This window comes from Halomonas sp. AOP30-A1-24 (genome assembly GCF_052378165.1).
Lineage (GTDB): Bacteria > Pseudomonadota > Gammaproteobacteria > Pseudomonadales > Halomonadaceae > Vreelandella > Vreelandella citrativorans.
The window spans coordinates 171,750-229,420 of sequence record NZ_JBQSXL010000001.1; the positions used below are offsets into that span (position 1 = coordinate 171,750).

A 57,671-nucleotide genomic window follows, 5' to 3' on the forward strand; every position below is an offset into this window, starting at 1 on the left:
TAACCGCTTCTTGCCGCCCACCGCCGTACGCGTTCTGCTGGATGAATCAGGTGCCAACCTGACCAGCAAAATCTCGTTCACGGGGCTTGGCAAAAACCTGCAAAAGGTCAATAAATCGCTAGCGCGGGATTTAATTAAAAGCCGCCACGATCAGTTGCGTGAGCTGCTTATTCAGGGTGAAGGCGAGGCAGAACGTGAGCTGCCCAGTATTGTAGAGGCCGCTGAAACGCGCATGCGCGCCCAGTTGGATGCCGAGCTTGCCCGCCTAACAGCGCTAGCCGAGCATAACCCCTCGGTACGCGCTGAAGAGCTGGATGCCCTGAAGCAGGAGCGCCAGGCGCTGAGCGAGGCGATAGAAAATACTCGCCTGCGGCTGGACTCCGTTCGGGTCGTGATTACCGTTGACCCCAACGCCTAAGCGCTCAATCTCGCCTTAATATCTCGGCCAGCGCCTTATCGAGTGTCGGGTACTGAAATTCAAACCCCGCCTCGATAAGGCGCGCCGGGCGCATGTCAGCCCCGGTTAGCAGCAGCCGAGACATTTCCCCCAGGCCTGCTTTTAACACAAAGGCAGGCACGGGGAGTATGGCCGGGCGGTTAAGCCGTTTGGCTAGCGTTTTGGAAAACTCGGCATTAGTGGCTGGGTGCGGCGCACTGCCGTTAAAGGCGCCATTAAGGTCCTCTTTTTCCAGCAGGAACACAATCGCGTCCACCAGATCCTCGCGATGAATCCAAGGCATATACTGCTCACCACTGCCAAAACGTCCGCCTAGCCCCAGCTTAAACGGCGGCAGCATTTTCTGGAGTGCTCCACCTCCTGCATCCAGCACCAGCCCCGTTCGCAGAAGCGCCAAACGTACGCCGAGCGCTTCAACAGGCTTTGCGGCGGCTTCCCACTTAACGCATAGCCGGTGGGCAAATTCATCGTGCGCGGTAGTGTCTTCGGTAACGACACGCCTACCTTGATCACCGTAGTAACCCATGGCCGAGCCACTTACCATCACCTTAGGCAAGGGCTGCCCATTGGCCTGAAGCTCTTCACATAGCGTAACGAGCTGGTGAGTCATGTGGGTGCGTGACTGAATAAGCGTCTCTTTCTGCGCATCACTCCACCGTTTAGCAGCAATCGGCTCACCGGCGAGGTTAACGATTGCCTCGGGCGGCGCCGCTAAAAAATCAAGCACGCTGGCGCGAATATCGCACTCGCGAGGCAACCGCTTACGCGCTTTCTGCGGGTCTCTTGATACCACTTGTACGGCATGTCCTTGGCCTTGCAGCTTTTCGCAAAGGCGTTTTCCGACAAAACCGCTGCCTCCGGTGACTAATATACGCATGGTGTTGCTCCTGTTGTGACGCCGCGCAAATACGCGCTAGCCACGCGCTTGCTTCTTCACCAGGCATAGCAGGCCATTCCCAGCACGGCAAACACTCAGGTTGGCTTACTACTCACTAATGTAGCGTTAAGTACACTACCTATACACTAACCGCACCTAAACATTCCCAAGGATAGCTTTGGTAGTATCTATGTAGAAGTTGATAGCAATATAACCCTTGGCTATAGAAGCATAACAAGTAAGCTACCCCAGTAACATCACACACTTAGGCCCGACGTGACGTTTCACCAAGACCTCCTGTACAGACAAAGGTTGTACCTGATAGCGACAAGTTGTACAAAGAGAGCTACGATAGCGCGTTATTTTTATGTGTATTCAAGCGACACAACATGGATTGTGAATCATTTTTGCCCCAGAGAATGCAAATAGCCTTTTGTATCCTGCGGCTTCAGACGACCAAGAGGCACAGGCGCCCATGAGTATCAAGGCGACCCACCCACCCGATACCCCGCTCTATCCGATCCGGGAAGTCTCCCGTTTAACGGGTGTGAATTCGGTCACCCTGCGCGCCTGGGAGCGTCGCTACGGTTTGATTCGCCCTAAACGTACACCTAAAGGGCATCGCTTATACGCCCAGGATGATATCACCCGCATTGAACGTATTTTGCAGTGGCTCAACCGAGGCGTTCCCGTTAGCCAAGTCGTTGACCTGCTTGACCAGCCAGAAACGGTAGAAACCCCCGCGCCCAATGCCGGCGATTGGATTAGCCAGCGTCAGCAGCTGCAGGTGGCGATAGAAGCGCTCGACTTACCCAGGCTTGAGACGCTTTATTATCAGAGCCTGGCCCTGTACCCGCTAAGCACAGCAGTAAGCGAGCTCTGGCAGCCGGTCATCCTGGCACTGGAAGCCAAGTGGACGATTCAGCCAGACATTTTGGCACGACGGACACTTGAAGCCTTTTTACGTAGTCAAGTGGGCACACGCCTTCATTACGCGAACCAGGCCACGCGTGGGCCTTTACTGCTGCTGGCTGCCATGCCCGACGACCAAGGCCCTCTATGGGTATTGATCGTCGCCTTGATGGCCAGCGAGCAGGGTTACCGTATACAGATGTTTGATCACACGCTGCCTCTTGAAGCATTGCCCCAAGCGGTGACTCGGCTACATGCCTCAATGGTGCTGCTAACGAGCGGCCAGCGAGAAAGCGATAGCTATATTCATACGGTACTACCCAATGCAGCCGAGGCGCTTAGCGTTCCACTGGGTATCTGCGGTGAAGTCGCCCGGCTGCGTGATAGCGAGCTGCGTGATAGCCCCGTGCATACGCTAGGTGATGAGCTCCCCCAAGCCATTGCACGCCTGCGCCCACTGCTACGTGAGTCTGGCGTTTTATAGACCATTTAACCCCTTGTGCCAGCGATGGGCTTTAAATGTCGTTAGATGAGTGGCCGCACGGAGATGGTTTTTGAAATGGTTTTTCACCGCGCCGGAGGCAACATGGACGTTCAATTAGTTTGGTTACGTAGCGATCTGCGCATTCATGACAACACAGCCTTGGCTGCTGCGGCGACTAAAGGCCCGGTGATTGCCGTCTTTCTTCGCAGCGTGGCCCAGTGGCAATCCCACGACCATGGTGCTAACAAGATCGACTTTTGGGCGCGCGGTGTAGCGGCCGTTAAAGATGCCCTTCACGGGCTTAACATTCCTCTCTTGCACCGCGACATCGGCCACTATCGAGAGGCGCCCAAGGCGCTCCTCGACATTGCCCGCGAGTACTCGGTTAAACAGCTACACTTTAACTACCAATACCCGTTAAACGAACAGCAGCGCGATAACGCGGTGTTGGGCGCCTTTAAAGAAGCTGGTATTACCGCTCATGGGTATCATGACAGCGTGGCGTTCGCGCCCGGCACGCTGCTAACCGGCAAAGGCGACTATTACGGTGTTTTTACGCCTTTTTCCAAGGCCTGGCATAAGCAGATCAGTGCTGAACAGCTGGCTTTACGCGATACGCCAGAACCTCAACAGCGTTTACCGATTAAAAGCGATACATTACCAGGTCTCCCCAGGCTCGATGACACACCGGTCGATCATCAACAATGGCCTGCTGGAGCGGAAATAGCAGGCGATTACCTGGCACGGTTTTTACGTTTTCGTGGCCGCCACTACCGCCAGCAACGCGACATTCCAAATGTATGCGGCACCAGCGAGCTTTCACCCTACCTCGCACTGGGGATGATATCGCACCGCCAGTGCATGCAAGCGGTGATGAGCGAGAACAGCGGACACTTGGCCGATGGCGATGCCGGGCTTACCACATGGGTCAACGAGCTTATCTGGCGCGAGTTTTATCAGCACGTTGCGGTAGGCTTTCCTGAGGTATGCCGCCATCAACCGTTCCAGAAGCATACCCAACAGCTTGCCTGGCGCGATGATGACGCAGGTTTTAACGCCTGGTGCGAAGGGCGCACAGGCTACCCACTGGTGGATGCCGCGATGCGCCAGTTGGTCGCCACGGGATGGATGCATAACCGACTACGCATGGTGACAGCGATGTTTTTGAGCAAGCATTTGCTGATCGATTGGCGACGCGGCGAGGCGTTTTTTATGCGCCACCTGGTAGACGGTGAGTTTTGCGCTAATAACGGTGGCTGGCAATGGGCGGCGTCAACAGGCACCGACTCAGCACCTTATTTTCGAATCTTTAACCCTACCACCCAATCCAAACGCTTTGACCCAGACGGGGAGTTTATTGCTCGCTGGCTCCCTGAGCTTGGCACATTGCCAGCCAAGGCACGTCATGCGCCGCCGCACGATATGCTTACCCAATTGGATTACCCTGAGCCCATCGTTGAGCATAAGGCAGCTCGTCAGCGGGCGTTAGATGCCTTTAAAGCCCTTTCCAAATCGCCAGGCGGCTAGACCGCGGCCGCTTCAAGGAGTGGCGATGCCCAGCGCTGTTCCAGCTCAGCGGCAGGCATCGGCCTGGCGAAATAGAAGCCTTGCACGATAGTGCAGCCCGCATCCACCAGAAACAGGCACTGCTCCAGGGTTTCGACCCCTTCGGCGACGACGTCAAGCCCCATACCTTCGGCCATCGCGAGCACCGCCTTGACGATAGCGGCGTCCGCTTTGCTATTGGGTAGCTCTCGGATAAACGCACGATCCAGCTTGATTTTATCGACCGGCAGCCGCTTAAGATAACCAAGCGACGAGTAGCCGGTTCCGAAGTCATCAATGGCAATGGCATATCCCTGCTCACTTAGCGTTTTTAATCGAGGCCCCATATCGCCTGCGCGTTCATCCAGCAGTACCGACTCGGTTAGCTCCAGGCCAATCTGCGAAGGTTCCAGCTGGTAGCGCTTTAAGCAGGTGTTTAGCTGCGTCTCTAAATCGCCCTGGAAAAGCTGCAACGCGGAAATATTGACCCAGATGGTCAACCCTGACATGCCGCTGTGTTGCCAATGGGCCTGCTGGGCGCAAGCCTTTTCAATCACCCAGCTTCCCAGTTCTGCCATTAACCCATGGCGTTCGGCCAAGGGGATAAAATCGCCCGGTGAAATCATGCCATCCAAGGGATGGCGCCAGCGTAATAGCGCCTCCATCCCCAACAACTCACCGGTGCCGGGGTGGTGCTGGGTTTGGTAATGTAGCTCAAGTTGATCACCAGATATCAGCGCGGCACGCAGGTCACTGACCAGAGCAAGCTGTGGGTTATCCTGCTTATCCAGCGCCGGGCGAAAACGCAGGCTATGGTTACGGCCTAATCGTTTGGCACTATAAAGTGCCGACTCCAAACGCTGAAAAAGCACCCCCGAATCACGCCCATCTTCTGGAGCACGGCAGCTGCCAATGGTAACGCCCAAACGCAGCAGGTGATCACTCACTTCAAAAGGCCGACACATATGCTCACGCAGTGATACAATCCATGGGTCGTGATCATCAAACGTGGTGGTACGGATAACCATGAATTCATCACCGCCCAAACGCCCGACCACGCTACCCGCGACATAGCCTGCAAGCCGCTGGGCAAAACACGCCAGCAGGCGGTCGCCTTGCTCGATGCCCAGGCTGTCGTTAACCGACTTCAAACCATCGATATCGATCAGAGCAATATCTAAACTCTCGCCTGCGCGTAAATGGCGCAAGCGAGATGTCATTAAGTCGTGCAGGCGGCGACGGTTGGGCAAGCCGGTTAGTGGGTCTTCGTATCCAATCCGCCGCAAATCATGTTCGCGGGCTTTTTGCACTGAGATATCGGTGAACAGGCTAATAAAGTGGCTAATATTGCCCTGTTTATCGGTAACCGCGCGTACTTTTAACCATTCAGGATACTCATCGCCGTGTTTGCGGCGATTCCACATTTCCCCTTCCCAGCGTCCCGTCGCTTTTAGCGTGCTCCAAAAGTTTTGATAAAACACTTTATCGTGACGAGGAGCGGCCAGTGTTTCCAGCTTGCGGCCCACTATTTCCTGGCTGTTATAGCCGGTAATTTCTGTAAAGGCTGGATTAACGGCCATGATCCGATTATCGGCATCACAGACCACTATCGCATCGCTTGCCAGGTTAATTGCGCTTTGGGACAGTTGATAACGCTGGCGCTGCTGACGCACTTGGCACCACATATCCCACAACCCAAAAATAACCAGGCTCGCAGCTACCATGCGTAACATCGCATCGGTTAACCAGATACAAGCTGGCAGCGCCGCTAATGCTACCCAAACCAACGGTCGATTAAGAGAAATTGGTAGCCACATGGCGGTTCGCTATATCCTGTCACTAAAAACTAACACTAATTAAATAAACATAATTTTCTAGCAGCATACCCATCCTGTCCTGGACCAAAGGCTTGAATAACGCATATAACGTTAATAAGCCGTTTATCCAGGCCAACTTACTGATGCCGATGGGGCGTAAAAGCTTACCTTAAAACCTCTATTACTTAATAAAAAAACGTTCGATGTACGCGATAGGTAGTGACTTACGTGCATTCGTCTGTTTCGGGAAGTAGACTAGCTAGACCTTGCGGGCCGTGTCTCGACACTGCATTTCCGTGCTATGCTCCGGTGCTACACCTCAGCTATAGGTGCCGCACGCGGCCAACAATCATTTTGAAACTCGGAACGATTCAGTGACCAAGCAACATTCCTTTGATCGCGAAGAACTGCTGGCCTGCTCACGCGGCGAGCTATTTGGACCCGGTAACGCGCAGCTTCCGGCTCCCAACATGCTAATGCTCGACCGTATCGCACACATTCATGAAGAAGGCGGTGAGTACGGCAAAGGCGAGCTGATCGCCGAGCTGGATATCTCTCCTGACCTGTGGTTTTTTGACTGCCACTTTCCAGGTGATCCGGTGATGCCCGGCTGCCTGGGCCTGGATGCCATGTGGCAGTTAGTGGGTTTCTACCTGGGTTGGCTGGGTCACCCAGGGCGCGGACGCGCACTTGGCTGTGGCGAGGTAAAATTCAGTGGCCAGATCATGCCAGATGCGAAAAAAGTAACTTACCGCATTAATATAAAGCGTATTATTACCCGTCGACTTATTTTGGGCATTGCTGACGGCACCGTTTCCGTCGACGGACGCGATATATACCAGGCTAATGATTTACGCGTTGGCCTATTCACCTCTACTGCGAATTTCTAACAGGAGGCTCCCATGCGACGAGTGGTAGTCACCGGCCTTGGCATTGTGTCGTGCTTAGGCAACGACCAGCAACAGGTCCTGGACGCTCTCCAAAACGGGCGCAGCGGTATTCGTTTTAAGGAAGAGTACGCTGAACGTGGCTTTCGTAGCCATGTTGCGGGCAGTGTCGATATCGATCTGGACCCCCTTATCGACCGTAAACTGCGCCGCTTTATGGGCGATGCTGCAGCGTATGCCTATGTATCCATGGCTCAGGCCATTGAAGACTCAGGGCTTTCCGAAGAACAGGTTTCCAACGAACGTACCGGCCTTATTGCAGGCTCCGGCGGCGCTTCTAGTGCTAATCAGGTCGAAGCGGCTGACGCCATGCGTGAGAAAGGCTTGCGCCGCGTTGGCCCTTACCGCGTTACCCGCACAATGGGCAGCACGGTCTCAGCCTGTTTAGCAACTCCGTTTAAAATCAAAGGCGTAAACTACTCAATCTCATCTGCCTGTGCCACCTCGGCACACTGTATCGGCAGCGCGATGGAGCAGATTCAGCTCGGCAAGCAGGACGTGGTTTTTGCCGGCGGCGGTGAAGAGGAGCACTGGACCCTCTCGTGCCTGTTTGATGCCATGGGAGCGCTCTCTACCCATTACAACGATACGCCTGAAAAAGCCTCGCGCCCCTACGACCAAGCGCGCGATGGCTTTGTTATCGCTGGCGGCGGTGGCATGCTGGTATTAGAAGAGCTGGAGCATGCCAAGGCCCGCGGCGCTAAAATATATGGCGAGCTGGTAGGCTATGGCGCCACCTCTGACGGCCATGACATGGTCGCGCCTTCCGGCGAAGGCGCGGTGCGCTGCATGCATCAGGCAATGGCGACCGTGGAAGGCGATATTGACTACATCAATACTCACGGCACCTCAACGTCTGTTGGCGATGTAGCTGAGCTAAAAGCGGTACGTGCCGTGTTTGGCAACTCCACGCCTGCGATGAGCTCAACCAAGTCGCTGACGGGCCACTCTCTGGGCGCTACCGGTGTTCAGGAAGCCATCTACTCACTGCTGATGATGCAACACAACTTTGTTGCCGCCTCTGCCAATGTTGAACACCTCGACGAGCAGGCAGACGGCTTTGATATTGTGACAACACGGCGTGACGATGTGGCGCTTGAACGCATCCTGTCGAATAGTTTTGGTTTTGGCGGCACTAATGCCTGCCTGGTCTTCCAGCGCTATAACGGCTGAGCAATGCCTTAATGGCTGACGAGTTGTTGCAGTAATAAAACGGCGCCTTATCAAGGCGCCGTTTTTGCTGTTAGCGTTTGTCGCTATTCATGGCGAGCTACCCGCCCTTTATCGGCTCAAGGTCTTTGGCTAGTCGACGGGCGCGGCACCTCTGAAATCTCCTGCAACTGCGCCTCTATCCAGGCTTCAACGTCGGCCAGTACCTCATCAGGTGTGCGCCCTTCGGTCTCAATTGGCGGACCAATGCGTACCCGCAGCACCCCAGGCTGCTTCACCCAGTGGCGCCCAGGCCAGCGTTCGCCTGCGTTATGTGCGATTGGTAGCACCGGCACACCCGCGCGGCAAGCCACCACGCTGCCGCTCTTGTTATAGCGCTTACGCACACCGGGGTCGACTCGCGTTCCTTCCGGGAAAATCAGCACTGAAAGACCCGTTCCTAGCCGCTCCACACCTTGCGTCAGCACCTGTTTCAAGGCACGCGCGGGCTTGGAACGGTCCAGGCTAATCGGTTTTAGCAGGCGCAATCCCCAGCCAAAAATCGGGATATGCAGAAGCTCCTGCTTAAGCACCGTGCATACCGGCGGCTTCATGACTTGAAGAAAAACCGTTTCCCACTCGCACTGATGGTTCGCCTGAATCACACAAGGCCCATCCGGAATACGCTCGCGCCCCTGAATATCGTAGCGAACCCCACAGGCTAGTTGAAACCAGGCCACTAAAAAGTGGTTATACAGGTTCAACAGCCGGTAGCGGCCTGCCAACGGTAAAAAAGGGGCGATGGGTAGAAACAGCACGCCAATAATCAGCATGGCAAGAAAGTACCCGGCATAAAACACCAGGCTACGAACCACATTGGTCAAACGGACTCTCCTGTACTAGCGTCTTGCTGGCCATCACGCGTTAAACACCAGGCATCCAGCATACGCCCCACCTCTAGCCGCCACGGCTTTTGATGCACACCAAAGACATCCAGCACCCGGCGACAATTTAAAACACGCCGCAGTTTTGCATCGTGATGATGATTAAGGGCCGTGACTTCGCCAAGCTCAATTTGCTCACCACGGCCTTCCAGATGCGTTGCCAACTGAGTACGCACCATGGAGCTAAACGTAAACACACTGACAGGTTCAGTGCCTGCCAAATGGTAGGCCCCCCACGCGTTGGCGCCACACGCCTGCTGCTGAAGCATGCCTACCAGTGCCATAGCGACCGCATCGGCTGACGTTGGGCAACACACGACATCTTCTGCGGCCCGCACACTTTGCCCTGTCACCAGGCTATCCAGCATTTCATTCAACCAGGCGTGGCTACCTTCAAGCGCAAACAAGGGACCCAGACGAATGATCAGATGGTGATGGTGCTCGGCCCGAATACGGTCACCCGTGGCAACCAGACGCCGCAAACACTCATCACGCGGAGTCGGTACTACGTGCTCGTCGATAGGCTCATCAAAGCCATCCTCATAGAGCTGGTCTGAAACACACCACACCAGCGGCACCGACTGCGCAAGACATGCCTCCAGGCAGCTGTCAACCGCGTCGGCATGTGCGCCTACCTCGGCGGGTGTCATGTTCAGCGGCTGCGCCAGCGCTGGAATAACCACCGCATCCGGGGCAATCTCGTGTAACTGCGCCGCCGTTATGGTGGTGTCCTGCTCAATCACCAGCTCCATATCCGCACGACGGCTTACTTCCCGGGCCAGTGCCAAACTTAAGCAGTGCCCGGAATTCAGTATTAGCAGTTTCAAGACAGACCCCTTCTATCAACGAACATAGCGTAATGGGCTTGATCAGCCGCTTTAGAACGGGATTTCGTCGTCGAAATCGTCAAAGCTACCCGGATCAGGCGCGCCATAGTTGCTGTTCTGTTGGCCTTGCTGGGGGGCAGTATTTCCCTGGTGAGCGGGCTGGGCCTGCTGGGGCGCAGGTTGGGGGCGAGGAGCCTGCTGACCACCCTGCTGAGGATTGCCCTGGCCCTGGTTGCCCGGGTTGTTATTGCCATACCCTTGGCCGCCAAAGTTATTGCCCTGTGGAGCACCACCTTGCTGGGGATATCCCCCTTGAGGCGCCGCGCCTTGAGCCATGCCGCCCTGGTTACCAGGGTAATTATTCTGCGATGCACCGCCACCCTGGAAGTCGCCGGAACGGCCATCCAGCATCTGCATATCGTTGGCAACGATTTCAGTGCTGTAACGATCCTGGCCGTTTTGATCCTGCCATTTACGGGTTTGCAAGCGCCCTTCGATATAGACCTTGGAGCCTTTTTTCAAATACTGCTGGGCAATTTCAGCCGTCTTATTAAACAGCACGATCCGGTGCCACTCAGTACGCTCCTGGCGCTGGCCGCTTTGGCGGTCCATCCACGTATCAGAGGTGGCCAGATTCAAGTTGGCCACTGCCGTACCGCTGGGCGTAAAGCGCACCTCAGGATCTTGCCCGAGGTTACCGATCAGAATCACTTTGTTGATACCGCGAGCCATAAGGCGCTCCTTCCATTGTGTTACGTATAGATAAACATCGACGCGATCATGCCTACACTGCCGATACCACTGATTATTGCCTGCGGCTGGCAGCCAGCCGCATTAAGATTTGGGGGGAATCAGCCTGGCCAGTGCCGCCCTATCAAGCTGCTGACGATTCACTTTTAAATAGACCAGATGTTCTTCGGGCACCAGCATGACATCTTCGACGCCCACAACCTCTGCCAGCCGCTCCATCAATACATCCAGCGTATCTGGCAGCGCGTCATTTAAGTCCACCACCTCGCTGGAGAGCGGCGGTGGTGAGGGCATTTTCCACATCGCAAGCCACCATAGCAGAGCCAGTGCCGCACAGCCGATAAAAACGGCATCAAGGCCCCACACATTCGCCAATAGCCCTCCCAGCGTACCGCCCAGAAAAGCCCCTAAAAACTGGCTTGTAGAGTACACGCCCATGGCGGTGCCTTTAGCGCCAGCGGGAGCAAGCTTACTGAGCATTGATGGCAGCGTCGCTTCCAGCAGATTAAAACCGGTAAAGAAAATAAACAGCCCAACAAACAGCCAGTGCCCATGAGAGAACGACGACCCAAGCCCGCCCAGGCTTACCGTAATGGCGCCAATAGCCAACAGGCATACGACTTTAATCTGCTGCTTTTTCTCGGCCACTATCATGAGCGGCACCATGGCAACAAATGAAAGCCCCATAATGCCCAGGTACGCCAAACCGTGATGCGCCAGCGGTATGCCGGCTTCCTGCAACCGAAAGGGCACCGCGACAAAAATAGCCATCAGCACCAGATGTAGTGTAAAAATCGACAGGTCCAGACGCCACAGATCAGGGCGCATAATCACACTTTTAACCTGCTGACGATCCATCCCCACATCACGGTGGCGCAGCCGCCGAGGAGCGGGCGGCACCCAGCGCCACAGAACGACTAGCCCTAAAAGGGTTAGCAGCGCGGTAAACCAGAACACGCCGGAAAGCCCCGCCCATGAGGCAAGCCAAGGGCCCACGACCATGGCAATACCAAACGAGATGCCAATCGACAGCCCGATGGTCGCCATTGCCGCCGTACGCACCTGTTCGCGCGTTTGGTCGGCAAGCAGTGCCATGATGGCCGCCGCCACCGCACCACCGCCCTGCAAGGCTCGCCCAATAATAACCCCTCCGATGGAGTCGGCCATCGCGGCCACCACACTGCCTATGGCGAAAACAAGCAGCCCAAAGGCGATAACCCGTTTACGCCCAATGCGGTCGGACAGCCAACCAAAGGGGATTTGCAGTATGGCCTGGGTAAGCCCATAAACACCTAATGCAAAGCCCACCAGCAAGGGTGTCGCCCCTTCAAGCGCGTCGGCATACAGCGCCAGCACCGGCAACACCATGAAAAGCCCCAACATACGAGACGCATAAAGCCCAGCCAAGCCGCTGATTGCACGACGCTCAGAGGCCATTAGCAGTGCGGAAACCTTGCGCATAATGCCCTTGTGTATGGTGGATAAGGTAATTTTCTCGGATAACCCCCCATTCTAGCGGTTTGCAACCACGCTGGAAACGCCGTCCTGCGTTAACGGATAACAAAGCGTTTTTGCCGAGAGGGGGTGGCAAACGTATAATTACTTTTTTGCCGCGCGAGTCGAGGTGTTGATGGACAGCATTCTGGTCAGGGGTGCACGCACCCACAACCTCAAGCAGATCGATGTGGAACTGCCCCGCGACAAGCTGATTGTGATTACCGGCCTATCCGGTTCGGGAAAATCGTCGCTGGCGTTCGATACGCTGTATGCCGAAGGGCAGCGACGCTATGTAGAGTCGCTCTCTACCTATGCGCGCCAGTTCCTGTCGATGATGGAGAAACCCGATGTGGATCACATCGCGGGACTTTCGCCTGCAATCTCCATTGAGCAGAAATCCACCTCTCACAACCCGCGCTCAACCGTGGGTACCATCACCGAAATATACGACTATCTGCGCTTGCTGTTTGCCCGTGCGGGCACCCCACGCTGCCCAGAACACGGCGAAGAGCTTGAAGCCCAAACCATTTCACAGATGGTCGACCAGGTAATGAATCTGGCCGAGGGCACCAAGCTAATGCTGTTGGCACCTGTGGTTAAAGGCCGCAAGGGAGAACACTTACAGCTGCTTGCCGAGCTTCGCGCTCAAGGGTTTGTGCGTGCGTTAATCGACGGCCAAGTGCTGGAACTTGACGATATCGCACCGCTGGATAAACGTAAAAAGCACGACATCAGCGTTGTGGTTGATCGTTTCAAAGTGCGCGACGATATCGCCCAGCGCCTGGCAGAATCTTTTGAGACGGCCATCAATCTCGCCGATGGCACCGCCATGATTCATTTTATGGACGGCGAGCAGGAAGACATGGCGTTTTCATCACGCTTTGCCTGCCCGGTCTGCGGCTATTCTCTGTCAGAACTTGAACCCCGAATGTTCTCGTTCAACAACCCTGCGGGTGCCTGCCCGACCTGTGATGGTTTAGGCATACAGCAGTATTTTGACCCTGAAAAGCTGATTAGCCATCCTGAGCTCTCGTTAGCAGAAGGCGTGATTAAAGGCTGGGATCGGCGCAATATTTATTATTTCACTCAGTTACAAGCGCTCGCCAAGCACTATCAGTTTGAGCTGGAAACGCCCTGGAAAGATTTGGCGCGTCACGAACGTGACATCATTCTTAGCGGCAGCGGTGATGAACAGATTCCCTTTGCCTATGTAGGCGACCGGGGGCGCAAGGTCACTCGCGAGCATGCCTTTGAGGGTGTGCTGCCCAATATGCAGCGCCGTTATCGGGAAACCGAGTCCAACATGGTGCGCGAAGACCTGGCCAAGTACATCGCCCTGCAGCCCTGCGCCACGTGTCACGGTACGCGATTGCGCAAAGAGTCGCGTCATGTGTTTGTGGATGACCGTAATATCGCCGACGTAGTGCGCACACCGATTGGCGAGGCGCAGCGTTACTTTGCAACGCTTAGCCTGCCTGGCCGCAAAGGTGAAATTGCCGACAAAATTGTTCACGAGATCCAGGCCCGCCTGGAGTTTCTGGTTAACGTGGGGCTTGATTACCTGAACCTTGAGCGTAGCGCCGACACCCTTTCCGGCGGCGAAGCCCAGCGGATTCGCCTGGCAAGCCAGATTGGCGCGGGGTTGGTGGGTGTCATGTACATTCTTGATGAACCCTCCATTGGCTTGCACCAGCGCGACAACGACCGGCTATTAAAGACCCTGGAGCGCCTGCGCGACTTGGGCAACACCGTGATTGTGGTAGAGCATGACGAAGATGCCATTCGCGCCGCTGACCACGTATTGGACATTGGCCCAGGCGCCGGTGTGCACGGTGGCGAGATTGTCGCCCAGGGCACGCCTCAGGACGTTATGGACAACCCCAACTCGCTGACCGGCCAGTACTTAACCGGCACCCGCGAGATCAGCGTGCCGCCCTACCGTATTCCCGGCAACCCCGAAAAACAGCTGGTGCTACGCGGTGCCACTGGCAATAACCTGCAGGATGTAACGCTCAGCCTGCCACTGGGGCTGTTCATTGCAATTACCGGCGTATCCGGGTCGGGTAAATCCACACTGATCAACGGCACGCTAATGCCGATTGCCGCGCGGGAGCTGAATCGCGCAACAACCTTGACGGCTGCGCCTTACGAGAAAATCGAAGGGCTCGATCAGCTTGATAAAGTGATCGATATTGATCAAAGCCCAATTGGCCGCACACCACGCTCCAACCCCGCCACCTATACCGGCATTTTCACACCTATCCGTGAGCTGTTTGCCGGTACCCAGGAAGCTCGCTCGCGTGGCTACAAGCCAGGCCGCTTTAGCTTCAACGTTAAGGGCGGGCGCTGCGAGGCGTGCCAGGGCGAAGGCATGATTAAGGTCGAGATGCACTTTTTGCCGGATATCTATGTGCCGTGTGACGTTTGTAAAGGCAAGCGCTATAACCGCGAGACGTTGGATATCCACTACAAGGGTAAAACGATCCACGAAGTGTTGGAGATGACGGTTGAGGATGCGCTTGAGTTCTTTAGCCCGGTACCGGCGATCGCGCGCCGCCTGCAAACGTTACTGGATGTAGGGCTTTCCTACATCCGCTTGGGCCAGAGCGCCACCACACTGTCAGGTGGCGAGGCGCAGCGGGTCAAACTTGCTCGTGAGCTTGCCAAACGTGACACCGGCAAGACGCTGTATATCCTGGATGAACCTACAACCGGGCTTCATTTTGAAGATATTCGTCAGCTACTGACCGTATTGCATCGTTTGCGCGACCACGGCAATACCATCGTGGTCATCGAGCACAACCTGGATGTGATCAAGACGGCTGACTGGATTGTCGACCTGGGCCCGGAAGGCGGTTCCGGCGGCGGGCAAATCATCGCCGAAGGCACGCCGGAACAGATCGTCAAGCAGCACGTTTCACATACCGGACGCTTTCTCTCTCCGCTACTTGAACGCGGCAACCGCGCCGCTTCGTAATCGGGCGTTTCAGGGTGGGCATGCGCCCACCCTGAACGTGATTTTATGCCATAATTTAGCCGATTCGCCCCTGTATCAAGGTCATCGGGCAGTGCAGTGCGCGATTAATTGCTTATCGTCATTCGCCAAATAACTTGATATTTGTTAGGCAACACTCATGGAGATCAAGCTGTGAGCGAAGATCAAAGCTGCATTCTTCACCACTTCAGCCACTACTGCTCATTAAGCACGGCAGATAAAGCCCTGTTAGCGTCCCTGGAAGAGAGCCCTACGGATATCACAGCGGGCTCACTGCTATGGGAACTCGGTGATCCGGCTGGCGAATTTTGCACCTTGAAAAGTGGTTGGGCCTACTCCTATCGCCACCTTGAAAACGGTGATCGACAGATTCTGGAAATTTATTTGCCTGGCGATATTATTGGCCTGCGTGAGTTCGCGTTTTCGCAACGTCTGGAAAGTGTTCGCATGATTACCGATGGCGTAATCTGTCATTTTCCGCACAAACGCCTGCTTGACGTATTTCGTCAGTCGGTGCCACTAACCTCGGTGGTATTTGCGATCACCAGCCGTCACCAGGCACTGCTCACCGAACGACTAGTAACGCTTGCCCGACGCAGTGCTCGGCAAAAAACAGCGCACTTCCTGTACGAAATGTATTTGAGACTGCGCCAGACCAATAGCCATACCGACGGGCAGCTTCGACTCCCGCTCTCTCAAGAGCAGCTAGCTGACATTCTGGGCTTAAGCCCTGTACATGTTAGCCGCACCTTTAGCTTGCTGAGCGAAGAAGGTCTGGTATTTCGTGATCGTCACAACGTTACGATTCCTGATCTTCAAGCACTGGCGGCAGTCGGCGAGTTTGATGACTGTTATCTTAATGACGACGTTAGGCCATTATTCGAACTTTCTGCCTAGTGGCCATTACCACTACCATTACCACGTGCTGCCACGGGCGGTAGTGGTTTATAGAAAGCACCCGGCGCCTTTGCTGCGGGCAAACCCGTCATAAACGCTGGGCTTTTCTTACCCAACCTTGATGTGCTGACATGACACCCTATTCAACAGCCTTGGCAAGCGCCACCCTTCTACTTATTGCACCGTTAACACAGGCGGCGAACTTTAATATGGAGGACATACAGTCGCATGGCCAGTGGCAATCAATGGCGTTAACGCTGGGTAATGAGCACCACTTTCGCGCCGTTGAAACCCATAGTTATTCCGACGCGACACTCAGCCTGAATGCCACCCAAAACGTGTGTGATTTACCGTGGCTTGAAGTGCGTGTCACGCTGGAGGAGCAGCAAGGCGAAAGTAAAACCGTCAACCTGGTGCCGACCCGGCTGCGTATCGATGAGCAGCCCGCGGTCGATACCATGGCAGAATTCATCACCGAGCGAGGCGATAACGGCTTTTACGTACACTTTTATCTTGCTGATATGCAGACGCTAATGCACCAGATGGAACAAGGCGAGCAACTTTTCCTGGGGTTTGATCGAGGCGAACAGCCCCCCTGGTACATGACGTTTCAGCTTGAAGGCGCCGATCAAGCGATTGAGCGCATGCAAACGCTATGTGAAACCGCGTCGCCCTGAAAGTCGCTGGATTAAACGCGTCCCCAGCAATTGGGTTAACGTTACCGATTGGCGTGAGAGTCCCATCAGCGCGGCCAGATTTGTACTGGTCGCCTGGATGCGCCGACGATCGACATCAAGCACCAACAGGGCAGCATACGACTGCAGCAGAAGGGGATGCTTAGGCACAACCCCAGCCTTGAGCAGTCCACTCACCCTTCTGGCTGTTGTCGTAACAACAGTTCAACGCGCCGGTTAGCAGCTCGCCCTTCAGGTGTTGCGTTGCTCTCCATAGGTTGAGTATCCGCATAACCAACGGCCCGCATTCGAGAAATCGCTATGCCCTGACCTTCCAGGTGGCGCATAACGGCAATCGCACGTCCGGCGGAGAGTTCCCAGTTGGAAGGGAACCGAGTGGTCGCAATAGGAAGATTGTCAGTATGTCCTTCAACGGAAACCTGACCATCAAAGGCCGCGAACACATCGACAAGACTTTCTATCACCTCTTGGCCTAGAGAGGTTAGCACTGCCTCGCCACTGGGAAATAAAAGGCTATCATCAATGCGTAGCGTTACGCCCTCCTGGCCCTGCGATACGCTGACGCCGGGAATATCCAATGCCGCCATCTGGGGCTGCAACCCGCTATGGCGCGGGTGAATACCGGTGGCAAGCGTTGCCAAGGGCAGTGAGCTAATCACGCTGGCCATGGACGCTTCCTCACCCTCAAGTGCTTCATTACCACCGGGGGGAGCCAAAGCCAGCAACAAAACAAACAGCGTAATCAGCAGGGTGAGCACGTCCAGATAACTGGTCAGCCAGCTCTCATCGCTTTCACCCTGCCCGGCGGGAAGCTCCAGCGCATGGCGCGTATTGTTATCCAGCATCGCCTTAGCCCTTTGCCGTCGCGCTTGGTGTATCAGGCCGGGGCTTTATAGTGGCATCGCGAATCTCATCGTTATAGTTGGCGATAAATGAATTGAGCGTTTCCTCAATAAAAGAGGGCAGGCGGCGCTTGGTGATCAGTGAAATACCTTCCAGCACCATGTTCATGGTAATCAGGCGCTCTTCTGTACGTCGTTCTAGCTTCACCGCGATGGGTTTAAACACCAGATTCGCCAGCAAAATACCGTAGAAGGTGGTGAGCAGCGCCACCGCCATACGGGGGCCAATGACATCCAGGTCACCGGCATCCATGACTTCCAGCATATTAACCAATCCCACCAGCGTGCCAATCATGCCAAACGCTGGCGCATAGGTCGCCATGGTGCGAAAAATCTGGGCTTCTGCGTGCTCGCGAGCCTTGAGCCGGGCAATCCGCCAACGCAGCATGTCGAAGATCTCATCTTCTTTGGTATTGGCAATGACTAACTGAATACCGGTACGTAAAAACGGATTGCGCGTATGCTCCAACTCTTGTTCGACTGCACGCACATCGCCTTTAAACCATAGCCGGGACATGGCGACCAGCTCGTTGATATCGTCGCGTATATAGGTATTTTCACGCCGAAAGACAAGCCCTACCAAGCGTACAACGCGTAACACCTCTTTTAGCGGATAGCTTATAAAAGTAGCGGCCAGAGTACCGGTTATAACAATCGCCAGGCCCGGCAGATTGATAAAACTTTCAGGGGACTCCGCAGTAAAGAACAGCACGCTTACTAGCAGCAGCATACTGGCGAATATACCTATCAACGTGGACGGGTTCATCAACGGCTCCTCGCCGGTTATTGTGAGTTAACGTATCGGTTGTTTAGGCTGAATCATGCAACCGGGCACGCAGACGGCTAATGGCTTGGCTATGCAACTGAGACACACGCGACTCGGTCACGCCCAGCACGGCGCCCACTTCTTTTAAATTCAGCTCTTCCTGGTAATAAAGTGCCATGAGCAGTTTCTCGCGCTCTGGCAACGCCTCAATGGCAGCAACCAATGTTTGGCGCTGCTGCTCATCCAGCAGCTTTTCAAACGGCAAGTTGCTCACATCAAAACTTACCGGCTCACCACCATCGGCAACCAACTCTTCAAACGGCAATAGCTGACCGCTATTGGTGTCGTTGAGCAGCTGTTGGTAATCACCCAGCGGCATCTCAAGCGCCAAGGCAATTTCACTCTCTTCCGGCGAGCGCCCGAGCTGCTGCTCTAGCCGCCGGATCGCGTCGTCCACAGCGCGCGCAGCGCGGCGCACGCTGCGTGGCAACCAATCCCGCGTACGCAGTTCATCGACCATCGCCCCACGGATACGCTGGCTGGCAAACGTCGCAAAGCTGGCACCATGAGCGGCATCAAAACGGCCCAGTGCTTCTAAAAGCCCTACCGTGCCCGCCTGAATAAGATCATCAAGTTCAATACTGGCTGGCAACCTGACCTGCAGTGTTAAGGCATGACGTCTTACCAGTGGCATGTATTGTGTGAATAGCTCGCCTTGCTTGATTCTGCCTTGTGCTGTGTACATCTTTTTGCCTCGCGGCTATACAACTTTTACTGATAGTTCACAATGACTTGCAGACCCTGAACACGAACAGGCCGCTGTCCAGGCAGTAACTTAAAACGAAACTGCAAAGGAGCACTTACCTGCCTTCCCGCCAGCTCGGTGACCGTTCCGCGCCCTCCCGAGAGAGCCACACACTGCTCCGGATGGCATAGCCATGCGTTGATAGCGCTGCCCGGCGGCGCCTCAAGCTGCCAGTGTATCCGATCAATCACACGATTGTGCACCTGTACAGAATCGGGTGGCGTCATTGACTGGCTACGGGTTTCCCGGTCACTCATGGCCACCATCACGCCCGGCACCGAGGTGCTCCAGCTGCCCGCCGCCTGAGCGCTACCGATGAGACCTATCAACCCGCAAACACCCATCATCTTGAATAGCTTGCTTAACATGTCGAATATTTCCTTATCAGCGCGCCAGCACCAGAAGATCGATGGCCAAATAGTGGCTAGCGGCTTCACGCAAGTTTTCCAACAAGCCTTGGCGCGACAAAGAGGGCTCGTGCAGTGCCAATAATCGGCGAGGCCCGCCATTGTCACGCGCCTGGCGAAGTAGCCGGTACATCTCGGCAAATGCGTCCGCATCGCTGTTAACCCAGAGCGCCCAACGCGCATGCCGAGCACTTAGCTGAGCCAGATCAGGCGCATTAACGCTAACCGCCTGTATATCCCAATCGTCAGGTGATCCTGCCCAGTGACGGCCCAGCGCAGACCATTGAGCCAGGCGATGTTGAGCCTGTTTGACAGCCTGCGCGCCCTGCCCTGGCAAACCAATAATATACAAGGGCTTTTTAGGTCGCGAAGGGGCTTTCGCAACCGGCTGCTCGTCAATCGTGGGGGTGGGCGAAACAGCACCTGGCGCGGGCGCAGGCGCTTCGCTCATCACCTCCATATCACTTGCCAACGGCGCATCAGGCTGGCTGGGTGCCTGCTTCTGACGCTGGCTGTCGGCCCATTGGCGCAAGCCCGCCGCCTGATCCTGACTCATACATTCACCTTTCGGCTAACGCTGCCCAATTGGCGAATGGCGTCGCGCGCCATAAAGGCGTACATCAACGCATCCAGCATGGCCGTATCGCGGCGTTTTCGGCGCGTGCCCAACAGGCTGAGTAGATCGCTACGCAGACTGGACGCCTCATCATCATCCGCGTTATCCAAATGCCCGACCACTGACGCGACGCCGCTGGCTAACAGTAGACGTACTTCTGGATCCACGTCCCCGCTATCGGCCTCTTTAAACTGCTGCAACGCGCGTTTGGTGAGCGCTGCCAGGCCCTCACTTTGCAGCTGAATGACCAGTTGGAAAAGTACATCGGCGCCTAAACGAGCCGGCGTCAACCAGTAGCGCCGGGCAACGACCTTGGCACTTTCGGGGTCACGAACCTCCCCATACCACGCAAGCAGTACACTGCCCGCCTCATTTTGCACTTCGGCATAAGCGGTCCATAACTGCATGGACTGGCCACGAAACCGCACGCTGACATGATGGCTGAGCGTGCTTTGTTCAAATAGTCCGCGTAGCGCAGAACGCTCGCCATGAAAGTATACACGCTGTGCGGATGTCACAAGGCTGACCCAAGTCAGCTGTTGCTCATTCAGCCACTGCACGGTTTCTGCCGGAGGCAGCACGGGCAATAGATGCACCGTGGCGCCCGCCTCCATTCGTGTCTCAAGCCTGGCCTGCCAACCCGCAGGTTGGCGATGTTGAAGCATGGGGACGGCATGCCAAGCGCCCCGTTCGTCCATGCTGATATCCGGCATCGACCAATCACAGCCACGCTCGTTACGGCGTGCCGCCCACACCACACCAGGGGCGGGTAACGCGTGCGGCAACAGACGAGTAAGCTGCGCGCTCTGTAGCTCGCTCGGCAAAGCGCTAACATCCCACATGGCTTCCAGCGTGGCGAAGCCTGCCAAACGCTGGCGCAGCCGCGTCAGTAGTAGCGACAGCCTCCGCCCTTGGCCAAGCACATCTCGCGACCAGCGAGGCATGCTAGCCGGTGCCGTGAAGCCAGGCTGCGGCGCTGCTTTCGCCTGGCTTTCCAACGCCTGGTTGATCAGCGCATCCGGCAGCGCCACGCTCATATCTTCGGGCACTTGCTGCCCATGAGAGCTAAACAGCACGCGCATACCATGACGGATAACAATATCCAGCACGGGGGCTAGTCGGCCGGCTTCATCCTGCTTGGTAATAATACAGTCATCAAGCTCAGCGCCTGCCGCCCGCGCGGCCTGACGATAACGCAGCACGACTTCTTCCAGGGTTTCTGGCTGGCTAGCCGCGTTCAACAGCAGTACCAGCCTTACCGTGGAACTTCCGCCCTGCAAATGAGCAATTTGATCAATAACACGCTGGTCACGCTGGCTCATCCCAACCGTATCAATCATGACCCACTGCTTGCCGTGAAGGCGGCCCAGCAGATCATCGACCGGCTGCTCAGCATCAAGGGCGTACATGGGGGTATCCAACAGGCGTGCGTAAATCCTGAGCTGCTCATGGGCGCCGATACGAAAGCTATCCGTGGTGACCAGCGCGACAGGGCGTGTGCCATGTCGCATCACAAAGCGCGCCGCAAGCTTTGCGGTGGTCGTGGTTTTGCCTATTCCGGTAGGACCGACCAAGGCGACGATGCCCGTTTGGTCAAAAAAACTGGCCTCGTCATTTAACACATGAAGCCTGCTTGTCAGCTGCTGGCGCAGCCAATCAAGCGGTTGCTCACTTTCAGGGCCAAGCGCTTTCAATGATGCTGGCAGACCCGCGAGTACTTCATCGCCAAGCTCGGCGCTAAAGCCAACTCGCGTCAACAACTGAGAAAGCCGCGCGCGCGTATCGGAGGCTTGTTGCACCGACTCGGCGGGCCGAGGCGCCTGCTGGCTCGTTACCTGTTGGTTAGTTAAAAGCGCGCGCATATCTTGCATTTCACGCAGTAGGCGCTCACTCATGGCCTGAAGAGGGTCCGTCGCTGTAGCGGGTTCTACCGTACTTGCGGTTACCTCTAACGCGGCGTCGACAGGCTCGACAGCCTCATCGGCCATCGCCATGATTTCAACGCCGTCATCAGTACGGCGGTTCGCCAAAATTAGCGCATCATCTCCCAGCGTTTCACGCACCTGGCGCATGACATCACGACTGTTTGCTCCCGTAAAACGCCTAACGCTCATGTCTTACCTTTTGTTTGTACACATAGCTGACACGTTCGCTGCTTGCGGTCATGGTTAGCGGCCACCCACTGTGGTGGTCACACGCAGCGTGCGGTCATCCGGAATTTCTGCTTGTGACATGACCACAAGATGCCGCAAACGACGGCGCAAAAAGCGTGATAGCACGCCACGCAGCGAGTGCTGAACCACCAATACCGGTGCCTCCCCGCTACTTTCATGCTGCTCCAGAGCCTGCTGCGCCTGATCCATCAAGGTTTCAGCCAAGCCTGGCTCCATCGCGCCATTCCCGTTCATCGCCTGTATCAGTACCTGCTCCAGTTGGGCATCCAGCCCCATCACATTGAGGGTTTCCTGTCCGGCAAACCACTGCTGCGTAATGGCCCGGCCTAATGCAATACGCACCAGCGCGGTAAGCTCATTAGGATCTTTTTGCTGACCGGCATGCTCTGCCAGGGTGTCCAGAATCGTGCGCATGTCACGAATAGACACATCCTCTTCCAGCAGATTCTGCAAAATACGTTGCAGAATGGTCAGAGAAATTGCCTTGGGCACTACTTCTTCTACCAGTGATTTCTGCTCTTCGCCCAGCTTGTCGAGCAGCTTCTGGACCTCCTGGCGGCCCAGCATTTCGGGTGAATGTCGATGTAGCAAATGATTAAGGTGAGTCGCAATAACGGTACTGGCATCGACCACAGTATAGCCATACACCTGGGCGTGCTCACGCTGATTGGTGTCGACCCAAACCGCGGGTAAACCAAAGGCAGGGTCGTGAGTGGCAGTCCCTTGCAGTTCCCCAGAGACCTGCCCCGGGTCAATGGCGAGCCACTTGCCTGTCTGCGCTTCGGCGCGACCTATTTCAGCGCCTTTCATGGAGAGCACGTAGGTATTAGGCGGCAGTTCCAGGTTGTCGCGGATATGCACCACCGGTGGCAGGAAACCGACCTCCTGAGCAAACTTTTTACGCACGCTTTTAATACGCCCCAGAAGCTCGCCTTTTTGGCGGGCATCGACCAGTGGGATTAAACGATGGCCCACTTCAAGTCCAAGGGTATCGACCAGATGGACATCTTCCCAGCTGGCCTCAGGAGTTTCCTGGGTAACAGGTGCTTCTGTAGCGATCTCCTCTTTCACTTGGACTTTCTGATTGTGACGCATCAAGAGCCAAGCCAAACCGCCCAGCAGTGCGGTAAAAAACAGAAAGACAAAGTTCGGCATGCCCGGCACCAGGCCCAGCAGCCCCATAACCGCGGCCGCCAGAATCATCACCTGAGGGTTCACGAACAGTTGGCTGATCATTTGCTGGCCAACATCCTGCTCGGTATTAACGCGCGATACCGTTACACCAGCCGCGGTGGAAATGACCAGCGCCGGAATCTGGGCAACCAGGCCGTCGCCAATCGTTAGCAGCGTATACGTACGGCCCGCATCGGCGAAGCTCATATCGTGCTGCATCATACCAATCAACAGGCCACCAATAATATTAACCACCATGATGACCAGGCCCGCCATGGCATCACCGCGTACAAATTTACTGGCACCGTCCATCGAGCCATAAAAGTCGGCTTCCTGGGCGACTTCTGAACGACGCTTTTTGGCTTCTTCTTCACCAATCAAGCCAGCATTTAAATCGGCATCAATGGCCATCTGCTTGCCAGGCATTGCATCCAGCGTAAAACGTGCGCCGACCTCAGCAATTCGCCCAGCGCCCTTGGTGATCACCATGAAATTGATAATGACCAGTATCAAGAAGACCACTAGGCCAACGGCAAAATTACCCCCTACCAGAAAGGTACCAAACGCTTCGATGACCTTACCGGCCGATGCGCCGCCCGCGTAGCCATCCATCAATACTACCCGCGTTGAGGCGACGTTAAGCGAAAGACGCAGTAGCGTGGTAAATAGCAAAACAGCAGGAAACGCAGCAAAATCCAAAGGCTTTTCGGCAAACATGCTGACCAACAACACCATGATGGCCAAGGCGATGTTAAAGGTGAACAGCATATCCAGCGCAAAGGGCGGCAAGGGCAGGATCATCATGCCCAAAATCATTAAAATCAGCACCGGCCCGGCAAGCAGCTTCATGCGTACCTCGCCCATCCAGCCACGCTGAGAGACCAGTTGGTTTAAACCTTTCATGGCGGTGCCTCATTGCCACTGGCCTGACGGCCAGGGGTTTGCATTTCCGGGGGTACCGGCAGATTATCGGGAGTTGGGGGCACCTCGCCTCCTTGTTGTCCAACATGCTTTAAGCGGTAAGCCCACGCCATCACTTCTGCCACCGCTGTATAAAGCTCGGCAGGCACTTCGGCCTCTAGATCCACATGATGATAAAGGGCGCGCGCCAGCGGTGCAGCCTCCAAGCGAGGAACGCCTGCCTCTATGCCCAGCTCGCGTATTTTTGCCGCAACGGCATCCGCCCCTTTGGCCACCAGTCGCGGTGCTCCCATGCTGCCCTCTTGATACATCAAGGCCACGGCATAATGCGTTGGGTTGGTAATAATAACGTCGGCCTCTGGCACCTTGCTCATCATTCTACCCCGAGCCATCGTCTGCTGCTGTTGACGAATGCGTCCTTTAACATGGGGGTCACCTTCTGACTCTTTATGCTCGCGCTTCACCTCTTCTTTACTCATGCGCAGCTTCTTGGCGTTACTCCACAGCTGAAAAGGTACATCGATAAGAATGACGATCATTAGCGACAGTACGACCAAACCAGCCGCCTGGGCCGCCATATTAAGCGCACTGACCAGTGCTTGATGCACGGGCTGATCCATTAGCGCTAAAAACTTACCCAGGTTGAGATACAAAAACGTCCCGGCCACGCTACCCACCAGCACCGACTTGGCAATCGCTTTCGCCAGCTCAATCAACGCTTGGGTCGAAAATATCCGCTTAACCCCTGCGATAGGGTTTAGCTTGGAGAGCTTGGGCTGCATGGACTTTGCGGATATCAGCCACCCCCCCAGTAAGGCAGGAGCCGTTAACGCAATGACCGCCAGCAGTAGAAATAGCGGCATCATGGTAAACAGCGTCCGCTGCCCCAGGTTTAGCGCATTGACCAGCATGGGCATCTCTTCCATGGCTTGGCGCCGGTCAAACATGAAAGCCTGCTCCATGACCATTCCCAACTGGTCATAAAAAATCTGCCCCATGCCCCATAACCCACCGACACCGCCCAGCAGCAGCAAAAACGTGGTTAGCTCACGCGACCGAGGTACCTGCCCCTCTTCACGCGCTTTGCTTTTGCGCCTGGGCGTGGCCTCTTCGGTCTTTTCCTGATCGCTATCGTTATCTGCCATGCTACATCCGGCTTAGCGTGCGTGGCGCACCATAAAGTCAGCCGCCCCAAGGGACGGCTGAACAAAACGCTTATATTGCCAGATACGGCTTTTTACAATGCTCTAATAACGCCGCATTAAAAGCCCAATTCGTCCAATAAGTCGTCCACCTGATCCTGACCAGTGACGATATCGGGCGCACTCTCCTTGATTTGCGGGCCGTTCAACAAATCCTCTTTACGTCGTGCACTGTCGTTTTTCCACTGATCTTCGGCCTTGCGCTGCATCGATTCGCGTACCTGAGCACCCGGTACGTTGTCGATCAGCACCTGAACAAGCTGATATTCGATCTCACGGATCACGTCCATCATTTTCTTGATCACCTGGCCGGTCAGATCCTGGAAGTCCTGAGCCATCATGATTTCAAGAAGCTCTTTACTCGTCGCCGCCGTCATCGTAGGCACATCGCTTAAGTAGCTGCGCGTATCCTTAACGAGCGCCTTGGCATCTTCCAGATCCTTGGGCGCTTCAAACCACTCAGCCCACTGCTTATCAAGCCCTTCAGCACGCTCAGAGAGTTCATCCTGAAGTGGCTGAGCACGATCAATCGCATTCAATGCGCGGTCGGCTGCCTGCTCGGTCATCGTGGCAACATAGTGCAGCCGATCTCGCGCATCAGGAATGGCTTCAGCCGCTTTTTCGATCTCTTTATCCAATCCCAGCTCGCGCATATTATCGCGTAGCATGCGAGTAAGCTTGCCGATGCGATGAATTAGCTCTTCAGCGCCTTCCTCGGATAGCGGGCTAGAGTCGATCTGCTCATTCTGACTCATGGTATTATCTCCTCGCTCACCAGGCCCTTCGGCCCAGCCGCTTTATTTACCCATTTTTTCGAAGATTTTATTAAGCTTCTCTTCAAGGGTAGCCGCGGTAAATGGCTTAACGACGTAGCCGTTAGCACCCGCTTGAGCGGCCGCGATAATATTTTCTTTCTTGGCTTCTGCCGTTACCATCAATACCGGCAAATGCTTCAAGCCGTCATCCTGACGAATTTCCTTGAGCATTTCCAAACCGTCCAGGTTAGGCATATTCCAGTCAGAAACAACAAATTCAAAATCACCTGCACGCAGCTTATTAAGCGCGTCCTGACCATCTTCTGCTTCATCGACATTGGTAAAACCCAGCTCTTTAAGCAGGCTACGTACAATCCGGCGCATGGTAGGAAAGTCGTCGACTACCAAAAAGCTCATGTTCTTGTCGGCCATTGCTCATCCTCTTATCAATTCACGTCTTGATGACGAGTTATATAGTCAGGGTTAAAAAGCTTCCCACTCTGCGTGGTCGCTGTGGGTTGGCGTTGATCGTGGCGCGGAGGCCGCCGGTAAACTTTTTTCCGCAGCGCGAGGCGGCGTAGAATTCGTTTGCTTAGGCAATGAAGTGCGCTGAGGCGTCTGAGATCCTAGCAACTTAAAGACGGCAACCGCCTGCTCTAACTGATTGGCCTGCTCTTCCAATGAGGCAGCAGCCGAGGAAGCTTCCTGGACAAGGGCAGCGTTTTGCTGGGTGACCTGATCCATCTGCCCAACCGCATGGCTCACCTGCTCAATGCCATCGCTTTGCTCCTGTGAAGCGGCCGATATCTCATCCATGATGTCAGTCACACGGCGCACGGCAGTGACAACGTCTGACATGGTAGAGCCCGCTTGCTCCACGAGCGTTGAGCCTTGCTTAATCTGGCTCACCGAGGCATCAATTAGCGTTCTGATTTCCTTGGCAGCATCGGCACTACGACTAGCAAGGTTGCGCACTTCACCCGCCACCACCGCAAAGCCACGACCCTGTTCACCGGCACGTGCAGCCTCCACAGAAGCATTCAGTGCGAGGATATTGGTTTGAAACGCAATGGAGTCAATAACACTGGTGATATCGGCCACTTTTTGCGAACTTGTCGATATACCATGCATCGTTTGAACCACTTGGCTGACCACTTGGCCACCGTGCTCAGCAGTTGTCGAGGCATCTGCCGCCAGCGTGCTGGCTTGACGCGAATTATCTGCGTTCTGCTTCACGGTGGCCGTCATCTCTTCCATGCTGGCTGCGGTTTCCTCAATGGCCGCCGCTTGCTGCTCCGTACGTGAGGAAAGGTCGGCATTGCCGCTAGCGATTTCCCGCGTACCATAGTGGATTTCAGAACTGCCCTCTCGGACCCGAGCAACAATCCCCGTCAGGTTTTGCTGCATGGTGGCCATCGCCGAAAACAGGCGACCAATCTCGTTATTGCCCGCCTCAGGTAGTGGTTGGGTAAGATCCGCTTCGGCAATTTTATTTAACCGTTTAACCGCATCGTTTAAGGGCGTCGTCACGGTGCGGCGTAAGCCAATATAAATGGCAAGCGTAACCAGCAACGCTATACCCAATGCAATGGTGCTAACCAGTTTAAAAAAGTTGCCTTGGGCGTGCGCCTCTTGGCCAATACCATCAACCCGCTGGAAGCCATACTCAACGAACGCCGTCGTGCTGGCTGCAAGGCTCATCAGCGGTTCACTTAACGCATCGCGCAGGTCGTTATAGGTATTCATATCCATCTGCTCAAAGCTTTCGTGCTGCTGCTTTACCAATGTCATAACGGCGCGAAAACTTTCGATTAACTCACTTCCTAACACTTCACCCTGCGGCGTACGAGGAGTCGCCACAAAGTTCTCAAAACGCATCTCGGCACGCTCAATACGCTCGGCGGCAATCGCCAACTGCTCGTTGGTTTGGCTCATCTGGCCAACCATTAAGTAGTTTGAAGCCACCTCCATAGCCAGCATGGCCTGGTTGAGTAGCGAATCGGCCCGATTAATCTCATTCAACTGAGCGCTACTGATAAGCCCGTAAGTCGCCAGATTTTCCTGTGATCGTTCCTCTGATAGAAAACTGATGCTCGCCAGTATGATAATCAGCATGGTAAAACACAGTAATGCTGCCACAACAGCCGCATGGATACTCAGGTTACGCAGTAAACGTGTCATTCGATCATCCCCTTCGCCAAGCATTTTTATAGTAAAAAGGTTTATACCCGCTGGGAGCGACCGGAGGCAGCTACCATTGCCATCAACCGGGCGGGAATATCATCGAGTGCCGCAACTTCCACGGCGCCCCCCACGGCTATCGCTTCACGCGGCATACCAAAGACCACACACGTCGCCTCGTTTTGGGCAACGGTAGGCGCGCCAGCCTGGCGCATTTCCAAAAGCCCCGCAGCCCCATCTTTGCCCATGCCGGTTAGAATCACCCCGATGGCGTTACGCCCAGCCTGTTCAGCGGCGGAATGAAACAGTACATCGACGGATGGCCGGTGCCGGTTGACCGGCGGCCCGTTGTCCAGGCGTGCCACATAGTTTGCTCCGCTGCGTACGAGCTTTAAGTGCTGGTCGCCAGGGGCAATGTAGGCGTGGCCCGGCAGCATACGTTCACCATCAGTCGCCTCTTTGACGGTTATTCGACACAACCGATCCAGGCGCTCGGCAAACGAGCGCGTAAACCCTCCCGGCATATGCTGGGTGATCAAAATGGCAGGGGAGTTGGCAGGCAACGGCTCTAATACCGCACGGATGGCTTCCGTGCCGCCCGTGGATGCGCCGATGATAATCAGCTTTTCGCTTGAGACTAACGGCGCTTTTAACTGTGCAGGCGGTGGAGCATTTTTATGGCGCGCCTGACGCGGCCGTGAACGTGCGGCCGCACGCAGCTTTTCGGCGATTTCATTGGCGTACTCCATCATGCCATGCCGAATACCCAGGCTTGGTTTGGCCACAAAGTCCAGCGCGCCAAGCTCAAGTGCACGCAGCGTGATTTCCGAACCGCTTTGCGTGAGCGATGACACCATCAAGACCGGCATGGGCCGCAGGCGCATCAGGCGTTCCAGAAAATCGAGCCCATCCATGCGCGGCATTTCAACGTCAAGCGTGAGCACATCAGGGTTGTGTTGCTTAATTAAATCCCTGGCAACCAGTGGATCAGGCGCCACGGCAACCACTTCCATGTCCGGCTGAGAGTTGATAATTTCGGTTAACAAATCACGAATCAGCGCCGAGTCATCGACACACAATACTTTGATCTTGGCAGCGCTCAATGCACGCCTCCTTTGCAGTTAATGCCGGGTATACTGCCTTGTTTGCACGGATAACCACGCATTAGGCGTATGAAAAGCACGAAAATGGTTCCATTAAGCCCGCGTGTATACCGTCTGGCCCCGCAGCTTGAACGCATCACTAATATACGAAAAGTTTTCAGAGTGGCCGGCAAACAGCAGGCCATCCGGCTTCATAAGGGGCGCAAACCGCTTAAGAATCTTTGCCTGCGTCTCTTTATCGAAATAGATCATGATATTTCGACAAAAAATGGCATCAAACGGGCCTTTAATCGGCCACTGTGTCGACAGCAGATTAAGTGGCATAAACTCAACCAGCTCGGAAACTTCCGGGCGCACACGAGCGAGACCCTGTTGCTGCCCGGTGCCCTTCTGAAAAAAGCGCTTTACACGGGCTTCGTCTAATTTGCGCACCTGCTCTTGCGGATAAATACCGAGGCGCGCACGGCTTAGGGCATCGGTATCTATATCGGTGGCAATAACTTTCGCCTGCGCGGCTTTCGGCCCTAACGTTTCTAACAGCGTCATGGCCAATGAATAAGGCTCTTCCCCTGTTGAGGCAGCCGAGCACCAAATAGTGAACGGACCTTGCTTATGGCGAAGATGCTCTGCCAGAAGAGGGAAATGGTGCGCCTCGCGAAAAAACGCGGTCAGATTAGTCGTCAGCGCATTGGTAAACGCCTCCCACTCTTTTGCGTCAGGCTGACGCTCCAGACGCAACAGGTAATCGGTAAAACGCGTCAAGCCATGATGCCGAAGGCGCTTGGCTAACCGGCTATAAACCATCTCGCGTTTATGCTCGGCCAACACGATGCCAGCACGCTGGTAAATAAGCTCTCGTATTCGTAAGAAATCCGCATCCGTGAGCATCAGATCTCGTTCAATCTGATGACTAGACGCCCACTGATTGGCGTCGACACCTGGTTCGCGTTGTTCGCTCAAAATTCTTCCCATTCCTCTACAGGTGTCGCTTGTCGCTGCACAGCAGGCGCGGCTACTTTGTTGCGCGCTGCGGGGCTGGCAAGCGTTGTTGCTTGTTTAGCAGGTAACGTGTTCGCCAAGGCAACAGGGCGTTCTGGGCTCTTCTGGTTAAGCCGAACGGCTTCAACCGATAACGCCAGCAGGCTTGCCTGTTGCTCTAACGCGGCAGCCGCGCGGGCGGTTTCCTGGACTCGAACAGCATTTTGCTGCGTTGCTTGATCCATTTCGGCGACTGCCTGGTTTACCTCCGCAATACCACTGCTTTGCTCTTCAGACGCTGCCGAAATTTCGTGCATGATATTGGTAATACTGCGTGCCGCCTCAGCGACCTCACTGATCGCGGCTTCTGCTTTTTCAACCAGCCCAGCGCCCGCATTGACTTCCTTGTTAGAACCGTCAATCAACCCTCGAATTTCCTGGGCAGCGCCGGCGCTTTGTCCGGCTAAATTATGCACTTCTTCGGCCACCACGGCAAAGCCACGCCCATGTTCGCCGGCGCGCGCCGCCTCCACCGAGGCATTCAGCGCCAGGATGTTGGTTTGGAAAGCTATCGAGTCGATGGTATTGATGATATCGGCCATCTTTTGAGAGCTTTGGGTAATGCGTTGCATATTGTCTACCAACTGCGCCATTAGCTCGCCCGTTTGAGAAACCCGAGTAGAGTTATTATCGGCGAGTCGGCGGGCTTCTTGAGCGTTGTCGCTATTCTGACGTACGGTAGCCGTCATCTCTTCCATACTGGAGGCCGTTTGCTGTAGCGAAGCAGCCTGTTGCTCGGTACGTGAAGAGAGCGCTTCATTACCTGTCGCAATATCTTGTGCGGCAGGCGTTACGATATCTATCCCGCCTTTTACGTCGCCAATAATGCTGCTTAAGCTTTTACGCATGGCATTAAGCCCATCAAGTAGCTGGCCCACTTCATCGTGCTGACGCTTGGGCGCGGAAGCCGCCAGGTTACCGCCCGCGATTTGCAGCGTAAAACGTGATGCGCCCTTTAGGGGACGTATAATTGCGCGGAAGGTTAACCAACCAATCGCTATCAGCAGCGCCAACCCAACCCCCAGCACCACCGCTTGCGTTGCGATAATGGTGTTTTGCGCGTGCTGGGCATCAACCGCCATTTGTTCAGCCGCTTGCTGTTTTTGCTCAATGAGCTGATTCACGCTTTCAGAAAGTGCCCGCCCCTCATCAGACATGACGCTGATGACGGCGTCCAGCCCAGTAAACGCTTGGTAGGTCTCTTCGGCTTGCAGCACACGGGCCGCCTGACCCATTCCCTCCTCAAGAAAGGCCTGAAGTTGATCGTTAAACGCACTGGCAAGCGGCGTGTTATTGACCGCACGGGTGTAATAGCCCTGCCATACGGTGGCTACTTCTTCAGCACGCTGCTCAATGGTTTCACCTATTTCAAAACGCTGATTGATCAACTCCATACGCTCTGGTTCAATCATTCCCTGGCGCGTATTGGCGATCATTTGGTCAATTTGTTGCAGCCTGACGACATCGCGCAAGCCATCGCTATTAAGCCTCTCAAGCCGGTCACTCGACGCGTTAAGGCCGTAAAGCCCCAAGCCACCGCTAACCAACAGCAACGCCGCGGCGACCACGATCATGCCCACCAGTTTGGCACGAATGGTATTAAACTGAATCCTTTTCAGCCGCTGGCCGATACCGCGCTGACGCAGACGCCCCTTGTCCAGGTAGAGATGCTTGTTACGCCCTTCCCGTATTTCAGCATAAGCCTGTTCAGCATGCTTTATGGCCTCACGTGAGGCTTGAACACGCACCGAGGCGTAACCCACCACCTGCTCGTTTTCAATAATTGGCGTTACGCTGGCGTCCACCCAGTAGTGATCACCATTTTTACAGCGATTTTTAACCAACCCACGCCAGGTATCTCCGCCCTGTACGGTTTGCCAAAAATTCTCAAACGCGGCAGGCGGCATATCCGGATGGCGAACCAGGTTATGCGGAGCACCTATCAACTCGTCATGCGTGTAGCCACTTATCTCAATAAATGCCGGGTTCGTGTACGTAATACGACCTTTTAAATCCGTACGAGAGACCAGAAAATCGTCTTCTTTTAGCTCGATTTCACACTGCGAAATGGGTTGGTTATTGCGCATTTAGGGGCCTTATTGTTCAGTTCTTAAACTATCGTTGTTTATAGCGTTTGCTATTAAAATGCTTCCCAGGCTTCTGTTTCCACCTTTCTTGAAGCAGTGCCGATAGAAAGAGGCTTGGAAGTGACGGACGCGACAGGCCCCGCCGTGGATGAGGCGGATACAGGCGTTGGGTTATGAGCAACCTGAAAACGCTCAACGGTATTTCTTAACCGCGCCGCTTCGTCTTCAAGCTCATTGGCATTATGTGCCGCATGTTGAACAAGCTGAGCGTTCTGCTGAACCACTTGATCCATTTGTGCAACCGCTTGGTTAACCTGAGCAATACCGTTGCTCTGTTCTTCAGAGGCTGCAGCAATTTCATCCATGATATCGTTGACCCGCTGCACTGCATCCACCAGCGCCTGCATGGTCTCACCTGCCTGATTGACCCGCTGCGTGCCGGTCTCTACTTTACCCAACGAGGTATCAATGAGCGTACGAATCTCCTTCGCCGCGTTAGCGCTGCGACTGGCCAGGCTACGCACTTCCTGAGCGACCACAGCAAACCCCTTGCCATGCTCACCCGCACGGGCAGCCTCTACCGATGCGTTAAGCGCCAGGATATTGGTTTGAAACGCAATATTATCAATCAACGTGATGATATCGGCCACTTGATGAGAGCTGGCATTGATATCCTGCATGGTTTCAACAATGCCGCTCACTTCTTCACCGCTTCGCCTCGCTGTTAACGTAGCATTTTGCGCAAGCTGGCTAGCCTGACGTGCGTTATCGGCATTGTGGCCCACCGTTGAGGCAAGCTGTTCCATACTGGAGGCGGTCTCTTCAAGCGAAGAGGCCTGCTGTTCAGTACGCGAGGAGAGGTCGTTATTACCGCTGGCAATCTGTTGAGAGCGCGCATAAATGGACGACCCACTGCCACGCACAACGCTCACTGTTTCTGATAAAGAAGCCTGCATATGCGCCATCGCAACGTATAGCCGACCTATTTCATTATTGCCCGGTGCCGAGATCTGCTGGCTTAAATCGCCCTGCGCCATGCGTTCGAAATAGCCAACCAAACGATCCAGTGGCTTAAGTACATTGACCGTCACGCCCCAAATCACCACCACGACGGTCGTCACTGTGATCACCACAATGGCGATAAGCGCCCAGCGAATGCGGCCGGTAAAGTCCGAGAATTCAGCCTGTTGAACGCTGCCATCACTGGCGGCCTGCATGATGGCTGCCCCATGCTGAAGAGCATAAAAACCGATGCCACAGGCCACAATCACCAGTAACGAAAAGGAAGCAAGCACCAGCCCCCAACTGAGCCGCACGGTCATGTTTCCCAACATCTGCCGCATTAGCTGTGTCACAATGTTTTCTCCAAACACAACGTCACTCGCAGGCGCATTCCTTGGCGCTAGAGGGGCCGTTCAACTTGGGAAGACACGTTCCGTGTGGCCTTTTTAGTACAAAGTAGCGGCAGTCGCCTTAACGATTGCTGGTGCTATCCACCAATGCCATCTCTTCACTGGTAAGCAGCTTATCGATATCGACAAGTACCAGCATGCGGTCATCCAGGCTGCCAAGACCGCTCAGGAAATCAGACGACAGGGTGACGCCAAATTCAGGCGCCGGTTTAATTTGCTCAGGGTTTAATGTCATGACGTCAGAAACGCCATCGACCACGATACCCACGACGCGATCGGCGACGTTAACCACAATCACCACGGTCTGGCCGCCGTACTCCACGTTGTCAAGATGGAATTTGATACGCAGATCGACAATCGGCACAATCACGCCGCGCAGATTGGTAACCCCTTTAATAAAGTCAGGCGCATTGGCAATACGCGTTACATTTTCGTAACCGCGAATCTCCTGTACCTTCAAAATATCAATGGCGTACTCTTCTTCGCCTAATGAAAATACTAAAAACTCACGGTTTTCAGCTTCATCCGCGGCGAGAACCGCCTCATTATTTGCTTGACTCATGACGGCTCAGCCTCCTTATAAAAAGAGATAGGTTGATTATTAATCACTTTGCTCGCTTCTTTCTTGACCCTGCTCAAGCGATGCAGTCCTGTGATATCCAAAATTAGCGCTACGCTGCCATCCCCCAGGATGGTTGCCGCCGAAATCCCCGGCACCTTGCGGTAATTGTCTTCAAGGTTTTTCACCACTACCTGCTGCTGCCCAACCAGCTCATCAACCAGCATGGCGTAACGACGCCCTTCGCCCTGCACAATGACCGCGATACTCTGGGTAGGATCCGTAATGGCGTTTTCCACATCCAGAACTTCATGAACCGCAATAACAGGCAGATACTCGTCGCGTACCTTTAAGACAACGTCGTCTCCGGCCATCGCGTACATCTCGCCCTTGGTTGGCTGTAACGATTCAAGCACGGTAGAAAGCGGCAGAATAAACGTCTCCCCACCGACCTTAATCGACATGCCATCCAGTATCGCAAGCGTTAACGGCAGCACGATCCGCGTGTTGGTGCCTTCGCCTTTTTTGGACTGGATCTCAACACGACCGCCCATTCCCTGAATATTACGTTTAACCACATCCATACCCACACCACGCCCCGAGACGTCGGTCACGGCCTCAGCGGTTGAAAAGCCTGGCGCAAAAATAAGTTGGTAAACGTCTTCGTCGCTCATGGTGTCAGAGACGCTAAGGCCATTTTCACGTGCCTTGGCTAGCAGTCGCTCACGATCCATTCCGGCGCCATCATCGCGCACCTCAATCAGGATGTTACCGCCCTGATGGCGAGCAGAAAGTACGAGCTTGCCAATACGGGGCTTGCCAAGCGCTTCGCGCTTATCCGGCATTTCAATGCCGTGATCAAGGCTATTACGCACCAGGTGAGTTAAGGGATCGGTAATCCGCTCAACCAGACTCTTGTCAAGCTCCGTGGACTTACCCTCGGTCACAAGCTCTATCTCTTTACCCAGCTTGCCCGCGGTATCGCGAACAACACGCGGAAAACGGCTAAACACGAATTCCATGGGAATCATGCGGATCGACATGACCGCTTCTTGCAAGTCTCGGGCATTACGCTGCAAAAGGCTCATGCCATTTTGAAGCGAGCTGTTGCCCACCGACTGATCGTCCAAATCGCTAACCGTTTGATCAAGCATCGACTGGGTAATGATTAGCTCGCCCACCAGATTGATAATCTGGTCGACTTTATCCACCGAAACGCGAATGGAAGAGGACTCGGCGGCCGCCTTTTTCGACTTAGCACTGCTATCGGGCGTCTTTTTGGCCTCTGCAGGTGGGCGCGCAGCTTCTGGTGCAGGCGTTGTAGGCTCCGGTGTTACTGGAGCAGGAGCAGGCGGCGGCGTGCTTTTAGCCTCCTCTTGTGCAGTTGCAGGGGCACCACTCGCTACACGAATCTCAATCTGCTCTGGTTCAATGATGAAACACATGACGGCTTCAATATCGTCAGCGCTGACATCGCCACTCAGTATGACTTCGTAACATTTCTCATCGCCAGACTGCGACTGAACATCGCCCAGCTGCTCAAGCTCTTCAACCAGCAACGTACGCTCTTTTTCAACCACATTAAGCAGGGCGACAATCAGCTGGTTTTGACCGGCTGAGGCTTTCGCTGGTTCTTCAGCCTGGACGACCGGTGCAGGTGCCGCTGCCTCCACCGGCGCATCCAATGTTTGACCAATTTCTTCCAGAGCTATCTGCTGTAATACTTGGCAAATTCTTTCGTACGCCTCTTGATTGGGCGCTTCCTCGTTGCGATAGGCATCGAGTTGCTCATGCATGATGTCTTTAGCCTCTAAAAAGGTATCCACGAGCTCGGCACGCAGTACAAGCTCCCCTTTACGTGCATGATCCAGCAGATTTTCGAGTATATGCGTTGTCTTTTGTAGCACGCTAAAGCCGAAGGTACCTGCTCCACCTTTGATCGAGTGCGCCGCGCGGAAAATAGCGTTTAGCTGCTCAATGTCGGGATTATCGACATTGAGCTCCAGCAAGTGCTGCTCCATATCAGCAAGCAACTCTTCAGCCTCTTCAAAAAAGGTGTCAAAAAAATCCGCTATATCCATGCACCACTCCACTCTAACGTCATATTTTTGTCACAAGCCAACGCTAATCCGACGCATTTGTCGGCAGGGGCTCTTGCGTTAAGTCTTCGACCAGGTCATCCGCAGAAGCAGGCAGCGTGGCATCAGAACTCATCGTTCCCGGGTTGCGAATCGCCTCTGCGATTTCGGGTAGCAAGACGACAAGTTCAATACGGCGATTAACCGGATCTCGAGGATCCGTATCGGGTAACACGACACGGTTAGCAAAGCCTGATACGCGCAGCAGTTGATCAGGATCAAGCCCTCCGGTCACCAGCTCGCGGCGCGAGGCATTGGCACGATCATTAGAGAGTTCCCAGTTGCTATAGCCCCGATATCCTCCGGCATAGGGCACGTTATCGGTATGTCCACTAATACTAAGATCGTTAGGCAATTCGTTAAGTAACGGCGCAATCGTACGCAGTAAATTGCGCATATACGGGGCCACCTGATCACTGCCCAACTCAAACATTGGGCGTTGCTCGGTATCCAGCAGTTGGATACGAAGCCCTTCACGGGTTAAATCAAAGCGCATTTGCCTGCGTAGCTGACGCAGTTCGGGGTCTGCCTCAATGGCGCGTTCGATGCGCTCCTGTAGATCGGTGAAGAAACGTCGCTCCTGCATGCTTGGCCGGGTCTGCTGCATGGTATCGATGCGCGCCCTTTCACCATCACTGTGTGTCGGGTCCGGGCCACCACCAGGGATAACCCTGGTACTGCCTGATTGATCACCACCGGTGATTGCCGTCACCAGTGGCGTACTGAAATATTCCGCCACGCCGCGCCGCGTTTCTTCACTGGAGACACTTAAAATCCACATTACCAGGAACAGCGCCATCAGCGCGGTCATGAAATCCGCTAGAGCAATTTTCCAGGCGCCGCCGTGATGCGCATGCACCACCTTTTTACGCCGGATAATAATCGGGCGCTTTTCACCGCCCTTACTCATGCAGTACCGCCCTTCCTGGCATTTTTCACATACTCTTCAAGCTCGAAAAAAGTTGGACGCTCGGCGGTATACAGCGCTTTACGGCCAAACTCAACGGCCAGCTGAGGTGCGTAGCCGTGCAAACTTGCCAATAATGTTATCCGAATGCATTGCATCATCTTTTCTGCTTCCTGGGCTTGCCGACCGGCGAAGCTGGCAATGGGGTTAATAAAGCCGTAACCCAACAAAATACCCAGGAAGGTTCCCACCAGCGCGTGGGCAATCATTTCACCCATCTGTTGCGCAGTGGCATCCGCATAGGTCAATGCCTTGATGACCCCCATTACTGCCGCCACGATGCCGAAGGCGGGCATGGCATCGCCCACTTTTGCAATCGCATCGACGGGGACATGAGCCTCTTGTTCAAATACTTCGATTTCGTGCAGCATCAGCTCATCAATTTCCATAGGCTCCATGCCGCCACTCACCATCAAGCGCAGATAGTCCGTCAAGAACGTCATGACATGCGGATCAGCTAATACAGTAGGATGCTCTTGAAACAGGGGACTTTCTTGAGGGTTGTCAATATCTCGCTCTATGCCCAGCATTCCTTCACGGCGGATTTTTGACAATAGCTTGTACTGCATTGCCATCACTTCCATGTAAAATGCTTTGTTATATTTTTTTGCTCCCCTGAGTCTGGGCAGTAGTTTGAAGGTGGCTTTAATCGCTTTGATGTTGTTGGCAGCGATAAATGAGCCAACACCAGCACCACCGATAATGACTAGCTCAAGTGGTTGGTACAGAGGGCCTAGACTGCCACCTGCCAACACATAGCCACCAAATACACATAACAAAACGACTACATAGCCTAAAAGTATCAGCACAAGCAGGGTCCTTGCGGTGTTTCAGTATTAAGTAGGGAACCAAAACTTAGCCATCTGTTCGGATGGTTGAGTGGCGTTCCGGCTCAAGTACAAATTAGCTTTATCATACCAGGGCTAATGTACAGTCTAATTAAAAAGTAACGCCGCCTTTTAACGCTATCTATTCGTTAAAGGCGCATTTGATAATTCTTTTACCCTTCACTGATGCCGTGGCTATCTTCCTTGGCTTGCTGCGCCTTACGGGTTTTACCTGCCCGCGATGGCGGCTGACAAATACCACAGATATAGTCGTGGGCCGGGCTATGGGCATGAGCCACAAACTGCCCACCACAGCGGGTACAACGGCTAAACTCAAGCAGGTCGCTTTCAAAAAAGCGCACTAACGTCCAGGCACGCGTCAAACCCAATACGGGCTCGGCGCCCTCCAACATCATCTGCTCGTTGTAAAGTCGATAGGCTTTTACAAACGCTTCGATTCTCTCGCAGCAGGTGTCTCGCAGCAGACTGGCGTAGATATTGTAAAAAAGCGATGAATGAACATTGGGCAGCCAGGTAATAAACCAGTCGGTCGAAAACGGCAGCATGCCCTTGGGCGGCGACATCCCACAGACTTCTTTATAAAGCTTGATTAGGCGCGTACGGCTTAATTCGGTTTCCGTTTCCAACACCTGCAAGCGTGCGCCCAGCTCAATCAGCTCAATTGCCAGCTGCACTTGGTGCATTTCATCCACCAGGCTTTTCTGGGTCACCCCTTATCTCCTGATAATGACTCAAATGTATCGCCAGCTAACAGCAGCGAAGCGTGTAGACCGGCGAGTCCCTGATCGCGCGGATTCTCAGTGATCTGGCGTAACCGCTGAGCACTCGTCTGGCTGAATCGACATATCAGCTGGTTAGTACGCGCCAACTTCGTCAACTGGCGAGCACTCAGCGAAGACAGCAGTTCAGCGACGTCATTATCTATTTTCAAACGAAATAGTGCTGTCTCGCGGTCTTCACTTAACAGGCGCTGCGCGAGAAGCAAATAGGCTAAATTTATTTCTTCAATTTCATCGAGATAATTGGTGTGACTCATAATGTTCCATCAAATGACACAGGCGCAATCTTGTAACCGTTATGCGGACGCCTTGATGACTTTTCTGCCCCTTCGCCATGGTTGCACACTATCTATATATTGGCTACTTGGCTCAATCATGGCGTTTTAGGCCTTCGTCTGACAGTTCAAATACCCACACCAGCAGCTCTGCCACTACTTGATAGAGGCGCGGAGGTATCTCTGCGTCTAAATCCAGCTGCATTAAAAGTGCTACGATCTCAGGTGCATCATGCACATAAATCCCTTGCCGGTGAGCTTCCGCCATAATGCGCTCGGCAAGCTCGCCGTACCCCTTTGCGACAACACGCGGCGCACGTTCATTTTCCTGGTAAGCAAGCGCAACCGCCTGGCGACTACGTTCATTCGGCAAGGACATCACTACTCTCCAGCGGTATATACCGCGCACGCACCTGCGCTTTGTCCAAATCCAGTGCATTCAAACGCTGCTCTAAAGCAGGGACACCTTGCTCCAGATACTGATGCGTGGCTTTATCGGCCGTTGTTAAATCAATACTTAACACCGCTCGATAAAACCACAATGAGACGCTAAATGCCCCTAAACTAGGCACGTCCAACTGCATCTCAGAGCGCCACCCATCCTCCTCCTTATTATCCCCCTCACCGCCCCCATTTTTTTCTTGAGCAGGCAGATGGATCACAAGTGCCATAAAAATGCCTGCCCAAACGTCACCCTCCCAACGAACCACAGGCATGACCAGCATGTCCAACTGCTGACGTACGATACTTTGCAAACTTTCATGGACCACTTCACGGTGCCCACGATTACTGAGAGCTTCCATGCCTCGCTCATAGGCCATGGCATCGCGCGTCAACCTGGCATTATCCTCCATACTGGGCGGCGCACTTTGCGTAAAAGCTGCTGTATTCGGCATTGGGGCTGCACGCGTGGCGGCAGTCTGATCGTTGGATACATACTGCAAAGCGCTGCCGGGCACTATTGCTTTGGTTAAAGGCGACTCGGAAAAAGACGCCTTTAATAAAAACGGCACATTAGGCGATAACGCCTCGGCTGGCTGTAACGGTGCATGGAGCTGCAGCGGCGCACTTGGCAGTGATGCACCAGGCTGTAGCGCAACGCCTGAGGGCAGTGCGAGTGGGCGAGGGCCGGGCTGCATTTGCGGCTCTCGTAGCAGTTGCTGACGTGCCATATCGCCTTGAAACCAACGCTTTAAATGGGACTCATAAAACAGCCCGCTATCGCGTATGCTGGACTCCAAACGTTCCGCAACAACCGTCGCCGCTGGCGCCTCTTGCGCAGCCAACAAGGGCGCGGGTGGCCGAATGACAGCAGGTGGCGCAGGGAAGCGCAGTAACACATCCGCAATACTGCGCGCTGCTGGACTAAAATGGGTCTGTGTTGACCCCGGCGGCGTACCCTGCGTATCACCTCGCGCCAACAGCCTGTCACCGTTAAGTGACTCCGGCGCGCGCTTTAAATCATTCAGCAATGCCGGTTCAGTACGCCCATCAAGGCGTGAATCGCCCTGTAGAGCGCGCGGACCCTCACCAGGAGGAATCGGCTTAACAGGTTCGCTCAACGCATGCTTTAACGACACTTCCCCCTGCCGACCCAACACTTGATGCATAAGCGTATCAATCAACGGCGTGATACCACTCACTTGATCACTTCTCCATCGTCAGAACCCAAGGCACTAAAAGAAGCGCCCTGCTGGGGTGCGTAGGCACGATGAAGATCTCGCTGACGCTGAGAAACACCAATTAGCTTGCCTAACTCATCTCGCCTTGCCATCAAGCGACGCCGAATTTCCACATCATATTCTAAAATGCGCTCAAGTAACTCTGCCTTACGCTGCTTGGCGGGATCATCCAGCACCACCACGCTATCGAGCTTGCGCACCTCCTCGACCAGCAAGACATAATGGGTGCGCTGCTCAATCAGTTCTACCCACTGCTCGGCGCTGGCCAGCTCATGCATTTGAGTAACATGAACCAGCAGCCCCTCATACGCATCTAACAGTACGTGCGGTGCGTGATCGTGGGCATTTATGGAAGCTGCCATGAGGGCCTCATACGCTTTGCTGTTGTCCAATTTCACGCCATGCAGAGGCAATATTTTCAAGCAGTTGCTCCGCTTGGTTTAAGCTTTCCTCGTCATTTCGCAAATTGGCGGTGAGTAATAAGCGAGCGATGTAGTCATAAAGTGACGCCAATCGCTCAGCAATATCGCCACCTTTTTCTTGGTCAAGGGCGGCGCCAAGGCCGTTATTGATAATATCCAACGCTTTGGATATTGCTTTGCCTTTCTCACTCGTGTTGCCGCTTTGCATGTGGATACGCGCAGCACGAATAGATGTTTGCGCTCCCTCAAACAACAAGACAATAAGCCTATGCGGATCAGCTGACATCACGCCACTTTCGACACCAACGCGCGCATAAGCGTTAGCACCTCTTCCGTAGGCAGCACTGCCGCGAGAGTATGTCACTAGCTTGAACTCCTAATTGATACCGGTTACTGGTCAGACAACACGGTAACCGCCGCCCGCCTTTTCTCATTTAATACGAGCACACCATGCTCATCTATAAAATGATATCGGCGCAATGGCGCCAGACTTTAATGGCGCAGCCAACTTTCTTTGCAACAAAAAGAATACCTGACCAACCCATTATAAAGTTTGTGGCGTATCAGCCGATAATAGTAAGGAGGCTCAGCTATAGAGGCAGGGCTGACGCTTTATCCAAACCGACTTATCCATGGGTTGTTACTACTGAGTCACTACTATTTAGCCCTTATCTTTACAAGGAACGGCTGTCATGACATCACCGCTAACGGATACCATAACAACACTATCAGCCACACCATCACCCCACCTAACGCCGCAACAACGCCTGGACAGCACGCTCGCCCAACTGTCAACGACAGACAATAGCGGCGCTCAAACTGGCTCAGGAGCTGTCTCAGGAACTACCGCCGTAACAAAAGGCGAGCTGATTGAACCCATCCAGCGTATTAACGCGGCGATGCAAGCGCATGGAATAGAGTTCGATGTTAGCGATGAGTCATCACGTATTGTGACACGCGTTATTGACCGGGAGTCTGGGGATGTCATTCGCCAAATCCCTTCAGAAGAAGTACTGGCGATTGCTGAGCGCCTGGAAGAAATGCAAGGGCGCCTTATTTCACTAGAGGTATAAAGACTCGGCAAAGCTTTCTTCAAACAAGCGCCAGCTAACGCAACACTTACTTATGTCTGGCGCCTTGTTTGAAGGAAGCTTCAAGCCACTACACTTGCATATTCATTACATCGCGATACGCAGTCACCACACGGTTACGCACCTGAAGCCCCATCTGGAAGGCAACGCTCGCTTTTTGCATATCCACCATAACGTCGTTCAGCTCAACGTTCGGCTCTCCTGCCTGAAACGCCATGGCTTTTGCATCAGCCGCTTTTTGAAGACGATTAATACGCTGAATTGATGCCTGTAGCTCGCTACCAAAACCGCCCTGCCCTACTGCCGTCGAGACATGCTCACCTTTTAACGGTTGCGCTGCCGCTTGCGTCGCGAGCCCTTGCATTTGTTGAAGCGCTGCTTGTATTGCCGGCGTACTCATACATAAGCCTCATCAGCTTTAAATAAAGTAATGGGCAAAGCCTAACACTGCTGTCGCTGCGCTCATACGTACAATTGCGCACTAAAAGCCAAGCTTTTCGTTCATTTATGCTCGACACACCTCGGGATAATGGCGCCCATCACAATTCCGCCTTTTCCTCCAGGCGGATAACCGCGATTGACGGATATAGCCTATGCCTTCTTTGGTGATGCGCCTGGGCCGGCATCTGTTTTGCTTACCCCTTTGGAGGGATGCATGAGTGAAACCGGTGCAACGGCAGGCCGTCAAAACAGCACGACACAAAGCACTCTCCGCAATGGTCCAACAGACAGCGATGTAAAAAGCAGTCCTATGGTTGAGCGCCTGTTAAAACAGTTACGTGGTAGCCCGCTGGTAGTGCTGCTAATTGCAGGAGCAGCCTCTATTGCTCTTGTCGCCGCACTGTTCATGTGGGCAAGCAGCCCCGAGTACCGCGTTTTATACAGCAATCTTACCGAGGCGGATGGTGGTCAAATTATTGCAGAGCTTGATAGCCGCTCCGTGCCCTATCAGTTTAGCCAAGGCGGCCAAGCTCTGCTGGTACCAAGTGATCAGATATATACACTGAGGTTGCAGCTTGCCGAGCAAGGGCTGCCTCGGGGCGGCAATCTCGGCCTTGAGTTAATGGATACCCAGGCGTTTGGTATTAGTCAGTTTGCTGAACAGGTTAATTACCAGCGCGGCCTGGAGGGTGAGCTGGCCCGCTCAATTGAGTCGCTAGGGCCTGTTGAGCGGGCTCGCGTTCACCTTTCGCTGGCCAAGCCATCCGTGTTTATTCGTGACCGCGAACCGGCCAAGGCCTCCGTTATATTGACGCTGCTACCCGGCCGCGTGCTGGGCGAGGGGCAGGTAAGCGCCATTATCCATATGGTATCCAGCAGTGTTCCCGAGCTTGCCGCAGAGGATGTCACGGTTGTTGATCAAAATGGCCGCCTTCTGTCAGCTAATTCCTCGAAAGGTAATGATCTTGACGGCTCCCAGCTTGAGTATATCGCGGAAGTAGAGCGCTCTTATCAGCAGCGCATCGAGCATATTCTTACGCCTATCCTGGGCCAGGCCAATGTGCGCGCTCAGGTCGCCGCACAAATCGACTTCTCAAGCCGAGAACAAACCTCCGAGCGCTATGGCCCGAACCAGCCGCCCAATGAAGCGGCCGTACGCAGCCGCCAGTTGAGCTTCTCCTTTGACGGTGACGACCCCTTGGCAAGCGGCATTCCTGGGGCACTCAGCAATACGCCGCCCGGCACAGCCCCTTCTCCCATTAACCAGCCAGAAGGTGCAGAGGGTGACGAGGAAGAAGCTGATGACGTTCCGCCTGAAGCACTGCGTAGTCTGCGTCAGGAAGATGTGGTCAATTATGAAGTCGACCGCAGCGTTGAGCATGTACAGCATCGGCTGGGGCAAATTCAGCGGCTTTCTGCGGCCGTCGTAGTTAATTACCGCGACACCGTTAATGCCGAAGGTGAACTTGAGCGCGTCGCGCTAACGGACATTGAGGTTGCCCAAATCGAGCGCCTGGTACGCCAGGCAATGGGCTTCTCTGAAGTGCGCGGGGATCAAATTGAAGTGGTGAATTCACCCTTTGCCGATACCCGCGAGGATGCGGCTGAAACCGATTGGTGGAAAGACCCCGGCACACTCGCGATTGCCAGCACCCTGGGGCGCTATCTGCTTGTCGCGCTTGCTGCCTTATTGCTTTATCTACTTATTTTACGTCCCTTGATCAAGCGTTATACGCAGACACCCGCTGTGGCGCCGGTCCTTCCAGGACAAACGCTTGCGACCAGCGTGGGTGGCGATGTGGAAGACGAGGCTGGGGCTGAGGGTGAAGCGCTTGATGAGGAAGGCAACACCTATAGCAATAAGCCCAAGCGAAACCGCAAAACGTCGCTATACGAACACAATCTTAATGACCTGCGTGACATGGCACAGGATGACCCACGCATGATCGCCATGATTATTCGCAGCTGGATGAATGCCAATGAGTAGCGAACTAGCCGACATGAGCGGCGCTCGCAAAAGCGCCATTCTTCTGCTCGCTCTTGATGAAGACAGCGCGGCAGAGGTGTTCAAGTACCTAAGCGCCAGCGAAGTACAAGATATCAGTATGGAAATGGCGCGCCTAAATCAAGTATCCCACGAGGATATGAAGGCCGTACTTGAAGCGTTCCACAAAGAGACAGAAGAGTTTGTCGCGCTCAATCTTAACTCCAGCGAACATATCCGTTCTGTGCTCACCAAGGCATTGGGTAGCGAACGCGCGACCAGCCTGATTGAAGATATCATGGAGACAACCGGCGGCAACTCAGGTATTGATGCGCTCAACCTGATGGAAGCCACCATGGTTGCAGAGCTGATCCGCGATGAGCATCCGCAGATTATCGCGACGGTTCTGGTTCACCTTGACCGCCATCAAGCGGCAGATATTCTTGAGCACTTTGAAGAAAAACTGCGTAACGATGTCGTCTTGCGGATCGCCACGTTTAGCGGTGTTCAGCCCGCCGCACTGCAGGAACTCACCGAAGTGCTCACCAGCATGCTGGATGGTCAGAACCTTAAGCGCAGCAAGATGGGCGGCGTGAGAACCGCAGCCGAAATCCTCAACCTGATGAACTCTTCTCAGGAAGAGACAGCCATCGAAACCGTTCGCGCGCACAACGAAGACCTGGCTCAAAAGATTATCGACGAAATGTTTCTGTTCGAAAATCTGCTCGACCTGGACAACCGCGCTATCCAAATGGTGCTTCAGGAAGTCGAAACCAATTCGCTGGTGGTGGCGCTCAAAGGTGCACAGGATGCATTGGTCGACAAGTTCTTGCGCAACATGTCCCAGCGCGCCTCAGAGCTCGTTCGCGAAGACATGGAAGCACGCGGACCCATTCGTGTTTCACAAGTTGAAACGGAGCAAAAAGCCATTCTACAAGTGGTGCGCCGCTTAGCCGATTCAGGTGAGATCGTGCTGGCCGGAGGAGATGACGAATATGTCTAATTCGTCGTCTCCTGAGTTTGACCGTCATCGTAGCTGGCAACGCTGGCAAATGGATGAGCTTGTCCCGCAACACAAAGAGGCCAACCAGGCGCCTGCGGTGCCGTCTGCGCACCAGCGCAAAGTGCTGGCTGCACAAAAAGCAGCCGAACAGGCACATCAGCGCGAACAGCAGGAGCGCGAGGAGCTTTATGAACGTCTTCGCCAGGAGGCTGAAGAGGCGGGCTATCAGGCTGGGTTACAACAGGGTCATGAAGAAGGGTTAGCAAAAGGTCTGGAAGAGGGTCGCGCCCAGGCAAAAGAAGAGCTCCAGGAACAGATTCATCAAGCGGTTACGCCTTTGCATACGTTGGCTAAACAGTTTGCAGATGCCCTGGAGCGTATTGATGAAATCGTTGCTCACGATCTTGTGGCGCTGTCATTGGCGACAGGCAAGCAGTTAGCTGGGGAAGCCCTGCAAGAAACACCCGAACAAATTCTGAATATTGTCCGTGAGCTTCTACATACGGAGCCACCGCTGGTTGGGCAGCAGCGTCTGTGGCTAAACCCTGAAGACCATACTCTGGTAGAAACTCACCTAGGTAATGAGCTTAGCGCCGCTAACTGGAAATTACAGCCTGACGACCAGCTGGCGCGAGGTGGCTGTCGCGTCACCAGCGCTCAAGGTGAATTAGATGCCACCTTTGAAAGCCGCTGGCAGGCGATCCAGTCCCAGGCCCGTAAGCGTCATTCACCCAATACTACGTCTTCATAGGCGGACCGCGCATGTCTGACTCAACATGTCCTCATCAACACCGCTGGCATAAAGCAATACGCCGCACCACGCAGCGGATAAGCCGCTTACCGCACCAGCGCAGTAGCGGCCGCGTAACACGCGCGACCGGCATGGTGATTGAGGTCGTTGGGCTGCGCGTAGCCGTTGGCAGCGCCTGCCGTATAGAGCTTTCTGGCCCTGATGGGCGCCTTACCGACAGCGACAAACATGCAGAAGCCGAAGTGGTCGGCTTTGCGGGCGACAAACTCTTCCTTATGCCGCTGGAAGAAATTTCCGGGCTGATGCCTGGCGCCAGAGTCTCTCCACTTGGCGATGGAAGCGGGCACAGCGCACGCCGTTTTCCCATCGGAGATGAATTATTGGGCCGCGTTTTAGACGGCAACGGCAACCCTTTGGATGATCGTGAAAGCGTTGAGGAAGTAACCCATGCAACGCTTAGCTCGGCGCCACTGAATCCGCTATCCCGCGCGCCGATTGAAGACCAGATTGATGTTGGCATTCGTGCCATCAATGCGCTTTTAAGTGTCGGTAGAGGCCAGCGAATGGGCCTGTTTGCAGGCTCCGGTGTCGGTAAATCGGTGCTACTGGGCATGATGGCTCGCTATACCCAAGCCGATGTTATCGTGGTGGGCTTAATTGGTGAACGTGGTCGAGAAGTACAAGATTTTATTGATCACATTCTAGGGCCGGAGGGCCGACGTCGTTCTGTAGTCGTCGCTGCGCCAGCCGACACCTCGCCGCTGCAGCGCCTCCAGGGGGCCGCTTATGCGACACGGCTGGCCGAAGGGTTTCGCGATGCTGGGCGCAATGTGTTGCTGATTATGGATTCGTTAACTCGTTATGCTATGGCCCAGCGTGAAATCGCCCTCGCCATTGGTGAGCCACCAGCAACCAAAGGGTATCCACCCTCCGTATTTGCCAAGCTACCAGGCCTTGTTGAACGGGCAGGCAATGCTGAGCGTGGCGGCGGATCCATTACCGCATTTTATACCGTGCTTACCGAAGGTGATGATCAGCAGGACCCGATTGCCGACTCTGCTCGAGCAATTCTGGATGGCCATATTGTGCTATCTCGCAGCCTTGCTGAAGCGGGCCACTACCCGGCTATTGATATTGAAGCCTCCATTAGCCGTGCGATGACGGCAATTGCCACACCGGAACAACTGCAGGAAGCCCGCGCTTTTAAGCAAATGTTTTCTCGCTATCAGCGTAATCGGGATTTGATTAGCGTCGGTGCTTATAGCCCAGGCCACGACGCAAGGCTTGACGAAGCGGTGAACCTTTTTCCCGCGCTTGAGCGCTTTCTTCAACAAAACATTAGCGAGTGTGCCACGCTTGAGGATTCACGCCAGGCACTGCATACCGTAGTGGGAGGTCGAACATGAGCCATTCACAGCTAGAAATGTTAACGGGTTTAGCCAAGGATGCTCGCGACCAGGCAGGTCAATTGCTTGCACATGAGCGACAAACCGAGCAGCAGACGGCCGCTCAGTTGCAGTCGCTTAGCCAGTATCGCACGGAGTATGCCGAGCGTTTGCAAAAGGCCATGCGTGAAGGTATTGACCCCGCTACCATGTACAACTATCAGCAGTTTCTGGCCTCACTTGACGCTGCGTTAAGTCGTGCTCGCCAAGCGTTAATCGCTCAACAGCAGCGCGTTCAACAGAGTCAACAGCACTGGCAACAAGAGCAGCGCAAGCTCTCTTCCTACGATACACTGACTACCCGTCGGCTATCAGAAGAGCACCGTCGTCTTGAACGCCATGAGCAAAAAACCAATGATGACTTGGTGACCAGCCGCCTGGCTCGCCAGCACAATGAAAAACCGCATTAGTGGCACTGAGGAACGATAAATGAACATACAGCTATTGCTGTCAGGTGCACAGAATCAGGGTTCTGCCTCAATGGCCAGCTCGCCTCTCTCTGCGTCTGTAAATACGCCGGATCTTTTTCGCCAAGCGTTATCTCAAGCAGCTACTTTGCCATCAACTAATGCGCCATTACGTGCTACGGAAGTAGACAGCCAAACGCCAGCACAGGTTCAAAAACAGCTTGCCTCATTACAGGCCAGGTTATCACTCGCAGCAAGCGACACGTTAGCGTCACAGCAGCCGGTTGATCCATTAAACAGCGAGTCATTAACGCCTCTTGATGAGGTCGCAACGAGCGATATGTTAACGCCAGAGCTAGCGATTGATCCGCCCAACAGCGAGCCATTAACGTTTCTTGATGAAATTGCTGCTCGCATGAACCTGCTTGCTTCCTTTGCAGAACCAGCCGAGCCGGCTGAAGCGCTTCAAGGGGTAGCGCCCGAGCTTGAGGCACTGCTCCAACAGCTCGACCTGAGCCAAGAGCAGACCGCTGAATTGCTCAGTGCACTCGGCATAGACCCCCAGCCGGGTATGGCGTTAGAGCACTCAGACAACGCCATTGAATTACTCTCGCATCTTAGCGAAGAGGAAGCGGGTCAGCTTGTTAGCGCGTTAAGTGTCATGCTTACCGCTACGACACAAAGCAGTACTGGGGCATTAGCTACTCACAAAGGGCCGCAGAGCCAACCGTTGAGCAGTGGCGCCTATCGTCACGATGCCTCAAGCACTCTTTCTACAACCAACGCTATTGCGACAAAGCTGGGCACCGCTAACGGCCAACCAACCGTTGCCAACAGCCAGGATGTTTTGACAAAAATTGGCCCATTGACGCCCTCAGCGCCGCTGGCAACGCCAGACGAGCTTGAACCGCTTTTACGTGGTGGCCAACCAACCGCTGCTGGGTTCCCGAACTCAGCCTCCGCCGGTAATGCCCCTGTAGCAGCGTCCTCGTCGATGCCATCTTCACACGCTTCGCTGGGAACACCAGTCAGCAGTCCTGCCTGGTCTTCACAGCTTGGCCAGCAGTTGGTTCAGTTCGCTCAGCGCGGAGGCGAGCAACAGATTAAGATGCAACTACATCCTGCTGAGCTTGGGCCACTGTCAATTACCTTGAAAGTCAGTGAGCAAGGGACACAAGCACACTTCTTATCGTCGCACATGCAGGTTCGCCAAGTGGTTGAACAAGCGATTCCTCAGCTTCGTGAAGCACTAGCAGAGCAGGGTATTTCGTTAGGCGAAACCTCCGTTGGCGAGCAGCATAATTCCAATGAACAGGCCTTTGCTGAAAAAGGCAATAACGCTGGTGCGCAGGTGGGCAGTAGCGTAACGGACAGTGATCAGGACACGCTAGCGCCCGTTGCGGAGAATATTTCACACCCCCTTGATGGGCGGGTTGATCTTTACGCTTAAATATTCGTTGTACGAGTAGCGACTCACGCGCCCAGGTGCGCAAAACCAAAAGATAGGCTCGCCAAGCGAGCCTGTTCATTTCATCACCGCCCGCCATATTAGGCATAATGCGTAATCAGTGGTGTGTGGCGATTATGGGAACGGAACGACTAATGGCTGAAAAAAGTGGCGGATCCAAAAAACTGCTCTGGATAATGATTGTTCTGGTGCTCCTTTCCTCAGCAGGGGCAGCAGCAGCCATTTATATGGTGCTTGACCAGCGTAATGAACAGAGTGCTGATGGCGAATCACAGCTACCAGCAGAGCGTGAAACGCCTGTATTTACGCGAATTGATCCTTTTACGGTCAACCTTGCAGATGATCGCTATGGTTCTCGCCTCTTGTATACAGGAATTACGCTGCGTGTTGGCAATGAAGAGAGCAAAGCGATTATCGAAGAGCACATGCCTCAAGTGCGTAGCCGTCTGCTGATTTTACTCTCAGGCAAGCAAGCCAGTGAACTTACCTCCACAGAAGGTAAGGAGCAGCTAGCACAAGCGATTATCAGTCGCCTTGGCGTACCCCTGACGGAAAATCAGCCGCCGCTTGATCTACGCGAAGTGCTGTTTACTGAATTTATTGTGCAATAACCCGGGCACTGGAGCCGTTCATGTCGCAGGACGATCTACTGTCCCAGGAAGAAATTGATGCCTTACTAAAAGGCGTCAGTGGTGATGAAGAACCATCGCCCTCCTCTTCGCAGCCAGCTAGCGAGACGCGCATTCGCCCTTATGACCCTTCAACACAACATAGGGTCATCCGTGAGCGCTTACATGCATTCGACTTTATTAATGAGCGATTTGCCCGCTATTTCCGAAATGGCTTGTTTAACTTGATTCGGCGTAGCGCTGACATCACGGTGGAGTCCGTCCGTTACCAAAGCTTTAGCGAGTTTTCGCGTAACGTGCCGGTACCTACCAACTTAAACCTGGTAGCAATGAAGCCATTGCGTGGCTCGGCATTGGTGGTTTTCCCACCTAACCTTGTTTTTATGGTGGTAGACAATCTGTTTGGTGGCGATGGCCGTTTTGTTACCAAATCAGACGGCCGTGAATTTACCAATACAGAACAGCGTATTATTTACCGTCTTCTGAACTTGGCAATTGATGCCTACCAGGAAGCATGGAAGGTCGTGTATCCGGTCGACGTTAATTTTGTGCGCTCTGAAGTCCAGGCCAAGTTTGCTAATATCACCAATTCACCGAACGAAATTGTCGTCAACACCAAGTTCAATATTGAAGTGGGCAATCTCTCAAGTAATTTCCAGATTTGCATGCCCTACGCCATGATTGAGCCTCTGCGGGATCTGCTCGCCAATCCTATTAACGACAGTAATCAGGACCATGACGGCACCTGGTCCCGACGCATGGCCAGCGAGATACGCCAATCAGAAGTAGAGCTGGTGGCAGAGTTTGCTCAAATACCTAGCCGTATTGCACAGGTAATGGGGCTAAAGAAAGGCGATGTATTGCCGCTGGATATTCCCGATACGATTACCGCTCGTGTTGATGGAGTCCCGGTCATGGAGTGCGAGTATGGTAGCCAGCGCCAGCAGCATGCGCTGCGCGTTCTCCATATGATCGACCATGCCGCTATGAATAACGTATCGTCACTGGACTTTATTAAAGGTTCGAAGCGACAGCAAGCCAAGGAATCCAAAGCATGACTGATCCTAATAAACCCGATCAAAATGTCTCCGATGACGATTGGGCGGACGCCATGTCTGAGCAAGAAGAGACGCCAAACGCTGCCGATACGGCTAGCGAGGAAGATCCTTGGGCAGCCGCAATGGCTGAACAAGAGGAGACGACAAACACTGCCGATACGGCCAGCGAGGAAGATCCTTGGGCAGCCGCAATGGCTGAACAAGAAGCCGCCGAGGAGGAGGCCCCAACCCCTGAGGATGCAGCGCCAGACACTTCAGCCGCGAAACCCGCCAGCGATGAAATATTTAGGCCGCTAAGTCCCGCTGACGAAAGCAAGCAGACACGCGATCTTGAAATGGTCATGGATATCCCGGTAAAACTGACCGTGGAACTTGGCCGGACGAAGCTTACGATCAAGCAACTGCTTGAGCTTGCCCAAGGGTCAGTGATTGAGCTCGAAGGCTTGGCAGGCGAGCCGATGGATATTCTCATTAACGGCTACTTGATCGCGCAGGGTGAAGTCGTTGTTATCGAAGACAAATACGGTATTCGTATTACCGAAATCATCACACCCTCTGAGCGCATTCACAAGCTTAACCGATGAGTGCTGACACCTCTCCATTGCAAGATAGAACTATCGATGCGCTAGGCAGCAGCGGTGATGCGTTTATCGGCATGGCCATGTTCGGTAAAACCGCCGCTGCCTTGGCATTGGTTATAGTCATGATTCTACTCTGCACAGCGCTCTTAAAGCGCTGGCAGAATGCTCGCCCGCAACTGGGAGCCCACCTACGCGTCATTACGAGCACGGCGGTCGGCAATCGCGAGCGCGTCGTCGTCGTCGAAATTGAAGACACGTGGCTGGTTCTTGGAGTAGGCAATGGCCGAGTCACCAAGCTGCATGAGCGCCCGGCACCTGACGACAGACCTGCTCCTTCCCCTCGTTCTGATTCGCCGCCTTTTGCACAACGGCTTTCTCAGGCGCTGGCAAAGCGTCGGCGTAAAGGCTCCGATACCGACCCACATCAAACACCATGAGGCATAGGATGCACTCCGTTAGGTCCTACTGGCAGCTTTGGCTGCTGTTTGGCGTTGCTGTCGCACTTTGTATGTTGACTAACCCCGTGCATGCACAACAATTGCCAGGCATTATCTCTCAACCGCTTGAGGATGGCGGTCAGCAGTGGTCGCTATCGCTTCAAACACTGCTGCTTTTAAGCTCGCTGGCGTTCCTGCCAGCGATGCTACTGATGATGACCAGCTTTACACGGATCATTATTGTGCTGAGCCTGCTGCGAACCGCGATGGGCACGCAGGCAACACCACCCAACCAGGTGCTGCTGGGTATCGCGCTGTTCCTAACCTTTTTTATCATGTCACCCGTTCTTTCTCAGGTGTATGACACAGCCTGGCAGCCTCTATCGAACGAGACGATTAATTTTGAAGAGTTTTTGCTGCGTGCCCAGCTACCGTTTCGTGAGTTTATGCTTGCCCAAACGCGGGAGCCTGATTTAGCCCTATTCGTCCGCTTGGCAGACGTAGGACCTTTGCAAGGTCCTGAAGAGCTCCCCATGCGCGTGTTATTGCCTGCCTTTGTCACCAGCGAGCTTAAAACTGCCTTTCAAATCGGTTTTACTATTTTCATTCCCTTTTTGATTATCGACCTGGTGGTCGCCAGCACGTTAATGGCGTTGGGAATGATGATGGTGCCGCCCGTGACAATTTCATTACCGTTCAAATTAATGCTTTTTATACTGGTTGACGGTTGGCAGTTAATCGTTGGCTCACTCGCCCAAAGCTTTTACGTTACCTAGGTGCCGCGCCAGCGGCAAGGAGCAAGCATGACCCCTGAGGTGGTAATGAGCATGGCGTATCAAGGCATGCGCGTCACACTATTTCTAGCAGGCCCCATACTGCTGGCGGCGCTTTTTACCGGTTTACTTGTTAGCCTTTTTCAAGCGGCCACGCAAATTAACGAAATGACGCTCACCTTTATCCCTAAAATCCTGGCGGTGTTTGCCGTTCTGGTTTTGGCGGGCCCGTGGTTGATTAGCTTGATTACGGATTTTACGACACGACTGTTTACTAACATTCCCAACATGGTGATGTAGTGCCATGGTGGAAATCACCTTTGCTCAGTTGCAAGGCTGGTTGATAGCCTTTTTATGGCCCTTTGCGCGCATTACAGCATTTATGGCCGTTTCCCCGCTGTGGGGACATTCCAGCATCCCTAACCAGGCAAAAGTGGGAATCGCCGCGTTAGTGACCATTGTGATTGCACCGATTCTCCCAGCCATGCCGAACGTCGCCATTATGTCCTGGGCAGGCATAGGGATCATGGTAGAGCAAATAGTGATCGGACTAGCCATAGGGCTGGTCATGCATATTATATTTGCGGTTGTTCAGGCGGCAGGTGAGTATATTGGCTTACAAATGGGGCTCGCGTTTGCCACGTTCTTTGATGCTTCTAGTGGCACCAACATTATGGTGCTATCACGCATTTTATATATGATCACATTGCTCATGTTTTTAGCATTTAACGGCCACCTAATGGTACTTGAAACGCTGATCATGAGTTTTGAGACACTGCCCATCGGGATAGCCGGTTTGAACCCGGGGGCCTTCGATCTTCTGGCCCGCTACGCAGGCACTATTTTCGCCGCAGGTATGCTGCTAGCACTACCCGTTGTGGGCGCGTTACTGATTATCAACCTATGTCTCGGTATTCTTAATCGCTCTGCCCCACAGCTCACCGTGTTCAATATTGGCTTTCCCACCTCACTCACCGTCGGGCTAACGCTCTTGATGGTCTTAATGACGCGTATTGACCGTTTTCTACAGGCCCTCTTTAGCCAAGGGCTGGGAATGATGCAAAATCTGATAGAGGCGATGGCTCCTTTAAACTAAAAAGCCCTGTTACGGTAAATAACCGTGACAGGGCTAATATCATGCTCTTATCTGTTTTTACATATAGTTAAACAGTGATAACCCCTTCACATCGACAAACGTCTTCTGCGCGGCCTGCATGCCCACTTGGCGCAGGCTATACTCGGAAATAGCCTCCACATAATCCAGATCTACTAGATCCGACAGCGTTTGCGTATAGTTCATCATGCGGTTACTGCCCACCGCATCAATAACGTCCAACTCATTAAGACGTGCGCCTGCAGAGGCACGCACGGTCAGCACGTTATCCAATGCGTTATCCAGTTCGCGCATCGAGCTATTTAAGGTGTTACGCATAGCCGCTTTTTCGGTATCCGTTTGTGCGGGATTTTCAAGCACGCCAATCGCCGCTTCCAGGGTCTTAAAGAGATCTGCAGGCTGCTCTGGAGTTCCTGGGCGGGCCATGGAAATTTCGTCGCCGTCTGCCGGTTCCCCGGTAAGGGTAATGCTGATGCCGCCAAACGATAGCTGCTGCCCATCGCCCGTATAAGCAAACGGACCAGGTGCGGTTTGACCATCGGGAGTAATGTCACCATCAGGCCCGGTTACCCTATACGTAATATCACCGCTACCACCATCGACACTGAATTCGACGGTGAATGCTTCCCCATAATTATCATCAGTGACATCTTTAACATTAGGGCCCGAAAAGGTCACATTGCCGTCATTTTCTGGCGCTGCTTTTGCCACATAGCTAGCACTGCTTGGCACACTTTGGAAAATGGTTTTACCATTTTCAGTCACCGGCATTAACCGAGATGAATCAACCTGCTGCTCGCGGCTATTCGCATCACCATTATATTCAACGCTGCCTTCTGCATTTTTAGCAAACGGAGGCGCATTATCCTTGTAACCGCCAAATAGATAACGTCCACTACCATCGGTCGCATTTGCCTGACCGATGAGCGTTTCGTAAACGCCTTTTAATTCACTGGTAACCGACTCACGGTCCACATCGCTAAGCGTATCGCTAGAGGCTTGGATGAGCAGCTCTTTTGCGCGGATTACCGCATCGCTCACGCTATTGAGGATACTCTCTGTTTGTGCTACTGAGTTGCGAGCCGAGACACGCGAATCAGCGTATTGCTCAGTAATAGAGATTGACTGATCAACGCCCACCGCACGTGAGGCCGCCTGCGGGTCATCCGAGGGGTTGACTACCCGACGACCACTGGCGAGTTGCTGACTCACCTTTAAGAAATCACTTTGCTGGCGATTCATGGAGGCCGTGCTTTGCTCAAACATCGTTACGCTGCTAATACGCATAGCCTAGACTCCTGGATTAACCGCGCAGGTTCAAGATAGTGTCCATAATCGAGCCAGCCGTATCAATAACACGTGCGTTGGCCATATAGTACTGCTGGTAGCGAATCAGATTGGCAGCCTCTTCGTCCAGGTTTACACCAGACTCAGACTGCTGCACCGCACGCAGCTGATCGGTGAGTCCTTGACGCGCGTCCAGGTTAACCTGGGTAATATTAGCGCGGTTACCGACATCGCTCACAATGGAGGCGTAGCCGGAACTCACGGAAGCTGAACCTCCTACCACTGCCTCACTCTGCAACTTTTGCAAAGCTAATGCGTTACGGTTATCAGCCGAGGCCGCGATAATGTTTTGAGCAACCGTTAACGTCGCCGTTTCACCATCAGCAGGACGTGAGGAAAGTGTAAAGCTCATCCCATCAATTTCAACCGCTTGGCCTTCCTCTAATTCACCGCTATCCACATCAAACGGCTGACCATCAACGCGGACCGTTGCCCCCGCTGGCTCTACCTTTAGCGCACCCTCTGAATCCAGCGTTAACGTATACTCTTTATGGTTAGAGAACGCCCCTGGCGACATCTTCAGGTCATCAACGGCTAAATCACCCGAGTGTTTAAATGAAGTAAGAGAACTGCCTTCTTCACCGTCTAAGCCTGCATCACCTGCGGCTATTTTATCCCCGTCCGTAATCGCCACCTTCATATCCTGGCCGGCGCGACGAACAGGCTGAATTTCGAACTTATCGCCATTCTGTGGCGTACTCTCAAAGGCAACATTAACGCCACCAAAGGACAGTACTCCGCCATCCAATGTGAAGTCCACCTCGTCACCACTGTCATTACGTGTCACGCTAAACGCGTCATTGCGATAACTGATGGTGTAGTCTGTAGCGCGTAGCTCATCAATATTATCCGTATCGAATTCAACGGATGCTATTTCAGAGGCATTGCCTTTATAGCTGTATCCTAGCGGCTTACTTAGTTCAAAGAAGTCCCCACCCAATTCGCCATCCAGGTCCACACCCTTTTTATGCTGATCGTTAAAAGCAACCGAGAGCGAAACAGCCAGCTGACCAATCTGGTTCTGCGTTTTATCCAACGTCTCGGAACGAAACGCCATTAGTCCGCCCAGCGTACCGCCTTTTATCGTTGACTCATTTAACTTTACAACGTTACCACTACCATCGCGATAGCCAACGA

Annotated in this window: 57 protein-coding genes (2 of these 57 cut by a window edge); 22 read left to right on the forward strand and 35 right to left on the reverse strand. The window is 54.0% G+C overall.

Annotated features, from left to right (window positions below; all coding sequences use genetic code 11):
* Positions 1-418 carry the final stretch of an RNA polymerase-associated protein RapA gene (gene rapA / locus ACT3TJ_RS00840; RefSeq protein ID WP_193053657.1) on the forward strand. Its footprint begins 2,528 nt before the window's first position, so 418 of the gene's 2,946 nt are visible here — the last part of the coding sequence; its start codon lies beyond the left edge, outside the window; its stop codon occupies positions 416-418.
* Between the two features lie 4 nt (positions 419-422).
* Here rapA and ACT3TJ_RS00845 read toward each other — a convergent pair whose 3' ends face one another.
* The gene (locus tag ACT3TJ_RS00845) at positions 423-1,334 is read right to left on the reverse strand and encodes a TIGR01777 family oxidoreductase (protein WP_193053658.1); all 912 of its coding nucleotides are present in this window, start codon (positions 1,332-1,334) and stop codon (positions 423-425) included.
* A gap of 475 nt (positions 1,335-1,809) precedes the next feature.
* Between ACT3TJ_RS00845 and ACT3TJ_RS00850 the strand changes: the two genes are divergently transcribed.
* Together ACT3TJ_RS00850 and phrB are read left to right on the forward strand one after the other, a co-directional pair.
* Positions 1,810-2,730, forward strand: a complete 921-nt coding sequence (locus ACT3TJ_RS00850; protein WP_193053659.1) for a MerR family transcriptional regulator — start codon at positions 1,810-1,812, stop codon at positions 2,728-2,730.
* A 102-nt stretch (positions 2,731-2,832) separates the two neighbouring features.
* Positions 2,833-4,257, forward strand: a complete 1,425-nt coding sequence (phrB, locus tag ACT3TJ_RS00855) for a deoxyribodipyrimidine photo-lyase (RefSeq protein WP_193053660.1) — start codon at positions 2,833-2,835, stop codon at positions 4,255-4,257.
* Here phrB and ACT3TJ_RS00860 read toward each other — a convergent pair.
* On the reverse strand, positions 4,254-6,092 hold the full coding sequence (locus tag ACT3TJ_RS00860; protein ID WP_193053661.1) for a putative bifunctional diguanylate cyclase/phosphodiesterase: 1,839 nt from the start codon (positions 6,090-6,092) through the stop codon (positions 4,254-4,256). The genes phrB and ACT3TJ_RS00860 overlap by 4 nt on opposite strands.
* 374 nt (positions 6,093-6,466) lie before the next feature.
* On the opposite strand from ACT3TJ_RS00860, the gene fabA reads away from it, so the two are divergent.
* Together fabA and fabB are read left to right on the forward strand one after the other, a co-directional pair.
* Positions 6,467-6,982, forward strand: coding sequence for a 3-hydroxyacyl-[acyl-carrier-protein] dehydratase FabA (gene fabA, locus ACT3TJ_RS00865; RefSeq protein WP_172117740.1), 516 nt, complete (start codon positions 6,467-6,469; stop codon positions 6,980-6,982).
* 12 nt (positions 6,983-6,994) lie between these two features.
* Complete coding sequence (gene fabB / locus ACT3TJ_RS00870) at positions 6,995-8,212, forward strand: beta-ketoacyl-ACP synthase I (RefSeq protein ID WP_193053662.1); 1,218 nt, start codon at positions 6,995-6,997, stop codon at positions 8,210-8,212.
* Between the two features lie 116 nt (positions 8,213-8,328).
* Here the strand turns inward: fabB and ACT3TJ_RS00875 are convergent, their stop codons facing one another.
* The 4 genes from ACT3TJ_RS00875 to ACT3TJ_RS00890 form a co-directional block, all read right to left on the reverse strand.
* Positions 8,329-9,072 (reverse strand): lysophospholipid acyltransferase family protein, encoded by a 744-nt coding sequence (locus ACT3TJ_RS00875; RefSeq protein WP_172117742.1) that lies wholly within the window; start codon positions 9,070-9,072, stop codon positions 8,329-8,331.
* A complete protein-coding gene (locus ACT3TJ_RS00880) occupies positions 9,069-9,959 on the reverse strand; it encodes a sugar nucleotide-binding protein (RefSeq protein WP_193053663.1) in 891 nt (296 codons plus the stop codon). The genes ACT3TJ_RS00875 and ACT3TJ_RS00880 overlap by 4 nt, the downstream gene beginning before the upstream one ends.
* Positions 9,960-10,010: 51 nt before the next feature.
* A complete protein-coding gene (locus ACT3TJ_RS00885) occupies positions 10,011-10,691 on the reverse strand; it encodes a single-stranded DNA-binding protein (protein WP_444665430.1) in 681 nt (226 codons plus the stop codon).
* 102 nt (positions 10,692-10,793) lie between these two features.
* Complete coding sequence (locus ACT3TJ_RS00890) at positions 10,794-12,170, reverse strand: MFS transporter (protein WP_172117745.1); 1,377 nt, start codon at positions 12,168-12,170, stop codon at positions 10,794-10,796.
* A gap of 169 nt (positions 12,171-12,339) precedes the next feature.
* Between ACT3TJ_RS00890 and uvrA the strand changes: the two genes are divergently transcribed.
* The 3 genes from uvrA (at position 12,340) to ACT3TJ_RS00905 (ending at position 16,775) form a co-directional block, all read left to right on the forward strand.
* On the forward strand, positions 12,340-15,183 hold the full coding sequence (gene uvrA, locus ACT3TJ_RS00895; protein ID WP_193053665.1) for an excinuclease ABC subunit UvrA: 2,844 nt from the start codon (positions 12,340-12,342) through the stop codon (positions 15,181-15,183).
* 171 nt (positions 15,184-15,354) lie between these two features.
* Positions 15,355-16,098 carry a Crp/Fnr family transcriptional regulator gene (locus ACT3TJ_RS00900; protein WP_193053666.1) on the forward strand — a complete coding sequence of 248 codons (744 nt, stop codon included), beginning with the start codon at positions 15,355-15,357 and terminating at the stop codon, positions 16,096-16,098.
* 131 nt (positions 16,099-16,229) lie between these two features.
* Positions 16,230-16,775, forward strand: a complete 546-nt coding sequence (locus tag ACT3TJ_RS00905) for a hypothetical protein (RefSeq protein WP_193053667.1) — start codon at positions 16,230-16,232, stop codon at positions 16,773-16,775.
* Here the strand turns inward: ACT3TJ_RS00905 and ACT3TJ_RS00910 are convergent.
* The 26 genes from ACT3TJ_RS00910 to fliS form a co-directional block, all read right to left on the reverse strand.
* Positions 16,752-16,943 (reverse strand): hypothetical protein, encoded by a 192-nt coding sequence (locus ACT3TJ_RS00910; protein ID WP_193053668.1) that lies wholly within the window; start codon positions 16,941-16,943, stop codon positions 16,752-16,754. The two genes, ACT3TJ_RS00905 and ACT3TJ_RS00910, sit on opposite strands and share 24 nt — an antisense overlap.
* Positions 16,944-16,966: 23 nt before the next feature.
* Complete coding sequence (locus tag ACT3TJ_RS00915) at positions 16,967-17,638, reverse strand: OmpA/MotB family protein (protein WP_193053669.1); 672 nt, start codon at positions 17,636-17,638, stop codon at positions 16,967-16,969.
* Positions 17,639-17,642: 4 nt separating this feature from the next.
* Positions 17,643-18,461, reverse strand: a complete 819-nt coding sequence (locus ACT3TJ_RS00920; protein ID WP_087109028.1) for a motility protein A — start codon at positions 18,459-18,461, stop codon at positions 17,643-17,645.
* Between the two features lie 43 nt (positions 18,462-18,504).
* Positions 18,505-19,206 carry an RNA polymerase sigma factor FliA gene (locus ACT3TJ_RS00925; protein ID WP_087109031.1) on the reverse strand — a complete coding sequence of 234 codons (702 nt, stop codon included), beginning with the start codon at positions 19,204-19,206 and terminating at the stop codon, positions 18,505-18,507.
* A 26-nt stretch (positions 19,207-19,232) separates the two neighbouring features.
* On the reverse strand, positions 19,233-19,634 hold the full coding sequence (locus ACT3TJ_RS00930) for a flagellar protein FlhE (RefSeq protein ID WP_193053670.1): 402 nt from the start codon (positions 19,632-19,634) through the stop codon (positions 19,233-19,235).
* Between the two features lie 16 nt (positions 19,635-19,650).
* On the reverse strand, positions 19,651-20,229 hold the full coding sequence (locus ACT3TJ_RS00935; RefSeq protein ID WP_193053671.1) for a hypothetical protein: 579 nt from the start codon (positions 20,227-20,229) through the stop codon (positions 19,651-19,653).
* Positions 20,226-22,403 carry a flagellar biosynthesis protein FlhF gene (gene flhF, locus ACT3TJ_RS00940; protein ID WP_444665431.1) on the reverse strand — a complete coding sequence of 726 codons (2,178 nt, stop codon included), beginning with the start codon at positions 22,401-22,403 and terminating at the stop codon, positions 20,226-20,228. The genes ACT3TJ_RS00935 and flhF overlap by 4 nt, the downstream gene beginning before the upstream one ends.
* 54 nt (positions 22,404-22,457) lie before the next feature.
* On the reverse strand, positions 22,458-24,539 hold the full coding sequence (gene flhA, locus ACT3TJ_RS00945) for a flagellar biosynthesis protein FlhA (protein WP_444665432.1): 2,082 nt from the start codon (positions 24,537-24,539) through the stop codon (positions 22,458-22,460).
* Positions 24,536-25,702 (reverse strand): flagellar biosynthesis protein FlhB, encoded by a 1,167-nt coding sequence (gene flhB / locus ACT3TJ_RS00950; RefSeq protein WP_087109039.1) that lies wholly within the window; start codon positions 25,700-25,702, stop codon positions 24,536-24,538. The genes flhA and flhB overlap by 4 nt, the downstream gene beginning before the upstream one ends.
* 116 nt (positions 25,703-25,818) lie before the next feature.
* A complete protein-coding gene (gene cheZ / locus ACT3TJ_RS00955; RefSeq protein ID WP_193053675.1) occupies positions 25,819-26,514 on the reverse strand; it encodes a protein phosphatase CheZ in 696 nt (231 codons plus the stop codon).
* Between the two features lie 42 nt (positions 26,515-26,556).
* Entirely contained in the window at positions 26,557-26,946 is a 390-nt protein-coding gene (gene cheY, locus ACT3TJ_RS00960) for a chemotaxis response regulator CheY (RefSeq protein WP_172117759.1), read from the reverse strand.
* A 51-nt stretch (positions 26,947-26,997) separates the two neighbouring features.
* A complete protein-coding gene (locus ACT3TJ_RS00965; RefSeq protein WP_193053676.1) occupies positions 26,998-28,695 on the reverse strand; it encodes a methyl-accepting chemotaxis protein in 1,698 nt (565 codons plus the stop codon).
* A gap of 41 nt (positions 28,696-28,736) precedes the next feature.
* Positions 28,737-29,798, reverse strand: coding sequence for a protein-glutamate methylesterase/protein-glutamine glutaminase (locus ACT3TJ_RS00970; protein ID WP_193053677.1), 1,062 nt, complete (start codon positions 29,796-29,798; stop codon positions 28,737-28,739).
* Positions 29,799-29,891: 93 nt separating this feature from the next.
* Positions 29,892-30,758, reverse strand: a complete 867-nt coding sequence (locus ACT3TJ_RS00975; protein WP_193053678.1) for a CheR family methyltransferase — start codon at positions 30,756-30,758, stop codon at positions 29,892-29,894.
* A complete protein-coding gene (locus ACT3TJ_RS00980) occupies positions 30,755-32,923 on the reverse strand; it encodes a methyl-accepting chemotaxis protein (protein ID WP_193056590.1) in 2,169 nt (722 codons plus the stop codon). Before ACT3TJ_RS00980 ends, ACT3TJ_RS00975 begins: the two co-directional genes overlap by 4 nt.
* Before the next feature lie 53 nt (positions 32,924-32,976).
* Positions 32,977-34,266: a methyl-accepting chemotaxis protein gene (locus ACT3TJ_RS00985; protein ID WP_226912073.1), complete on the reverse strand. Its 1,290-nt coding sequence runs from the start codon at positions 34,264-34,266 to the stop codon at positions 32,977-32,979.
* A 130-nt stretch (positions 34,267-34,396) separates the two neighbouring features.
* On the reverse strand, positions 34,397-34,897 hold the full coding sequence (gene cheW, locus ACT3TJ_RS00990; RefSeq protein ID WP_193053680.1) for a chemotaxis protein CheW: 501 nt from the start codon (positions 34,895-34,897) through the stop codon (positions 34,397-34,399).
* Complete coding sequence (gene cheA, locus ACT3TJ_RS00995) at positions 34,894-36,975, reverse strand: chemotaxis protein CheA (protein ID WP_193056591.1); 2,082 nt, start codon at positions 36,973-36,975, stop codon at positions 34,894-34,896. Before cheA ends, cheW begins: the two co-directional genes overlap by 4 nt.
* A 43-nt stretch (positions 36,976-37,018) precedes the next feature.
* Positions 37,019-37,942, reverse strand: coding sequence for a flagellar motor protein MotB (gene motB, locus ACT3TJ_RS01000; RefSeq protein ID WP_087109056.1), 924 nt, complete (start codon positions 37,940-37,942; stop codon positions 37,019-37,021).
* Complete coding sequence (gene motA / locus ACT3TJ_RS01005; protein WP_193056592.1) at positions 37,939-38,808, reverse strand: flagellar motor stator protein MotA; 870 nt, start codon at positions 38,806-38,808, stop codon at positions 37,939-37,941. The genes motB and motA overlap by 4 nt, the downstream gene beginning before the upstream one ends.
* A gap of 191 nt (positions 38,809-38,999) precedes the next feature.
* Positions 39,000-39,557 carry a flagellar transcriptional regulator FlhC gene (gene flhC / locus ACT3TJ_RS01010; protein ID WP_193056593.1) on the reverse strand — a complete coding sequence of 186 codons (558 nt, stop codon included), beginning with the start codon at positions 39,555-39,557 and terminating at the stop codon, positions 39,000-39,002.
* On the reverse strand, positions 39,554-39,883 hold the full coding sequence (gene flhD, locus ACT3TJ_RS01015; RefSeq protein ID WP_193056594.1) for a flagellar transcriptional regulator FlhD: 330 nt from the start codon (positions 39,881-39,883) through the stop codon (positions 39,554-39,556). The genes flhC and flhD overlap by 4 nt, the downstream gene beginning before the upstream one ends.
* A 112-nt stretch (positions 39,884-39,995) precedes the next feature.
* A complete protein-coding gene (locus ACT3TJ_RS01020) occupies positions 39,996-40,280 on the reverse strand; it encodes an EscU/YscU/HrcU family type III secretion system export apparatus switch protein (protein WP_193056595.1) in 285 nt (94 codons plus the stop codon).
* Positions 40,264-41,544: a flagellar hook-length control protein FliK gene (locus ACT3TJ_RS01025; protein ID WP_193056596.1), complete on the reverse strand. Its 1,281-nt coding sequence runs from the start codon at positions 41,542-41,544 to the stop codon at positions 40,264-40,266. Before ACT3TJ_RS01025 ends, ACT3TJ_RS01020 begins: the two co-directional genes overlap by 17 nt.
* Positions 41,541-41,945 carry a flagellar protein FliT gene (gene fliT, locus ACT3TJ_RS01030; RefSeq protein WP_193056597.1) on the reverse strand — a complete coding sequence of 135 codons (405 nt, stop codon included), beginning with the start codon at positions 41,943-41,945 and terminating at the stop codon, positions 41,541-41,543. The genes ACT3TJ_RS01025 and fliT overlap by 4 nt, the downstream gene beginning before the upstream one ends.
* 7 nt (positions 41,946-41,952) lie before the next feature.
* Positions 41,953-42,369: a flagellar export chaperone FliS gene (gene fliS, locus ACT3TJ_RS01035; protein WP_087109068.1), complete on the reverse strand. Its 417-nt coding sequence runs from the start codon at positions 42,367-42,369 to the stop codon at positions 41,953-41,955.
* A 328-nt stretch (positions 42,370-42,697) separates the two neighbouring features.
* Here fliS and ACT3TJ_RS01040 point away from each other — a divergent pair, with 328 nt between their 5' ends.
* A complete protein-coding gene (locus tag ACT3TJ_RS01040; protein WP_193056598.1) occupies positions 42,698-43,078 on the forward strand; it encodes a flagellar protein FlaG in 381 nt (126 codons plus the stop codon).
* Positions 43,079-43,166: 88 nt separating this feature from the next.
* On the opposite strand, the gene fliE is transcribed toward ACT3TJ_RS01040, so the two are convergent.
* Positions 43,167-43,496 carry a flagellar hook-basal body complex protein FliE gene (gene fliE, locus ACT3TJ_RS01045; protein ID WP_087109075.1) on the reverse strand — a complete coding sequence of 110 codons (330 nt, stop codon included), beginning with the start codon at positions 43,494-43,496 and terminating at the stop codon, positions 43,167-43,169.
* Positions 43,497-43,751: 255 nt separating this feature from the next.
* Here fliE and fliF point away from each other — a divergent pair, with 255 nt between their 5' ends.
* The 13 genes from fliF (at position 43,752) to fliR (ending at position 55,169) form a co-directional block, all read left to right on the forward strand.
* Positions 43,752-45,524, forward strand: coding sequence for a flagellar basal-body MS-ring/collar protein FliF (fliF, locus tag ACT3TJ_RS01050; protein ID WP_193056599.1), 1,773 nt, complete (start codon positions 43,752-43,754; stop codon positions 45,522-45,524).
* Positions 45,517-46,524: a flagellar motor switch protein FliG gene (fliG, locus tag ACT3TJ_RS01055; RefSeq protein ID WP_087109079.1), complete on the forward strand. Its 1,008-nt coding sequence runs from the start codon at positions 45,517-45,519 to the stop codon at positions 46,522-46,524. Before fliF ends, fliG begins: the two co-directional genes overlap by 8 nt.
* Positions 46,517-47,275: a flagellar assembly protein FliH gene (gene fliH, locus ACT3TJ_RS01060; RefSeq protein WP_193053690.1), complete on the forward strand. Its 759-nt coding sequence runs from the start codon at positions 46,517-46,519 to the stop codon at positions 47,273-47,275. The genes fliG and fliH overlap by 8 nt, the downstream gene beginning before the upstream one ends.
* A gap of 11 nt (positions 47,276-47,286) precedes the next feature.
* Positions 47,287-48,681, forward strand: coding sequence for a flagellar protein export ATPase FliI (fliI, locus tag ACT3TJ_RS01065; RefSeq protein WP_193056600.1), 1,395 nt, complete (start codon positions 47,287-47,289; stop codon positions 48,679-48,681).
* A complete protein-coding gene (gene fliJ / locus ACT3TJ_RS01070; protein WP_192527266.1) occupies positions 48,678-49,130 on the forward strand; it encodes a flagellar export protein FliJ in 453 nt (150 codons plus the stop codon). The genes fliI and fliJ overlap by 4 nt, the downstream gene beginning before the upstream one ends.
* A 19-nt stretch (positions 49,131-49,149) precedes the next feature.
* Positions 49,150-50,577 (forward strand): flagellar hook-length control protein FliK, encoded by a 1,428-nt coding sequence (locus tag ACT3TJ_RS01075; protein ID WP_193056601.1) that lies wholly within the window; start codon positions 49,150-49,152, stop codon positions 50,575-50,577.
* Positions 50,578-50,729: 152 nt separating this feature from the next.
* Positions 50,730-51,206 (forward strand): flagellar basal body-associated protein FliL, encoded by a 477-nt coding sequence (gene fliL / locus ACT3TJ_RS01080; RefSeq protein ID WP_087109089.1) that lies wholly within the window; start codon positions 50,730-50,732, stop codon positions 51,204-51,206.
* Positions 51,207-51,226: 20 nt separating this feature from the next.
* Positions 51,227-52,282, forward strand: coding sequence for a flagellar motor switch protein FliM (gene fliM, locus ACT3TJ_RS01085; protein WP_087109091.1), 1,056 nt, complete (start codon positions 51,227-51,229; stop codon positions 52,280-52,282).
* Positions 52,279-52,866, forward strand: a complete 588-nt coding sequence (gene fliN, locus ACT3TJ_RS01090; RefSeq protein WP_193056602.1) for a flagellar motor switch protein FliN — start codon at positions 52,279-52,281, stop codon at positions 52,864-52,866. The genes fliM and fliN overlap by 4 nt, the downstream gene beginning before the upstream one ends.
* The gene (gene fliO / locus ACT3TJ_RS01095; protein WP_193056603.1) at positions 52,863-53,300 is read left to right on the forward strand and encodes a flagellar biosynthetic protein FliO; all 438 of its coding nucleotides are present in this window, start codon (positions 52,863-52,865) and stop codon (positions 53,298-53,300) included. The genes fliN and fliO overlap by 4 nt, the downstream gene beginning before the upstream one ends.
* An 8-nt stretch (positions 53,301-53,308) precedes the next feature.
* On the forward strand, positions 53,309-54,076 hold the full coding sequence (fliP, locus tag ACT3TJ_RS01100; protein ID WP_140398986.1) for a flagellar type III secretion system pore protein FliP: 768 nt from the start codon (positions 53,309-53,311) through the stop codon (positions 54,074-54,076).
* A 27-nt stretch (positions 54,077-54,103) separates the two neighbouring features.
* The gene (gene fliQ / locus ACT3TJ_RS01105; RefSeq protein ID WP_087109097.1) at positions 54,104-54,373 is read left to right on the forward strand and encodes a flagellar biosynthesis protein FliQ; all 270 of its coding nucleotides are present in this window, start codon (positions 54,104-54,106) and stop codon (positions 54,371-54,373) included.
* A 4-nt stretch (positions 54,374-54,377) separates the two neighbouring features.
* Positions 54,378-55,169 (forward strand): flagellar biosynthetic protein FliR, encoded by a 792-nt coding sequence (fliR, locus tag ACT3TJ_RS01110; RefSeq protein ID WP_087109099.1) that lies wholly within the window; start codon positions 54,378-54,380, stop codon positions 55,167-55,169.
* A gap of 57 nt (positions 55,170-55,226) precedes the next feature.
* Here the strand turns inward: fliR and flgL are convergent, their stop codons facing one another.
* Positions 55,227-56,474 carry a flagellar hook-associated protein FlgL gene (flgL, locus tag ACT3TJ_RS01115; RefSeq protein WP_193056604.1) on the reverse strand — a complete coding sequence of 416 codons (1,248 nt, stop codon included), beginning with the start codon at positions 56,472-56,474 and terminating at the stop codon, positions 55,227-55,229.
* 16 nt (positions 56,475-56,490) lie between these two features.
* Positions 56,491-57,671, reverse strand: the 3' portion of a protein-coding gene (gene flgK, locus ACT3TJ_RS01120) for a flagellar hook-associated protein FlgK (RefSeq protein WP_193056605.1). 739 nt of this gene lie beyond the right edge of the window; the window shows 1,181 of its 1,920 coding nt (coding positions 740-1,920); its start codon lies beyond the right edge, outside the window; it ends in the stop codon at positions 56,491-56,493.

Coding starts and splice junctions, on each gene's coding strand:
- ACT3TJ_RS00845 (WP_193053658.1), bottom strand. CDS start 1,334: ATGCGTATATTAGTCACCGGAGGCAGCGGTTTTGTCGGAAAACGCCTT.
- ACT3TJ_RS00850 (WP_193053659.1), top strand. CDS start 1,810: ATGAGTATCAAGGCGACCCACCCACCCGATACCCCGCTCTATCCGATC.
- phrB (WP_193053660.1), top strand. CDS start 2,833: ATGGACGTTCAATTAGTTTGGTTACGTAGCGATCTGCGCATTCATGAC.
- ACT3TJ_RS00860 (WP_193053661.1), bottom strand. CDS start 6,092: ATGTGGCTACCAATTTCTCTTAATCGACCGTTGGTTTGGGTAGCATTA.
- fabB (WP_193053662.1), top strand. CDS start 6,995: ATGCGACGAGTGGTAGTCACCGGCCTTGGCATTGTGTCGTGCTTAGGC.
- ACT3TJ_RS00885 (WP_444665430.1), bottom strand. CDS start 10,691: ATGGCTCGCGGTATCAACAAAGTGATTCTGATCGGTAACCTCGGGCAA.
- ACT3TJ_RS00890 (WP_172117745.1), bottom strand. CDS start 12,170: ATGCGCAAGGTTTCCGCACTGCTAATGGCCTCTGAGCGTCGTGCAATC.
- uvrA (WP_193053665.1), top strand. CDS start 12,340: ATGGACAGCATTCTGGTCAGGGGTGCACGCACCCACAACCTCAAGCAG.
- ACT3TJ_RS00905 (WP_193053667.1), top strand. CDS start 16,230: ATGACACCCTATTCAACAGCCTTGGCAAGCGCCACCCTTCTACTTATT.
- ACT3TJ_RS00915 (WP_193053669.1), bottom strand. CDS start 17,638: ATGCTGGATAACAATACGCGCCATGCGCTGGAGCTTCCCGCCGGGCAG.
- ACT3TJ_RS00920 (WP_087109028.1), bottom strand. CDS start 18,461: ATGAACCCGTCCACGTTGATAGGTATATTCGCCAGTATGCTGCTGCTA.
- ACT3TJ_RS00925 (WP_087109031.1), bottom strand. CDS start 19,206: ATGTACACAGCACAAGGCAGAATCAAGCAAGGCGAGCTATTCACACAA.
- ACT3TJ_RS00930 (WP_193053670.1), bottom strand. CDS start 19,634: ATGTTAAGCAAGCTATTCAAGATGATGGGTGTTTGCGGGTTGATAGGT.
- ACT3TJ_RS00935 (WP_193053671.1), bottom strand. CDS start 20,229: ATGAGTCAGGATCAGGCGGCGGGCTTGCGCCAATGGGCCGACAGCCAG.
- flhF (WP_444665431.1), bottom strand. CDS start 22,403: ATGAGCGTTAGGCGTTTTACGGGAGCAAACAGTCGTGATGTCATGCGC.
- flhA (WP_444665432.1), bottom strand. CDS start 24,539: ATGAAAGGTTTAAACCAACTGGTCTCTCAGCGTGGCTGGATGGGCGAG.
- flhB (WP_087109039.1), bottom strand. CDS start 25,702: ATGGCAGATAACGATAGCGATCAGGAAAAGACCGAAGAGGCCACGCCC.
- cheZ (WP_193053675.1), bottom strand. CDS start 26,514: ATGAGTCAGAATGAGCAGATCGACTCTAGCCCGCTATCCGAGGAAGGC.
- cheY (WP_172117759.1), bottom strand. CDS start 26,946: ATGGCCGACAAGAACATGAGCTTTTTGGTAGTCGACGACTTTCCTACC.
- ACT3TJ_RS00965 (WP_193053676.1), bottom strand. CDS start 28,695: ATGACACGTTTACTGCGTAACCTGAGTATCCATGCGGCTGTTGTGGCA.
- ACT3TJ_RS00980 (WP_193056590.1), bottom strand. CDS start 32,923: ATGCGCAATAACCAACCCATTTCGCAGTGTGAAATCGAGCTAAAAGAA.
- ACT3TJ_RS00985 (WP_226912073.1), bottom strand. CDS start 34,266: ATGCGGCAGATGTTGGGAAACATGACCGTGCGGCTCAGTTGGGGGCTG.
- cheW (WP_193053680.1), bottom strand. CDS start 34,897: ATGAGTCAAGCAAATAATGAGGCGGTTCTCGCCGCGGATGAAGCTGAA.
- cheA (WP_193056591.1), bottom strand. CDS start 36,975: ATGGATATAGCGGATTTTTTTGACACCTTTTTTGAAGAGGCTGAAGAG.
- motB (WP_087109056.1), bottom strand. CDS start 37,942: ATGAGTAAGGGCGGTGAAAAGCGCCCGATTATTATCCGGCGTAAAAAG.
- flhD (WP_193056594.1), bottom strand. CDS start 39,883: ATGAGTCACACCAATTATCTCGATGAAATTGAAGAAATAAATTTAGCC.
- ACT3TJ_RS01020 (WP_193056595.1), bottom strand. CDS start 40,280: ATGTCCTTGCCGAATGAACGTAGTCGCCAGGCGGTTGCGCTTGCTTAC.
- fliT (WP_193056597.1), bottom strand. CDS start 41,945: ATGGCAGCTTCCATAAATGCCCACGATCACGCACCGCACGTACTGTTA.
- ACT3TJ_RS01040 (WP_193056598.1), top strand. CDS start 42,698: ATGACATCACCGCTAACGGATACCATAACAACACTATCAGCCACACCA.
- fliE (WP_087109075.1), bottom strand. CDS start 43,496: ATGAGTACGCCGGCAATACAAGCAGCGCTTCAACAAATGCAAGGGCTC.
- fliF (WP_193056599.1), top strand. CDS start 43,752: ATGAGTGAAACCGGTGCAACGGCAGGCCGTCAAAACAGCACGACACAA.
- fliG (WP_087109079.1), top strand. CDS start 45,517: ATGAGTAGCGAACTAGCCGACATGAGCGGCGCTCGCAAAAGCGCCATT.
- fliH (WP_193053690.1), top strand. CDS start 46,517: ATGTCTAATTCGTCGTCTCCTGAGTTTGACCGTCATCGTAGCTGGCAA.
- fliI (WP_193056600.1), top strand. CDS start 47,287: ATGTCTGACTCAACATGTCCTCATCAACACCGCTGGCATAAAGCAATA.
- fliJ (WP_192527266.1), top strand. CDS start 48,678: ATGAGCCATTCACAGCTAGAAATGTTAACGGGTTTAGCCAAGGATGCT.
- ACT3TJ_RS01075 (WP_193056601.1), top strand. CDS start 49,150: ATGAACATACAGCTATTGCTGTCAGGTGCACAGAATCAGGGTTCTGCC.
- fliL (WP_087109089.1), top strand. CDS start 50,730: ATGGCTGAAAAAAGTGGCGGATCCAAAAAACTGCTCTGGATAATGATT.
- fliM (WP_087109091.1), top strand. CDS start 51,227: ATGTCGCAGGACGATCTACTGTCCCAGGAAGAAATTGATGCCTTACTA.
- fliN (WP_193056602.1), top strand. CDS start 52,279: ATGACTGATCCTAATAAACCCGATCAAAATGTCTCCGATGACGATTGG.
- fliO (WP_193056603.1), top strand. CDS start 52,863: ATGAGTGCTGACACCTCTCCATTGCAAGATAGAACTATCGATGCGCTA.
- fliP (WP_140398986.1), top strand. CDS start 53,309: ATGCACTCCGTTAGGTCCTACTGGCAGCTTTGGCTGCTGTTTGGCGTT.
- fliQ (WP_087109097.1), top strand. CDS start 54,104: ATGACCCCTGAGGTGGTAATGAGCATGGCGTATCAAGGCATGCGCGTC.
- fliR (WP_087109099.1), top strand. CDS start 54,378: ATGGTGGAAATCACCTTTGCTCAGTTGCAAGGCTGGTTGATAGCCTTT.
- flgL (WP_193056604.1), bottom strand. CDS start 56,474: ATGCGTATTAGCAGCGTAACGATGTTTGAGCAAAGCACGGCCTCCATG.